Source organism: Pantoea sp. AN62 (genome assembly GCF_050432985.1).
GTDB lineage: Bacteria > Pseudomonadota > Gammaproteobacteria > Enterobacterales > Enterobacteriaceae > Pantoea > Pantoea brenneri.
In genome coordinates this window covers 115,344-156,605 of sequence record NZ_JBNPYB010000012.1, presented here as the reverse complement: position 1 = coordinate 156,605, position 41,262 = coordinate 115,344, and the positions used below count along the sequence as shown (strand labels likewise).

At 55.9% G+C, this 41,262-nt stretch carries 40 protein-coding genes; 20 read left to right on the top strand and 20 right to left on the bottom strand.

Going from position 1 to position 41,262, the window contains the following annotated elements; translation table 11 throughout:
* Positions 1-288: 288 nt before the first annotated feature.
* Entirely contained in the window at positions 289-636 is a 348-nt protein-coding gene (locus FHW04_RS15520; RefSeq protein WP_031375866.1) for a FlxA-like family protein, read from the top strand.
* Here FHW04_RS15520 and FHW04_RS15515 read toward each other — a convergent pair.
* Positions 633-1,553: a LysR family transcriptional regulator gene (locus FHW04_RS15515; RefSeq protein ID WP_089561695.1), complete on the bottom strand. Its 921-nt coding sequence runs from the start codon at positions 1,551-1,553 to the stop codon at positions 633-635. The genes FHW04_RS15520 and FHW04_RS15515 overlap by 4 nt on opposite strands.
* Before the next feature lie 96 nt (positions 1,554-1,649).
* Between FHW04_RS15515 and FHW04_RS15510 the strand changes: the two genes are divergently transcribed.
* Positions 1,650-2,660 carry a bile acid:sodium symporter family protein gene (locus FHW04_RS15510; RefSeq protein WP_031375864.1) on the top strand — a complete coding sequence of 337 codons (1,011 nt, stop codon included), beginning with the start codon at positions 1,650-1,652 and terminating at the stop codon, positions 2,658-2,660.
* A 27-nt stretch (positions 2,661-2,687) separates the two neighbouring features.
* On the opposite strand, the gene FHW04_RS15505 is transcribed toward FHW04_RS15510, so the two are convergent.
* From FHW04_RS15505 to zipA, 3 genes are all read right to left on the bottom strand, one after another.
* A complete protein-coding gene (locus FHW04_RS15505; protein WP_031375863.1) occupies positions 2,688-2,906 on the bottom strand; it encodes a DUF3820 family protein in 219 nt (72 codons plus the stop codon).
* Between the two features lies 1 nt (position 2,907).
* Positions 2,908-4,926, bottom strand: a complete 2,019-nt coding sequence (gene ligA, locus FHW04_RS15500; RefSeq protein ID WP_031375862.1) for an NAD-dependent DNA ligase LigA — start codon at positions 4,924-4,926, stop codon at positions 2,908-2,910.
* 75 nt (positions 4,927-5,001) lie between these two features.
* Positions 5,002-5,994, bottom strand: a complete 993-nt coding sequence (gene zipA, locus FHW04_RS15495; RefSeq protein ID WP_031375861.1) for a cell division protein ZipA — start codon at positions 5,992-5,994, stop codon at positions 5,002-5,004.
* Between the two features lie 218 nt (positions 5,995-6,212).
* Here zipA and cysZ point away from each other — a divergent pair, with 218 nt between their 5' ends.
* From cysZ to crr, 6 genes are all read left to right on the top strand, one after another.
* The gene (cysZ, locus tag FHW04_RS15490) at positions 6,213-6,980 is read left to right on the top strand and encodes a sulfate transporter CysZ (RefSeq protein WP_031375860.1); all 768 of its coding nucleotides are present in this window, start codon (positions 6,213-6,215) and stop codon (positions 6,978-6,980) included.
* Positions 6,981-7,121: 141 nt separating this feature from the next.
* Positions 7,122-8,093 (top strand): cysteine synthase A, encoded by a 972-nt coding sequence (cysK, locus tag FHW04_RS15485; RefSeq protein ID WP_031375859.1) that lies wholly within the window; start codon positions 7,122-7,124, stop codon positions 8,091-8,093.
* Positions 8,094-8,110: 17 nt separating this feature from the next.
* Positions 8,111-8,305: a hypothetical protein gene (locus tag FHW04_RS15480; protein WP_069728737.1), complete on the top strand. Its 195-nt coding sequence runs from the start codon at positions 8,111-8,113 to the stop codon at positions 8,303-8,305.
* Between the two features lie 173 nt (positions 8,306-8,478).
* Entirely contained in the window at positions 8,479-8,736 is a 258-nt protein-coding gene (gene ptsH / locus FHW04_RS15475) for a phosphocarrier protein Hpr (RefSeq protein ID WP_003848868.1), read from the top strand.
* A gap of 161 nt (positions 8,737-8,897) precedes the next feature.
* On the top strand, positions 8,898-10,625 hold the full coding sequence (ptsI, locus tag FHW04_RS15470) for a phosphoenolpyruvate-protein phosphotransferase PtsI (RefSeq protein ID WP_069728736.1): 1,728 nt from the start codon (positions 8,898-8,900) through the stop codon (positions 10,623-10,625).
* Between the two features lie 42 nt (positions 10,626-10,667).
* Positions 10,668-11,168 carry a PTS glucose transporter subunit IIA gene (gene crr / locus FHW04_RS15465; protein WP_069728735.1) on the top strand — a complete coding sequence of 167 codons (501 nt, stop codon included), beginning with the start codon at positions 10,668-10,670 and terminating at the stop codon, positions 11,166-11,168.
* Positions 11,169-11,232: 64 nt separating this feature from the next.
* On the opposite strand, the gene FHW04_RS15460 is transcribed toward crr, so the two are convergent.
* From FHW04_RS15460 to FHW04_RS15415, 10 genes are all read right to left on the bottom strand, one after another.
* Positions 11,233-12,585 carry an ATP-binding protein gene (locus FHW04_RS15460; protein WP_069728734.1) on the bottom strand — a complete coding sequence of 451 codons (1,353 nt, stop codon included), beginning with the start codon at positions 12,583-12,585 and terminating at the stop codon, positions 11,233-11,235.
* Positions 12,582-13,262 carry a response regulator transcription factor gene (locus tag FHW04_RS15455; protein WP_031375856.1) on the bottom strand — a complete coding sequence of 227 codons (681 nt, stop codon included), beginning with the start codon at positions 13,260-13,262 and terminating at the stop codon, positions 12,582-12,584. Before FHW04_RS15455 ends, FHW04_RS15460 begins: the two co-directional genes overlap by 4 nt.
* 169 nt (positions 13,263-13,431) lie before the next feature.
* A complete protein-coding gene (cysM, locus tag FHW04_RS15450) occupies positions 13,432-14,313 on the bottom strand; it encodes a cysteine synthase CysM (protein WP_089561694.1) in 882 nt (293 codons plus the stop codon).
* 84 nt (positions 14,314-14,397) lie between these two features.
* Positions 14,398-15,486, bottom strand: coding sequence for a sulfate/thiosulfate ABC transporter ATP-binding protein CysA (gene cysA / locus FHW04_RS15445; protein ID WP_089561693.1), 1,089 nt, complete (start codon positions 15,484-15,486; stop codon positions 14,398-14,400).
* Positions 15,476-16,351 (bottom strand): sulfate/thiosulfate ABC transporter permease CysW, encoded by an 876-nt coding sequence (cysW, locus tag FHW04_RS15440; protein WP_069728733.1) that lies wholly within the window; start codon positions 16,349-16,351, stop codon positions 15,476-15,478. Before cysW ends, cysA begins: the two co-directional genes overlap by 11 nt.
* Positions 16,351-17,184, bottom strand: coding sequence for a sulfate/thiosulfate ABC transporter permease CysT (cysT, locus tag FHW04_RS15435; protein ID WP_031375853.1), 834 nt, complete (start codon positions 17,182-17,184; stop codon positions 16,351-16,353). Before cysT ends, cysW begins: the two co-directional genes overlap by 1 nt.
* A complete protein-coding gene (locus FHW04_RS15430) occupies positions 17,184-18,200 on the bottom strand; it encodes a sulfate ABC transporter substrate-binding protein (protein ID WP_069728732.1) in 1,017 nt (338 codons plus the stop codon). Before FHW04_RS15430 ends, cysT begins: the two co-directional genes overlap by 1 nt.
* Positions 18,201-18,459: 259 nt before the next feature.
* A complete protein-coding gene (locus FHW04_RS15425) occupies positions 18,460-19,080 on the bottom strand; it encodes an RpoE-regulated lipoprotein (RefSeq protein ID WP_069728731.1) in 621 nt (206 codons plus the stop codon).
* A 65-nt stretch (positions 19,081-19,145) separates the two neighbouring features.
* Positions 19,146-19,613, bottom strand: coding sequence for a DUF2919 family protein (locus FHW04_RS15420; RefSeq protein ID WP_031375850.1), 468 nt, complete (start codon positions 19,611-19,613; stop codon positions 19,146-19,148).
* Positions 19,603-20,028, bottom strand: a complete 426-nt coding sequence (locus FHW04_RS15415; protein ID WP_031375849.1) for a GNAT family acetyltransferase — start codon at positions 20,026-20,028, stop codon at positions 19,603-19,605. Before FHW04_RS15415 ends, FHW04_RS15420 begins: the two co-directional genes overlap by 11 nt.
* 207 nt (positions 20,029-20,235) lie before the next feature.
* Here FHW04_RS15415 and amiA point away from each other — a divergent pair, with 207 nt between their 5' ends.
* The 6 genes from amiA (at position 20,236) to ampH (ending at position 28,158) form a co-directional block, all read left to right on the top strand.
* Positions 20,236-21,087: an N-acetylmuramoyl-L-alanine amidase AmiA gene (amiA, locus tag FHW04_RS15410; RefSeq protein WP_069728730.1), complete on the top strand. Its 852-nt coding sequence runs from the start codon at positions 20,236-20,238 to the stop codon at positions 21,085-21,087.
* 100 nt (positions 21,088-21,187) lie between these two features.
* Positions 21,188-22,102, top strand: a complete 915-nt coding sequence (gene hemF / locus FHW04_RS15405) for an oxygen-dependent coproporphyrinogen oxidase (protein WP_089561691.1) — start codon at positions 21,188-21,190, stop codon at positions 22,100-22,102.
* A 212-nt stretch (positions 22,103-22,314) separates the two neighbouring features.
* Entirely contained in the window at positions 22,315-23,160 is an 846-nt protein-coding gene (locus FHW04_RS15400; RefSeq protein ID WP_089561690.1) for a class I SAM-dependent methyltransferase, read from the top strand.
* A 571-nt stretch (positions 23,161-23,731) separates the two neighbouring features.
* Complete coding sequence (gene tal / locus FHW04_RS15395; protein ID WP_031375846.1) at positions 23,732-24,682, top strand: transaldolase; 951 nt, start codon at positions 23,732-23,734, stop codon at positions 24,680-24,682.
* A 58-nt stretch (positions 24,683-24,740) separates the two neighbouring features.
* Positions 24,741-26,741 (top strand): transketolase, encoded by a 2,001-nt coding sequence (tkt, locus tag FHW04_RS15390; protein WP_031375845.1) that lies wholly within the window; start codon positions 24,741-24,743, stop codon positions 26,739-26,741.
* 253 nt (positions 26,742-26,994) lie between these two features.
* Positions 26,995-28,158, top strand: a complete 1,164-nt coding sequence (ampH, locus tag FHW04_RS15385; protein WP_069728727.1) for a D-alanyl-D-alanine-carboxypeptidase/endopeptidase AmpH — start codon at positions 26,995-26,997, stop codon at positions 28,156-28,158.
* Here ampH and FHW04_RS15380 read toward each other — a convergent pair.
* From FHW04_RS15380 to FHW04_RS15365, 4 genes are all read right to left on the bottom strand, one after another.
* On the bottom strand, positions 28,155-29,228 hold the full coding sequence (locus FHW04_RS15380; RefSeq protein WP_069728726.1) for a DUF1176 domain-containing protein: 1,074 nt from the start codon (positions 29,226-29,228) through the stop codon (positions 28,155-28,157). The two genes, ampH and FHW04_RS15380, sit on opposite strands and share 4 nt — an antisense overlap.
* Positions 29,229-29,415: 187 nt before the next feature.
* Positions 29,416-29,994, bottom strand: coding sequence for a GDP-mannose pyrophosphatase NudK (gene nudK / locus FHW04_RS15375; RefSeq protein WP_089561688.1), 579 nt, complete (start codon positions 29,992-29,994; stop codon positions 29,416-29,418).
* Between the two features lie 144 nt (positions 29,995-30,138).
* Entirely contained in the window at positions 30,139-31,635 is a 1,497-nt protein-coding gene (gene ansP / locus FHW04_RS15370) for an L-asparagine permease (protein WP_031375841.1), read from the bottom strand.
* A gap of 281 nt (positions 31,636-31,916) precedes the next feature.
* A complete protein-coding gene (locus tag FHW04_RS15365; RefSeq protein ID WP_031375840.1) occupies positions 31,917-32,189 on the bottom strand; it encodes a YdgH/BhsA/McbA-like domain containing protein in 273 nt (90 codons plus the stop codon).
* A gap of 254 nt (positions 32,190-32,443) precedes the next feature.
* On the opposite strand from FHW04_RS15365, the gene narQ reads away from it, so the two are divergent.
* The 3 genes from narQ (at position 32,444) to acrD (ending at position 38,211) form a co-directional block, all read left to right on the top strand.
* A complete protein-coding gene (gene narQ / locus FHW04_RS15360; protein WP_179420094.1) occupies positions 32,444-34,132 on the top strand; it encodes a nitrate/nitrite two-component system sensor histidine kinase NarQ in 1,689 nt (562 codons plus the stop codon).
* A 158-nt stretch (positions 34,133-34,290) separates the two neighbouring features.
* Complete coding sequence (locus FHW04_RS15355) at positions 34,291-34,923, top strand: response regulator (RefSeq protein WP_031375839.1); 633 nt, start codon at positions 34,291-34,293, stop codon at positions 34,921-34,923.
* Positions 34,924-35,094: 171 nt separating this feature from the next.
* Complete coding sequence (acrD, locus tag FHW04_RS15350) at positions 35,095-38,211, top strand: multidrug efflux RND transporter permease AcrD (protein ID WP_031375838.1); 3,117 nt, start codon at positions 35,095-35,097, stop codon at positions 38,209-38,211.
* 127 nt (positions 38,212-38,338) lie between these two features.
* Here the strand turns inward: acrD and ypfM are convergent, their stop codons facing one another.
* Positions 38,339-38,401 (bottom strand): protein YpfM, encoded by a 63-nt coding sequence (gene ypfM / locus FHW04_RS15345; RefSeq protein WP_139015967.1) that lies wholly within the window; start codon positions 38,399-38,401, stop codon positions 38,339-38,341.
* 402 nt (positions 38,402-38,803) lie between these two features.
* On the opposite strand from ypfM, the gene FHW04_RS15340 reads away from it, so the two are divergent.
* The 3 genes from FHW04_RS15340 to FHW04_RS15330 are packed head-to-tail and all read left to right on the top strand — an operon-like array spanning position 38,804 to position 40,512.
* The gene (locus FHW04_RS15340; RefSeq protein ID WP_031375836.1) at positions 38,804-39,172 is read left to right on the top strand and encodes an ArsC family reductase; all 369 of its coding nucleotides are present in this window, start codon (positions 38,804-38,806) and stop codon (positions 39,170-39,172) included.
* Position 39,173: 1 nt separating this feature from the next.
* On the top strand, positions 39,174-40,301 hold the full coding sequence (dapE, locus tag FHW04_RS15335; RefSeq protein WP_089561686.1) for a succinyl-diaminopimelate desuccinylase: 1,128 nt from the start codon (positions 39,174-39,176) through the stop codon (positions 40,299-40,301).
* A 22-nt stretch (positions 40,302-40,323) separates the two neighbouring features.
* Positions 40,324-40,512, top strand: a complete 189-nt coding sequence (locus FHW04_RS15330) for a YpfN family protein (protein ID WP_031375834.1) — start codon at positions 40,324-40,326, stop codon at positions 40,510-40,512.
* Positions 40,513-40,543: 31 nt separating this feature from the next.
* On the opposite strand, the gene ypfH is transcribed toward FHW04_RS15330, so the two are convergent.
* Positions 40,544-41,224, bottom strand: coding sequence for an esterase (gene ypfH / locus FHW04_RS15325; protein ID WP_069728722.1), 681 nt, complete (start codon positions 41,222-41,224; stop codon positions 40,544-40,546).
* Between the last annotated feature and the right edge of the window lie 38 nt (positions 41,225-41,262).

Below are 41,262 nucleotides of genomic sequence, written 5' to 3'. Positions count from 1 at the left end.
TTCGACTGAAGCGCCGGGAGCGGTTCAGGCTGATGCGCCAGCATCACCCGCAGGGCGTGGCCCCGGACGGGCCGCGGCTTATCCTGCACGACCCACCAATTCAGAATAAAGCGCCTTTAAGGCGCTTTTTCCGTTTCTGCTGCTCCCCCTTCCTCCTCCCCCACCTCCGCACTTCATCATTCGGGCCATTTTGCCCTCACCGCTCTTTTCGCCTTCTTAACATTTTTCTTCTCAAGTGATTTTTCCGCAGGCCGATAATCGTTAATGACTATTTGCAGGGAGAAAATGATGTCATCTATATCCGGAATTTTAAGCAGTGCAGTCAGTAGCGGTGACAGCAGCGGCGGCGGCAGTGTTGCGTCGCAGGTGGCCGCGCTAAGCAAACAGATTCAGAACATCACAACCCAGCTTAAAGAGTTGTCCAGCAATGCAGATCTGACGGACAAACAAAAAGCTGAGATGCAGCAGATGTATGAGTCGCAAATCACCATGCTGGAAGCGCAGATTGCCCAGTTAGAGCAGAAGCAGGCCGAACAGGCTGAGCAGAAAAATGACGACAGCAAACTGCCAGGCGAAATCAAAGCGGACGGCGTCAACCGTCCAACCGACACGAACCAGCTTGATGTCTATATCTAAAACGGTGGACTGACCGCGCGTTGTTGCGCCAGCAGCGCGGCCTGCTGGCGCACCTCCTGCCAGATCGCTTCGGCGGCTGGCGTCAGCGAGCGATTTTTGCGCTTAATCAGCATCAGGCTGCGATTTATCTCCGGATATAAGCGCCTCACCGTGAGCGCTCGCCCGGCCGGCAGCGGCAAGGCCAGCGCCGGCAAAATGCTGATGCCAATCCCCGCATCCACCATCGGGAACAGCGTGGCGGGATGCCCGATATCCTGCACCACGTCGACCTGAATCTGCTGCTGCTGCATCGCCGCATCAATCAACACCCGACTACCTGAAGCGTAATCCTGTAGCACCATGGTACGCCCCGCCAGCATCGACCACTGCGCCTGTTCCACCTGCGCCAGCGGATCGTCATCGCGGCACAATAGAAGAAATGGCTCATCCAGAATGGCGAGACAATCGAAATCGGTATCGCTGAGCGGACCGATGATGATACCGAAATCGACCTCGGCGTTGCGCACGCTTTGCAGTACCCACTGCTGGGCGCGATCGTGGAGGATGACTTTAATGTCGGGAAAATGGTTCTGACTGGCCGCCAGGCATTGTGGCATCAGATGGGCTGAAATAGTCTGGCTGGCTGCCAGCCGCACCGTACCGCTGCGCTGCTCGCCGTAACTGCGGATATCCAGCAACGTGGTGTTGATCTCTTCCAGCAATCGCTCCATGCGCGACGCCAGTTGCTGTCCGGCTTCAGTCAGTATCACTTCTCGCGTGGTACGGTCCAGCAGGCGTACGCCGGTCTCCGCCTCCAGCTCTTTTATGCTGTGGCTGACCGCCGACTGACTCAGACCGATCGCCTGCCCGGCCTGACTGAATCCGCCGTAATGCGCCACCGCGATAAAGGTTCGCAACTGTCGTAGGGTATAATTCATCGATTCAGCTCATAGATTAATTCAATAAATCAATTTTATTTCTAAACCCGCTTCGCGCACAATCATTGCTATTCAATATTTAACCGGATTTTAACAATGGGATTTTTACGGCTCGATCCGATGATGGTCAAACTCATCATCACCGTGTTGCTGGCGTCTTTCCTGCCTGCAAAAGGCATTTTCGTCGATATCTTTAGCTATCTGACCACGGCCGCCATCGCCCTGCTGTTTTTCATGCACGGTGCCAAGTTATCACGTGAAAAGATCATCGCCGGCAGCAGTCACTGGCAGCTGCATCTGTGGATTATGTTCAGTACCTTTGTGCTGTTCCCGCTGCTCGGTCTGCTGCTGGTCTGGTGGCATCCGGTGAATGTCGGCCCCGAAATCTATACCGGCTTTATCTACCTCTGCATTCTGCCTGCGACGGTGCAATCAGCCATCGCCTTCACCTCAATGGCGGGTGGTAACGTCGCAGCGGCGGTCTGTAGCGCCTCAGCGTCGAGCCTGTTGGGGGTATTTATCTCCCCGCTGCTGGTTAATCTGGTGATGGATGTGCACAGCAATGCGCCATCAGATGGCCTGGAGCAAATCGGTAAGATTATGCTGCAGCTGCTGGTGCCTTTTGTGCTGGGTCATCTCTCCCGCCGCTGGATTGGTGCCTGGGTGGAGAAACATCGCAGTCTGATTGGCAAAACCGATCAGACTTCCATTCTGCTGGTGGTTTATTCCGCCTTCAGTGAAGCGGTCATCAACGGCATCTGGCATCGCGTGGGCGTCGATACGCTATTATGGATTCTGGCAGGATGCGTACTGCTGCTGACCGCAGTGTTGCTGATCAACCTGCTGGCATCACGTCTGTTCCGCTTTAAACGTGCCGATGAAATTGTGGTGCTTTTTTGTGGCTCGAAGAAGAGCCTGGCGAACGGCGTGCCGATGGCGAATATTCTGTTTCCCGCCAGCAGTGTAGGGATGATTGTGCTGCCCTTAATGATCTTCCATCAGGTTCAACTGATGGTCTGTTCATTTATCGCCGGGCGCTACAAAAAGAGTGGCGAGAAGCTGCAGGCGCAGCAGGTTAAAGCGCCGGTGATGGAGTCGCAAAAGTAGAGACACTGCCCGCCAGCGCGGGCAGAATTAATTGCCGGCCTTAAGCGGTTTAACCAACCCTTCAAGGCCTTCAATTTTGATTGCCAGCGTCAGTTGCATCAGATCACCCAGCTGGCCTGACGGAAAATCCCCGCTGCGGGCAAACCACAGCAGGTAAGGCTCGGGCAGATCGATCAGCATCCGCCCTTTGTACTTACCAAAGGGCATCGCGGTATTGGCGATCGCTACCAGCTGATGTTTCTCCATCTCAGGCACCCAGCAGACGGATCATTTCCGCTTCATCGATCACCTCAATCCCCAGCTCCTGCGCTTTTGCCAGCTTGGAACCGGCCGCTTCACCAGCAATCAGCAGATCGGTTTTCTTCGAAACGCTGCCGCTTACCTTTGCGCCCAGCGCAATTAACTGCGCTTTGGCATCATCACGGTTCATCTGCGACAGCGAACCGGTCAGCACCACCGTTTTACCCGCAAACGGACTGTCGATCTCCTCGGCTCTCACCACCACCACCGCTGGCCAGTGAATGCCGATCTCCTCAACCAGCTGACGGATAACCTCGCGGTTACTCTCCTCTTCCATGAAGTTACGCACGTGAGTCGCCACCACTTTGCCGACATCCGGCACCGCAATCAGCGCCTCCAGATCGGCATCCATCACTTTTTCCAGTTCACCAAAATGGTTAGCCAGATTAGCGGCGGTCGCTTCACCGACTTCGCGAATGCCGAGCGCATAGAGAAAGCGCGCCAGGGTGGTTGATTTCGCCTTTTGCAGCGCATCCACCACGTTTTGCGCCGATTTCGGCCCCATACGATCGAGGCCGGTCAACACACCGGCGGTCAGGCGGAACAGGTCAGCCGGGGTTTTGACATACTCTTTTTCCACCAGCTGGTCGATAATCTTATCGCCCATGCCGTCCACATCCATCGCCCGGCGCGACACAAAGTGCTTCAGCGCTTCTTTGCGCTGAGCACCACAGATCAGCCCGCCGGTGCAGCGCGTAACCGATTCCCCTTCCACCCGCTCAACATCCGAACCACAGACCGGACAATGTTGCGGAAACACCACTTCACGGGCGTCGTCGGGGCGCTCTGTCGTTACCACATTGACCACCTGCGGAATGACATCGCCCGCACGGCGAATCACTACCCGATCGCCGATGCGCAAGCCGAGGCGCTCAATTTCATCGGCATTGTGCAGCGTGGCATTACTGACGATAACGCCGGCCACCTGAACCGGTTCGAGCCGCGCCACCGGCGTAATCGCGCCGGTGCGTCCGACCTGAAACTCGACGTCGCGCACCCAGGTCATCTGCTCCTGAGCCGGGAATTTAAAGGCGATAGCCCAGCGTGGTGCGCGAGCCACGAAGCCCAGCTGCTCCTGCAGCGCCTGTGAATCGACTTTGATTACCACACCGTCGATATCAAAACCGAGCGTGGGACGCTGCTGCTCAATCTCACGATAAAAAGCCAGCGCCTCTTGTGCATTATGCGCCAGACGGATCCGATCGCTGACCGGCAGTCCCCAGGCTTTGAACTGTTGCAGTCGCGCCATGTGGCTGTGCGGGATCTCGCCGCCTTCCAGCAGGCCGAAACCGTAGCAGAAAAAGGTCAGCGGACGCTTAGCGGTGATGCGGGGATCAAGCTGACGCAGCGAACCGGCCGCCGCATTGCGCGGATTGGCAAACACCTTGCCGTCGGTACGCCGCGCTTCCTCATTCAGTTTTTCAAAGCCGCGCTGGGTCATAAACACTTCGCCGCGCACTTCCAGTCGCGCCGGAATGTTGTCACCCTTCAGCCGCAGCGGAATGGCACGAATGGTGCGGACATTGGCGGTAATGTTCTCGCCGGTGGTGCCGTCACCACGGGTCGCCGCCCGCACCAGCAGGCCGTTTTCGTACAGCAGGCTGACCGCCAGGCCATCCAGTTTCAGTTCGCAGCAGTAGGTGATGTCTTCACTGTTTTTCAGCCGATCCTGCACCCGCTTGTTGAAGGCCAGAAAGGTGGCTTCATCAAAAGCGTTATCCAGCGACAGCATCGGGACTTCATGACGCACCTGCTCGAACACCGTCAGCGGCGCAGCACCGACACGCTGAGTAGGCGAGTCCGGGGTGATCAGCTCGGGATGTGCCGCTTCCATCTCACGCAGCTCACGCATCAGACGATCATATTCGGCGTCGGGGACTTCCGGCGCATCCATAACGTGGTAGAGATATTCATGATGACGCAACGTTGTGCGCAGTTCGGTGATTTGATCCTGAACGGATTTCATAAAGCCCCATCAGATAAAAAACCCCCGACAGGCGGGGGTTTGTTTTAACAATTCAGATAACCGTTAGCGCAGGTCTCAGACGCCGACCACATCGCGAATGCGCGCTTTGTAGGTTTCCAGCTTCTGTGGTGTCATCATGCGGCGCTCATCATCCAGCACCACACCGCCGACATCATCCGCGATACGCTGCGCCGACTGTAACATCAGCTTGAAGTTCTGATTCGCATCACCGTAGGAAGGCACCATCATAAAGATAGAGATGCCAGGCGTGCTGAAGTCAGTCATCAGGTCAGGATTGAATGAACCCGGCTTAACCATATTGGCCAGGCTAAACAACACCGGACCGCTGCCTGCCGGGCTGAGATGACGGTGGAAAATGTTCATTTCGCCAAACTGGAAGCCCGCCTGCAGAATCCCCTGCAGCAGCGCTTCACCATTCAGCTCGCCACCGGAGTGCGCGGCCACATGCAGTACCAGCACCGCCTCTTTCGGCTTCTCTGCTGGCGCTTTGGCTTCAGGCGCAGGTGCGGTAATCACCTCAGACTGCGGTTCAGGCTCAGCCTGATACTGCGGTTCCGGCTGTACCGACTCGAGCGGATCTAAATCGAGCAGCGGATCGGCCTGCACCGGCGGCGCGACAAACGTCGGCGCAGGTTGCTGCTGACGGACCGGCTCAGAACGCGGCTGCGGCTTAGGCTGCGGGGCCGTGTCGAACAGCGGATCGCTTTCAGGTTCTGACTGCGGTGCAGGTCGCGGCGCGGGCTGACGCACAGGCTCAGCGGTCGCGGGTTGACGCGGCGCTTGTGGCTGTGGATCGCGAACTTCATCGAAACGCGGTTCCTGATGAGTATGACGCTCAGGGCGTACACGAACCTCACCGACGCCGTCGTCCTCGTCGTCAATCAGGTCCTGCTCATCATGTTCATCACGTTGTTTAAGACGTTTGTGCGGGCGATCGCGGAACACTGACGAGCGCTCTTTTCGGCTGGTCCACAGCCCGTGAAGAAGGAGCGCTATAATGGCGATCGCGCCAACAACGATTAATATCAGACGCAAATCCTGCATCATTGTATTCTCTGTTGTTCCAATACCTTGCCACCGCGGCAAACTTTATCCTCTAACTGTATTTGCCCTGCTACACAAGTGCAAGTCTGTGCACTATTTTCTGACAAATAAGATAGGCGACCCACGCTTTTTCGCTGTTTTTTTACCCAAACGGCAGCTGGTCAGTGGAAAAAGCCAGGTTATAGTGGGCGCGGCTCAACATCTTCAGGAGAATTGGCTTTATGGCCCTTGAGAAATCCGTCTCAAATTTTAACGGTGTGCACTATTTCAGCCAGGGCTGGAAACTGGTGCGTTTGCCGGGCATCCGGCGTTTTGTGGTGATGCCACTGCTGATTAACATCGTGATGCTGGGCGGCGCATTTATCTGGCTGTTTTACCGGCTGGGCGACTGGATCCCCCGCCTGCTGGCCCATATCCCGGACTGGCTGCAGTGGCTGAGCTATTTGCTGTGGCCGCTGTCGGTGATAGCGATTGTGCTGGTGTTTAGCTACTTCTTCTCCACGCTGGCGAACTGGATCGCCGCGCCCTTCTGCGGACTGCTGGCCGAGCAGCTCGAAGGTCGTCTGACCGGCAAGCCCTTGCCCGACAGCGGTTGGATGGGGTTGATTAAGGATGTGCCGCGCATCATGAAGCGTGAGCTGCAAAAGCTGGGTTACTATCTGCCGCGCGCCATCGGGCTGCTGCTGCTCTACTTTATTCCCGGCTTTGGCCAGACCGTCGCGCCGGTGCTGTGGTTCCTGTTCAGCGCCTGGATGCTGTCGGTGCAGTATTGCGACTACCCGTTTGATAACCATAAAGTCCCTTTTCAGCAGATGCGCAACGCCCTGCGACAGCACAAAACCGCTAACATGCAGTTTGGCGCACTGATTAGTCTGTTCACCATGATTCCGATTCTGAACCTCGCCATCATGCCGGTTGCTGTTTGCGGTGCCACGGCGATGTGGGTCGATCGCTATCGACAGAACCTGGCGCGCACCGAGCTGCGTTAGAACCATCAGCCGGCCTTATGCTCTTTTTAACGAGGCTTATTGCCGGCTGACATATAGATATGCGATTTCTTTCCTTCCGCACCCAGGCAGAACAGGTATGCTCAGAGGGTTCCCAATAATTCATACAGTTAAGGGCAGGCTATGAGTAAGATCTATGAAGACAACTCTTTGACAATTGGTCATACGCCACTGGTTCGACTGAACCGCATCGGTAACGGCCGCATCCTTGCGAAAGTTGAATCCCGTAACCCGAGCTTCAGCGTGAAATGCCGTATCGGTGCCAATATGATTTGGGACGCAGAGAAACGCGGCATTCTGAAGCCGGGCGTTGAGCTGGTTGAACCAACCAGCGGTAATACCGGTATCGCGCTGGCCTATGTGGCGGCAGCGCGCGGTTACAAACTGACGCTGACCATGCCGGAGACCATGTCGGTTGAGCGTCGTAAGCTGCTAAAAGCGCTGGGCGCACAGCTGGTACTGACCGAAGGCGCCAAAGGCATGAAAGGCGCTATCGCGAAAGCGGAAGAGATTGTCGCCAGTAACCCGGATAAATATGTGCTGTTACAGCAGTTCAGCAACCCGGCCAACCCGGAAATCCACGAAAAAACCACCGGTCCGGAAATCTGGGAAGATACCGACGGTGAAGTAGATGTGTTTATTGCTGGCGTCGGCACTGGCGGTACGCTGACCGGCGTGAGTCGCTATATCAAGAACACCAAAGGCAAGAAAGATTTGATTTCGGTCGCCGTTGAGCCGACTGATTCACCGGTGATTGCCCAGGCGCTGGCCGGCGATGAAATCAAGCCAGGCCCGCATAAGATTCAGGGTATCGGTGCCGGCTTTATTCCAGGCAACCTTGATCTGAATCTGATCGACCGGGTTATTGCCATCAGCAATGAAGAAGCCATCAGCACTGCCCGTCAGCTGATGGAAGAAGAAGGTATCCTGGCCGGTATCTCATCCGGTGCCGCGGTCGCTGCAGCGCTGAAGCTGCAGGAAGATGAAGCCTTCGCCAATAAGAACATTGTGGTGATCCTTCCCTCTTCCGGTGAGCGCTATCTCAGTACCGCCCTTTTTGCCGACCTGTTCACTGAAAAAGAGCTGCAGCAGTAACGGCTGAAAGTCTGAAAATGTCGAAAAAAGCACCCGATTGGGTGCTTTTTTGTGGTGCAGATCTCACTTTCACCACCCTGCAGATTGATTTCAGTGACGCGGCTCTGGTATTTAGACTGCCAATTATTTCGATGCCTGAAATTAATCCCTCTTTGAAGTGGATCAAGCTGAATCGATTTACGGATTTGGCGAAACGGCGATTAACGGCATAATTACCCGGTGACGTGTAGAATCGTTTTTGACACGCAACGGAATTGAAAAATTCATTCATGCGCGTCGTTAGCCAGCATGATGCTATACCCGCGCACCTACACAGGCTAAAGTGACGGCTCCAGGCTAGACTTTAGATCCAAAACACTCATCCTGATAACGTTGGGGAAATAGAATGTTCCAGCAAGAAGTTACCATTACCGCACCAAACGGTCTGCACACTCGCCCAGCTGCGCAATTCGTAAAAGAAGCCAAAGCTTTCCAGTCAGAAATTACCGTGACCTCTAACGGTAAATCAGCGAGCGCAAAAAGCCTGTTCAAACTGCAGACGCTGGGTTTAACCCAGGGGACTGTCGTGACCCTTTCCGCGGAAGGTGAAGACGAGCAAAAAGCAGTTGAGCATCTGGTCAAACTGATGGCTGAACTGGAGTAATTTCCGCTCAGCTTTCCAGCAAATCGACTCCTCTGCGCCATTGAGTGCAAACATCTTGATCGCGGACAATCTGTCCGCGTTATTGCTTTCGTAAAGTACGTGTCCCGCGACAATGGCACCGCAAAGAGTCCAATCAGCCATCGTGATTAAAAGGTAAGGTTATGATTTCAGGCATTTTAGCATCACCAGGTATCGCTTTCGGCAAAGCACTGCTGCTGAAAGAAGACGAGATCGTCATCAACCGCAAGAAAATTTCTGATGACCAGGTTGAGCAGGAAGTTCAGCGCTTCCTCGATGGCCGCAGTAAGGCGGCAGTACAACTGGAAGCGATTCGCGTCAAAGCGGGTGAAACCCTCGGTGAAGAGAAAGCCGCCATCTTCGAAGGCCACATCATGTTGCTGGAAGATGAAGAGCTGGAGCAGGAAATCATCGACCTGATCAAAAAAGATCACGCCTCTGCTGACGCCGCTGCCTACTCTGTTATCGATGGCCAGGCGAAAGCGCTGGAAGAGTTAGATGACGAATACCTGAAAGAGCGTGCGGCTGACGTACGTGACATCGGTAAACGTCTGCTGCAGAACATTTTAGGTCTGCATATCGTTGACCTGAGCGCAATTCAGGACGAATCCATTCTGGTGGCCAAAGACTTAACGCCGTCAGAAACCGCACAGCTGAACCTGAAAAAGGTGCTGGGCTTTATTACCGATTTAGGCGGGCGCACCTCGCACACCTCAATCATGGCGCGTTCCCTTGAGATCCCGGCAATTGTCGGAACCGGTAACGTCACCGCCACCATCAAAAATGGCGACTTCCTGATTCTGGATGGCGTTAACAACACCATTTACGTCAATCCTTCTGAAGCGATTCAGGAAGAGCTGAAAGCTGTACAGACACAGTATCTGTCTGAAAAACATGAATTAGCCAAGCTGAAAGATCTGCCGGCGGTGACGCTGGACGGTCATCAGGTAGAAGTGTGCGCTAACATCGGTACCGTGCGTGATATCGCCGGCGCTGAGCGCAACGGCGCTGAAGGCGTAGGCCTCTACCGTACTGAATTCCTGTTCATGGACCGTGATTCGCTGCCAAGCGAAGAAGAGCAGTTCCAGGCTTATAAAGCCGTCGCTGAAGCGATGGGTTCGCAGGCTGTAATCGTGCGTACCATGGACATTGGCGGCGACAAAGATCTGCCGTACATGAACCTGCCGAAAGAAGAGAACCCGTTCCTCGGCTGGCGCGCGATTCGTATCGCCATGGACCGCAAAGAGATCCTGCATGCCCAGCTGCGTGCCATCCTGCGTGCCTCATCATTCGGCAAACTGCGCATCATGTTCCCGATGATTATTTCGGTTGAAGAAGTGCGCAGCCTGAAAGCGGAACTGGAGCTGCTAAAAGCCCAGCTGCGCGAAGAAGGTAAAGCGTTTGATGAGAGCATTGAAGTCGGCATCATGGTGGAAACCCCAGCTTCTGCCGTCATCGCGCACCATCTGGCGAAGGAAGTCGACTTCTTCAGTATTGGGACCAACGACCTGACGCAGTATACTCTGGCGGTCGATCGTGGTAATGATTTGATCTCGCACCTGTACAACCCAATGACGCCATCAGTGCTGAATTTAATCAAGCAAGTCATTGATGCATCTCACGCTGAAGGCAAATGGACCGGCATGTGTGGTGAGCTGGCAGGTGATGAACGTGCTACACTACTGTTACTGGGAATGGGGCTGGACGAGTTCAGCATGAGTGCCATTTCTATCCCTGGCATCAAGAAAATCATTCGTAATACTAATTTCGAAGATGCGAAGGCATTGGCGGAGCAGGCACTGGCTCAACCGACAGCGGATGATTTGATGAATCTGGTTAACAAGTTCATCAAAGAAAAAACGCTCTGCTAATCTGCGAGATGCTGGCCCCAAATTACTGCTTAGGAGAAGATCATGGGTTTGTTTTCTAAACTTTTTGGCGAAAAAACAGATAGCGCTGGGACAATTGACATCGTAGCGCCTCTGTCAGGCGAAATCGTGAATATTGAAGACGTACCAGATGTGGTGTTTGCAGAAAAAATCGTGGGCGACGGTATTGCGATCAAACCGAGCGGCAACAAAATGGTCGCGCCTGTTGATGGCACTATCGGCAAGATTTTTGAAACCAACCACGCTTTTTCAATCGAGTCTGATAACGGCATTGAGCTGTTTGTCCACTTCGGCATCGATACGGTTGAACTGAAAGGTGAAGGCTTCAAACGCATCGCTGAAGAAGGCCAGAAGGTCAAAAAAGGCGACGTGGTCATCGAGTTCGATCTGCCGCTGCTGGAAGAGAAAGCAAAATCAACCCTGACACCGGTTGTCATCTCCAACATGGATGAAATCAAGGAATTGATTAAGCTGTCTGGCCAGGTGACCGTCGGCGAAACGCCGGTGATTCGCATCAAAAAGTAAGCGTCAATGATTAAACATAACGGCACCTTCGGGTGCCGTTATTGTTTCTGCCAATCGGCAAGGCTCAGGGCTGCTGCCAGCGCGGTAAACGCAGCGTCAGCTCAAGCCCGCCATCAGGACGGTTGATCGCTTTGACCTCGCCATGATGCGCCAGCACTACTTTGCGCACGATAGCCAACCCAAGGCCATAGCCTTTGCCCATCAGCGGCGAATTGACCCGCACAAACGGGTCAAAGATGCTGGATAACTTCTCTTCATCGACACCCGGCCCCTGATCCCGCACCCGAATCGCCAGCCACTGCTGTTCCACACTTAAGCGTACCTCAATCTGCTGACCGGGCAGCGAAAAGCGCAGCGCATTGCGCAGCACGTTCTCGACGCCACGCCGTATCAGCTCCGCATTACCGCGCACCGTGTAGTCGGCCTGTTGATCCACCAGAAACTCAACCCTGACGCCGGGGATCTGCGCTTCATAGCGGACATCGGTGACCACCGCCTCAAGTAATCCGGTCAGGTCAAAATATTGCTCATCCGGAATGCTTTCATGTTCGGCGCGCGACAGGGTTAACAATTCACCGATCATTTTGTCCAGCCGGCGCGCCTCTTCATCAATCCGATCCAGTGAACTGCCGACGCTTTCCGGCGTCTGGCGCGCCAGTCCGGTGGCCAGCTGCAGCCGCGCCAGCGGGGAGCGCAGCTCATGGGAGATATCGTGCAGCAGCTCTTCGCGCGCCCGCACCAGCGTTTCCAGCCGTTCAACCATCGCGTCAAAGGCTTCCGCCACGTTGGAAATCTCATCGTGACGTTTGCGCATCATTGGAAACAGCCGCACGCTTAAATCGCCCTCGGCGACCCGGGAAAAGCCTTCGCGTAACTGACGCATCGGTCGTGTCAGGTTCCAGGCCAGCAGCAGGCTGAACAACAAGCCGACCGATCCGGCAAACACGAACATCGGCTCGGGAATATTGAGAAATTTGCGCGGCATCATGTTCATGCTGCTGTCTTCCCGCATGCCTTTAATGTTGTAGCGCAGCTCATACTCTTTGTTATCTGCGCCGCGCACCCAGCGCACAATCTGGTCGGGGATCCGGCCTTCAAACGGTGAATTTAGCCGCTCGGGCAGACTGGGCTGACCGGCCGGACGCGCATGCTGTATCACGGTAAAAAACTGGCGATCGTTAGGCTCCCAGCCCGCCATCATATCCTCCAGCGCCGCCGGACCGCCCCGCTCCAGCACCGACACCGCAGAGGCCATTTGCAAATCGACGGTCCGCCGGATGGCGACGATTTCAGGCGGCTCATGGCGTTTACCGGAGAGCGAAAAGCCCAGCCAGAGTAACTGGCTCATGATAACGAACACTATCCAGAAGCCGATCAGAATCTTCCAGAACATCCGTCCACGGTAGCTTTGCTTCATCGAATACGGTAACCAATGCTGCGCACGGTTTCGATATTCACGCTGTCAGCGGTTAAGGCGCTTAACTTCTGGCGGATATTACTGATGTGGACATCGACGCTGCGATCATAGGCTTCGCGAGGACGACCGAGCCCCTTTTCTGACAGCTCATCTTTCGATACCACCCGATCCGGCGCGCGCAGCAGCAGATCCAGCAGGTTAAATTCCGAGGCGGTCAGATCAAATGCTTTGCCCTGCCATTCGGTAATGCGGGTGGCAGGATTGAGCGTCAGCTCGCGCCAGCGCAGCGGCTCTTTGGTATCCGGCTGCGGCGCCTGCTCTTCAAACCGGCGCAGCACCGCACGCAGACGGGCCACCAGTTCACGCGGATAGCAGGGTTTCGGCATGTAATCATCCGCGCCCATCTCCAGTCCGATGACCCGATCAATATTGTCGCCTTTCGCGGTCAGCATAATCACCGGCAAACGGCTGTTCTGCCGCACCTGACGCAGCACATCAATACCGCTCATATCGGGCAGCATGATATCCAGAATCATTGCGGTGTATTGTCCGGACAGCGCCCCCTGAATCCCGGCGCTACCGGTTAACACCAGCTGCGCATCGAACCCTTCAGCGATCAGGTACTGGCTTAACATGGTGCCTAATTCAACATCATCATCAACAAGCAGGATTTTCATTTTTATCTCTCGTACAAAATTGCCGCTATTTTGTCCTGAGCCGCACCAGGGCGCAGCCTGATTTACGCGATCCTTACAGATTTAGCACTGCCGACGGCATAAGGCCACGCAAAAAAAAGCCTGCGGGCAGCAATAACGCGCACGCAGGCCGTTTCAGGCGGAGATGAAGTTACTGATAGAGGCCGGTCGAGAGATAACGATCGCCGCGATCGCAGGCGATCGCCACCACTACGCTGCCGGGATGGGCAGCGGCGATCCGCAAGGCGCCCGCCACCGCGCCACCGGAGCTTACGCCGCAGAAAATCCCTTCACGTCGCGCCAGCGCGCGCATCGTCTCTTCCGCTTCCTGTTGTGACATATCAATCACGTCATCGACCAGATTGGGTCGGTAAATGCCCGGCAGATAGGCCAGCGGCCAGCGACGGATCCCCGGAATGCTGCTGCCCTCACTGGGCTGCAAACCGATCACCTGCACCCCGGTATTGTGCTCTTTCAGGTAACGCCCGACGCCGGTAATGGTACCGGTGGTGCCCATACTGGAGACAAAATGGGTCATCCGCTGGTTTGACTGCTGCCATAACTCGGGGCCGGTGGTCTGATAATGGCCCAGCGGATTATCCGGATTATTGAACTGGTCGAGTACCCGGCCTTCGCCACGCGCTGCCATCGCCTGCGCCAGGTCGCGGGCACCTTCCATTCCCTGATCGCGCGACACCAGCACCAGTTCCGCGCCGTAAGCGCGCATCGCATCCTGCCGCTCCTGACTCATGTTATCGGGCATCAGCAGACGCATCCGGTAGCCTTTCAGCGCGGCGATCATCGCCAGCGCAATGCCGGTATTGCCACTGGTGGCTTCAATCAGCTGATCGCCGGGAGTGATTTCGCCGCGCAACTCTGCCTGATGGATCATCGACCAGGCCGCGCGATCCTTGACCGAACCCGCCGGATTATTGCCTTCCAGCTTGAGCCACACCTCACTGCCGTTGGCGGGCGTCAGGCGCTGCAGCTTAATCAGCGGGGTACTGCCGATGGTATCTTCGAGAGTCGTCACGGTGTCGTTCCTGGCGTAGTGCAAAAGAAAAATGGCAAAAAAAAGGCGGGAGTCACACTCCCGCCCGGTGTTGATGAGAAAATATCAGGCGCTCTGCGCAAAGGCAACTGCGCGCAGCGGGGTGTCGCCCTGATAGAGACGCGCCTGCTGCAGGCCGATAAACAGGCGTTCGCCGCGAATCGGTGCGGTCTGCTCGCCTTCAAATACCAGCGAGAACGGCTCGCTCTGCCAGCCGGCAGGCTGCACCACCAGCTGCCAGAAATGTCCGCGCGGACTGATCTCCAGCACCTGAACCGGCAGCGGCGTTTCCAGGCTGCTTCGGCGCGAAACATCAATCTCCCACGGACGCAGGAACAGTTCCACCGCGCCCTGATGCGCCGAGGTGTAGCCCAGCGGCCAGTGATGTGCACCTACATGGAACTGTGAACCCTGGATTTCGCCGTCAAAGCGGTTTACTTCACCAAGGAACTCCAGCACGAAGCGGGTCGCCGGATCGCGCCAGACGTCATCTGGCGTACCGACCTGTTCGATATTGCCCTGACTCATTACCACAACGCGATCGGCCACTTCCATCGCCTCTTCCTGGTCGTGGGTGACGAATACGCTGGTAAACTTCAGCTCTTCATGCAGCTGACGCAGCCAGCGGCGCAGCTCTTTACGCACCTGCGCATCCAGCGCGCCAAACGGCTCATCCAGCAGCAGGATTTGCGGTTCAACCGCTAAAGCACGCGCCAGCGCCACACGCTGTTTCTGTCCGCCCGACAGCTGCGCCGGAAAACGATTCGCCAGGTGCGCCAGCTGCACCATCTCCAGCAGGCGGGTCACGCGATGTTTAATTTCCGCCGTGGACGGACGCTCACGACGCGGCAGCACCGTCAGGCCAAAGGCGATGTTGTCGAATACCGTCATATGACGGAACAGCGCATAGTGCTGAAACACAAACCCTACCTGACGGTCGCGGGCGTGCAGGCGACTGACGTCATGGTTATGAAACCGAATCTGACCGCTGTTCTGATGCTCCAGTCCGGCAATAATGCGCAGCAGCGTAGTTTTTCCCGAGCCAGACGGACCCAGCAGCGCCACCATTTCGCCCGAGGCAATATCAAGAGAGATATCGTTCAGCACCGACGTGCGACCAAAGGATTTGTTGATCTTGTTAATCTCAATGCTCATGATTTCCCTCCTGTTGCAAGCGGTTGTGCTGATGCGCTAAGCGCCATTGCACAATGCTCTTCAGAAACAGCGTGACAATTGCCATCAGCGTCAACAGCGCAGCGGCGGTAAACGCGCCAACGGTGTTGTAATCCTGATGCAGTAATTCAACCTGAAGCGGTAAGGTATAGGTCTCACCGCGAATCGATCCCGATACCACCGAGACCGCACCAAATTCACCAATCGCGCGGGCGTTGGTCAGCACCACGCCGTACAGCAGCGCCCAGCGGATATTCGGCAGCGTGACCCGACGGAACATCTGCCAGCCAGAAGCGCCCAGCAGAACCGCCGCTTCATCTTCGTGACTGCCCTGGCTCAGCATCACCGGCACCAGTTCACGGACGACAAACGGACAGGTAACAAACACCGTTGCCAGCACCATGCCGGGCCAGGCAAACATAATCTGGATGTTATGTGCATCCAGCCAGCCGCCAGCCGGGCCGTTAACGCCCCAGAACAGCAGATACATCAGACCGGCCACCACCGGCGAGACGGCAAACGGAATATCAAACAGCGTCAGCAGCAACTGTCGTCCCGGGAAGGTAAAACGCGTCACCAGCCAGGCGAGCAGCGTACCGAACACCAGGTTGACCGGCACAGTGATCAGCGCGACCAGCACCGTCAGCCAGATCGCATGCAGCATGTCGCCATCCGCCAGATTGCCGAGCGCCACGCCTAATCCCTGGTTCAGTGCTTCCCAGAAGATCGAGGCCATCGGCACCACCAGCAGCAGGACCGACACCAGCGCCCCGATACCAATCAGCAGCCATTTGCCCCAGTTTACCGGCTGGCGGGCAGCATGATTAAGTTGCGAAACCTCTGCCATTAGTGGCCTCCCAGACGACGGCCAAAGCGGCTCTGTAATGTGTTAATCGCGAACAACAGAATCAACGAGGCGGCCAGAATCACCGAGGCGATAGCGCTGGCAGCCGGATAATCAAACTCCTGCAGCCGGACGAAAATCATCAGTGAGGTCACTTCGGTTTTCCAGGCGATGTTGCCGGCAATGAAGATCACCGCACCAAACTCACCCAGGCTGCGGGTAAACGACAAGGCGGTACCTGCCAGCAGCGCGGGCGCGACTTCCGGCAGCACTACGCGGCGGAAACTCTGCCACGGCGTGGCACCCAGCGTTTCGGCGGCTTCTTCATACTCCGGGCCTAACTCCTCCAGCACCGGCTGTACGGTTCGCACCACAAACGGGATACTGGTGAACGCCATCGCGATGGCAATGCCGATCCAGGTGTACGAAATTTTGATATCAAAATGGGCAAACCACTGTCCATACCAGCCGTTGACTGAAAACAGACCGGCCAGCGTCAAGCCCGCCACGGCCGTCGGCAGGGCGAACGGCAGATCCATCAGGCCATCCAGCAATGTACGACCAGGAAAACGGTAACGGGTAAGGATCCACGCCATCAGCATGCCGAACACCGCGTTAAACAGCGAAGCCACGCCCGCAGAGAGCAGCGTCACCTTATAGGCGGCAATCAGCTGCGGATTGGTGATCACATCCCAGTACTGTTGCAGCGTCATCTGCGACAGCTGCATGAGCACTGCACTGATTGGCAGCAGCAGAATTAAACAGGTAAACAGCAGACTGGTGCCAAGGCTGATACCAAAGCCGGGCAATACGCGTTTCTGGCTGGCTGCAAACATTATCCACGCCCCGCCGCTAACAATTTGTCGAGCTCACCGCCGCTGACGAAATGGGTCTGCATCACTTTATCCCAGCCGCCAAAGGCGTCTTCAACCCGGAACAGCGTGGTTTGCGGGAAGCGATCTTTCTGCTCCGCCATCAGTTGCGGATTATTCACCCGGTAGTAGTAACGGGTAATGATCGCCTGAGCAGCCGGGGTATAGAGATAATTAAGGTAAGCGCTGGCCGCGTCAGTGGTGTTGTTGTGGGCGACATTTTTATCCACCCACGCCACCGGAAACTCCGCCAGAATGTCGGTCTTTGGCACCACCACTTCATACTGGTCTTTACCGTACTGATTGCGGATGTTGTTAACTTCCGACTCAAAGCTGATCAGCACATCGCCGAGGCCACGCTCAGCAAAGGTGGTAGTTGCGCCGCGGCCGCCGGTATCGAACACTTCAACATTTTTCAAAAACCGGGTCATAAAGGCGCGGGTTTTGGCCTGATCGCCGCCATCGGCTTTGTCCGCAGCGCCCCAGGCAGCCAGATAAGTGTAACGGCCATTACCGGAGGTTTTTGGATTGGGGAAAATCAGCTTCACGTCGTTGCGGGCCAGATCTGACCAGTCATGAATCTGCTTTGGATTGCCCTTACGTACCAGGAACGCCATGGTGGAGTAAAACGGCGAACTGTTGTTAGGCAGTCGGTTTTTCCAGTCCGCTGCAATCAGGTTACCTTTATCATGCAGCACCTGCACGTCAGTCACCTGATTGTAGGTGACCACATCCGCGCGCAGCCCCTGCAGAATCGCCAGTGCCTGCTTCGAAGAGCCGGCATGTGACATCTTAATGGTCAGGGGATCGGCCGGATGGCTGGCATCCCACTGTTTAATAAACGGTGCATTCAGGGCAACAAACAGCTCACGCGACACATCGTAGGAGCTATTAAGTAATTCAGTAGCATGGACTGCGCCAGCCACGCTCAGCGACAAGGCGATACCGCTCACGATTTTTTTCATCGCTTGTAATGTCATTTGGCACCCTGAAAAAGTTTGATGCGGATCTCACCCGCTGAGGCACCAGTTTATTTATAACTGTGTGAAAACCAGTAACGGTTTTATATATCGTTTGATGATTTCAAAGTCGAAAAAAGCATAAGACGGCGGCGAAGTTTATGCTGTTTTCAGCAAAAGACGAGGCGGACGGCAGGTCGCGTCCGCTGGGGGATTGAGAGAGACGTACGGGGCAACGGCGGGCTTGCCAGACAGCCCGCCGCACGCGCCGCTGACAGTCTTAACGCTGCCAGACTATCTTGCTGATTTTCCAGTTTTTCAGCGTGTCGTCAGAAGGCATTAACCCTTCCGGACCGTGCCAGTCGCCGTGGTAAACGTAAGTCAGATGCTGACTGCCGGGCACGCGGCAGGCGACGTCGCGGGTATCGGTTCCGCTGGCCAGCGCGCAGTTATCGAAGGCTTTCGTGAATTTATTGCTGAACAGATCGCCAACTTTGCTGCCGTCAGCGCTGACAATATTGCTGTCCATCACTTCAATGCGTTCTGGCTGTGACTGACCGTACACCACCACTTTAACCTCGCCATCCTTCAGCGCCTGCCAGAAAGAAACCACCTGGCCGTTCTGACTGCGCATCCCCTGACGCAGGCTATAGTCGCCGTTCAGTCCGTCATTAATGGCGCTTTCGCTCATGGCAGTTGAGGCGGTTAAGCCGCCCACGCCCTGCTCGGTCACGGTCAGCGAAGAACCAAACCAGTTCCACGGCAGCGTTGATGACCAGTGATAACTCAGCGGATTCCACCAGCTTACCTGCTGGCTGCTGTCAGCGCCGGAACCGGCGTTGCTGGCGCAGCCGCTCAACACAACGGCGGCCATCAGTAGCGTGGAACGAACAGCTTTCATGAAAACTCCTGTTAATGCGATGCCGGAAAGGCGGAACTGATTGGAGTCGCAAAGCGGCAAAAAGTTTATTTAAGATGGTGTTCGGGCAGAAAGCAGTCGCGCAGACGCCGGTTGCTTTGCAGCCAGATCAACGCCAGCAGGTCAAACAGCGTCAGTAACAGCGGCAGCGGCGAGCTGAGCAGATCGCCCTGAATAAACTGCACGCCCTGCCAGAGTAAATTCACCAGCAGTGAAAGCGCCAGCACGCTGCGCCAGTGTTGCCACAGACGCGGCCAGCGCGTCCGGTAGCCGGTCAGCAGCAGCCCCGCCAGCGCCGGTAACCCGAGCGCGAGACCGATCCAGAACGCCTGCTGGTCAGGATAGAACAGCGCGAGCAGATCGTTGCCCTGCTGACGTGAAGCCCCGGCCATCACCAGCAGCAGCCAGGTGCGTGCCTGTAGCAGCAGGATCAGCCAAAAAAGAAATGGCAGCCGCAGCTGCCCTTTGCCATCATATTCATCCGGCAGATAGTCGGGTGACGGATTAATATTCACGATCTTCAATCAGACGCTTGCCGTACAGCAGCGCATCAACCGGCTCGTAATCAAGCTTCTCGTAAAACGCTACCACCTGATCGTTCTCTTCCCGGATCATCAGATGCAGTTTCGGACAGCCGCGGGCAATCAGCTTCTTCTCCAGCCGGTTCATCAGGGCATTGGCAAAGCCGCGGCCCTGATAATCTGGATGGACCGCCAGATAGTAAGCGGCACCGCGGTGGCCATCGTAGCCCCCCATCAGCGTGCCCACTACCACACCGCCCACTTCAGCGACCAGAAAAAGATCGGGGTCGTGATGCATCTTACGTTCGATATCCAGCTCCGGATCGTTCCATGGCCGTAACAAATCGCAACGTTCCCATAAGGTGATCACTTCTTCAAAATCTTCCTGGCGGAAGGCGCGGATTTCCATCTTCTTTACCTGCAACTAACCACAATTTGCTGATTATCACGCATTCTTCGACACACGCAACCCTCGCCACGCTGGCGACAAACAAAAAACGCAAATTTTCTGTTCGCGGACTGAAATACAAAGTAATGCCCTGAAATGTTTCAGAGATCGCAGCCGGCATAGCGTTACGCTATAACATCGGCAACATTCTTCTGAACGGACCCGCACATGCATTTGCTTAAACGTTTGATCCACCGTCGCCAGTTACTGCTTTCCGGGCTGGCGCTGGCCATTTTATCGCCGCGTGCCGTTCAGGCCAAAGAGGCGTCTGCTGGGCTGCAGAACAGTACGCGTCATCCGCGCCCTGCTCCACCAGCCAAAAATGGCAAGCGCATCGTCATGCTTGATCCCGGCCACGGCGGCGTTGACTCTGGCGCGGTGGGCGAAGAGGGATCGGAAGAGAAGCACATCGTGCTGGAGATCGCCGGCAATGTGCAGCGTCAGTTACAGAGCCATCCGCGCATTGAGGTACGACTGACGCGCGACAGCGACCATTTCATTCCGCTGTATCAGCGGGTCGAGATTGCCCATCAGCACGGCGCGCATCTGTTTATGTCGATCCATGCCGATGGGTTCACCAGCCCGGACGCTAATGGCGCTTCGGTGTTTGCGCTCTCCAATCGCGGCGCCAGCAGTTCAATGGCACGCTATCTGTCGCAGCGGGAAAACGATGCCGACAAACTGGGCGGCGTGAAGGTGCAGCAACAGGATCACTATCTGCAGCAAATTCTGTTCGATCTGGTGCAGACCGATACCATCAAAAACAGCCTGACGCTCGGTAAGCACGTGCTGGACCAGATCCGGCCGGTGCACCATCTGCACAGCCAGCACACCGAACAGGCGGCGTTTGCGGTACTGAAGTCGCCGTCGATTCCTTCGGTGCTGGTTGAAACCTCGTTTATTACCAATCCGCGTGAAGAACAGTTGCTCGGCACCAGCGCGTTCCGCCAGAAGATTGCCGCTGCCATTGCCAGCGGTATCGTCAACTACTTCGATGAATTCGATCGCCACAACGCCTGATTGTGGCCAGCTGTTCAGCGCACTAGCACCGCCGCAGCCATGCAAGCCGCCAGATTTTGCGTATAATCGCGGCAGACTTTGACCAACAATAAGCGAAGAGATGGCTGATATTTCCCGCGTAAAAGCATTCCTGCTATCCCTGCAGGATGAGATTTGTAGCCGCCTGGCGGCAGAAGATGGCGGCGCACAGTTTGCCGAAGATAGCTGGCAGCGTCCCGGCGGCGGCGGCGGGCAGAGCCGTGTGCTGCACAACGGGGCGGTATTTGAACAGGCGGGCGTCAACTTTTCGCATGTGCATGGCGATCAAATGCCGGCCTCGGCAACCGCGCACCGGCCAGAGCTGGCGGGTCGCAGCTTTGAAGCGATGGGCGTCTCGCTGGTGATCCACCCACATAATCCTTACGTGCCCACCAGCCATGCTAACGTCCGTTTCTTTATTGCTGAGAAACCGGGAGCCGATCCGGTGTGGTGGTTTGGCGGCGGTTTTGACCTGACGCCGTTTTACGGCTTTGAAGAGGATGCGCTGCACTGGCATCAGACCGCCTTCGATATTTGCCAGCCGTTTGGCGACGATATCTATCCACGTTATAAAAAGTGGTGCGACGACTACTTCTATCTCAAACATCGCGATGAGCAGCGCGGCATTGGCGGCCTGTTTTTTGACGATCTTAATACCCCTGACTTTGAGCACTGCTTCAGCTTTATGCAGGCGGTGGGCCGCGGCTTTATCGATGCCTATTTACCGATTGTGGCACGACGTAAAGATCATCCGTGGGGCGACCGTGAACGACAGTTCCAGCTCTATCGTCGCGGCCGCTATGTGGAGTTCAATCTGGTGTGGGATCGCGGCACGCTGTTTGGTCTGCAGACCGGCGGCCGTACCGAATCGATCCTGATGTCGATGCCGCCGCTGGTGCGCTGGGAATATGCTTACCAGCCGGTTGAGGATTCGCCTGAAGCCGCGCTCTACCGCGATTTCCTGCCGGTAAAGAACTGGCTGAATCTTCCCGCCTGATCGCATGACTCCGCAGCGCGGCCTGCGCTGCGGAGTCACGATCGTCGCCCCCTGAATACACTCTTTCACTGTAGCTGCTAATAAAGTTATTCCATTTGCCACAATCACTCATAAATAATATCAGAATAGCGTTCATTTCTGTTTGATGCTCATCCGTTAGCGCCTGACCTTTAATTGATATAATAAGTAATCTCGCGACAAGGATAACAGCAATGGCACTTTTTATAGATCCCGACGAAACACTACAATCGCTTAATTTTGCTGAGATAGCTGAGCGTCTTAATATCGAAATATACAGCGGCTTCAAACCCGACCTTACTCCGTGGCTGGGTAAAAACATTATCTTCGATGATCTGATTGCAAAAAGAAACACCGGCACCGGCAACGACCATTATGAAGACCAATGCTCAGCAAAATATTACTATGACATCTTCAATACGATTAAATCGTCTCTGGGCGAAGCAAACAGAATCGTTGAAGTCGGGGTATTTATGGGCGGAAGTACCTCAATTTTAGCGGGGTGTGCCCATTATCTGGGTATTGAACTCGACTTAATCGATATCAACCGTAATTTTTTACAGTTTGCCCACGAGCGCGCCAGAAGAAGCTACCCTGAAGCCGTTGAAAGCCGGGTCAGAATGTTTCACGGTACGCTGCCGGAATATGTCAGAGATGTGCTGATGGGCGAAGAGAATGTCAAAATCATTATTCATCATGATGGTTCACACTCGTTTGAACAGGTGATTCGTGATCTCGGCAGCCTCTATTATTTAAAAGATAAACTGCACAGCATCCTGATTCAGGATACCCATTTGCGCGGCATACCTAAGTATTTTAATTTTGTTGATGCGGCAGTGTATTCCATTTTTGGACGGGATGTCACCTACGCGCCTATCGGCAGCGTTTATAATGATAGCCGACTTTTCGAACCCAACAAATGGGAAGGTAATTACTTCATGCCCGGCGAGCCTGAAGGAATGTATATTCCACTGAGCCATAACAAGTTTCACTATCCTCATCCAAAAATCGGGTTCTCAGAATTTTTTGAAAGTGTTTAACTGCGCTCCGATTCAATAAGTTTCCCCGGCAGCCCGTATTCATCCTGATGATATAACACGCCACTCAACGGTTATCGGCTATTCCCCTCCGGGGAAGAGGCCGATTTCCCGCCGTCTTTCCACAACGCACTTACTCTGCACTCACCACATCAAAACCCCGGTCCCGATTACAGATCAACTTAGCGGACCAGCCGCTGCTGTCGCCCTTCGCCGACGCTTCCTTTATTGCCGCCTGACTGACGGCAATGCTTACGCGTGTCACTCCCGCCTCAACCGTCGTGCGCTGCCGGTGTCGCTGATACGGCACGGATTGCTACAGTGTTGCCTGCGTCATTTATCCTGGCTGCTATGCTTAGAGGTGGAATATGGCGCACCCCACGGTTAACACCGCATGACGGCTCCTTCGCACCGCCTCGCAGCGCAACAATCAGAGAAACCGCATTTTCATCGGAAAGTGTCTGTTGCAATGTTATGGGTTCGCGTTCCCGGTAGCAGAGCACGCCACAGATTGGCTACGAGGCCTGAGGTGCTCCCTTTTCGCTTTCATGTTTTCTTTTCAAGGAGTTTAGAAATGAACCAGCTAGAAGCCCTAAAACAGTTCACCACCGTGGTGGCGGACAGTGGTGATATCGAATCAATTCGCAATTACCATCCGGAAGACGCCACCACCAACCCGTCACTGATCCTCAAAGCCTCCAGTCTTGATGCCTATAAACACCTGATTGATGATGCGATCGACTACGCCAAAAAACAGGGCGGCAGCAAAGAGACGCAGATCATCAACGCCAGCGACAAAGTGGCGATTAACCTCGGTATGGAGATTCTGAAAAGCGTACCGGGCCGTGTCTCGACCGAAGTGGATGCGCGCCTCTCTTTCGATCGTGGCATGTGTGTGACTAAAGCAGAGAAACTGGTTCGCCTGTACGAAGAGCATGGTATCGACCGCTCACGTATTCTGATCAAGCTGGCCTCAACCTGGGAAGGCATCCGCGCGGCAGAAGAGCTGGAGAAAAATGGCATCAACTGTAACCTGACGCTGCTATTCTCCTTTGCCCAGGCGCGAGCCTGTGCCGAGGCGGGCGTGTTCCTGATCTCGCCATTTGTTGGCCGTATTTATGACTGGTACAACAGCCGCAAACCGATGGACCCTTATGTGGTCGATGAAGATCCGGGCGTGAAATCCGTTCGTCGCATCTACGACTACTACAAAAAGCATCGCTACAGCACCATCATCATGGGTGCCAGCTTCCGTAAAGTGGAGCAGATTGTGGCACTAGCCGGCTGCGACCGTCTGACCATTTCGCCTAACCTGCTGGAAGAGTTACAGAACAGCGATGCGCCGCTGGAACGTAAACTGGAACCATCAACCGAAGGCTTCCATCAGCCGTCGCCGCTCTCTGAAGCTGAGTTCCGCTGGGAGCATAACCAGGATCCGATGGCGGTGGAAAAACTCTCTGACGGTATCCGTCAGTTCGCGGTTGACCAGCAGAAGCTGGAAGATGTGCTCGCCGCACGCCTGTAGTGTTCATTTTTAGTCGGGCGGGAATTTCCCGCCCTGATTCTTAACAAGGGAGAACTTTATGTCCTCACGCAGAGAGTTGGCAAACGCGATTCGTGCACTGAGTATGGATGCGGTACAGAAAGCAAACTCAGGTCACCCGGGTGCGCCAATGGGCATGGCAGATATCGCTGAAGTCTTATGGCGCGACTTCCTCAAACACAATCCGACCAATCCCGCCTGGCTCGACCGCGACCGGTTTATTCTCTCCAACGGTCACGGCTCAATGCTGCTTTACAGCCTGCTGCACCTGACCGGTTATGATCTGCCGATTGAAGAGCTGAAGAATTTCCGTCAGCTGCATTCAAAAACCCCGGGCCACCCGGAGATCGGCTACACCCCTGGCGTTGAAACCACCACCGGCCCGCTGGGTCAGGGACTGGCGAATGCTGTCGGCTTAGCCATTGCCGAACGCACCCTGGCGGCGCAGTTTAACCGCCCGGATCACGACATCGTTGACCACTTCACCTATGTCTTCATGGGCGATGGCTGTCTGATGGAAGGGATCTCGCACGAAGTCTGTTCGCTGGCCGGTACGTTGGGCCTCGGCAAACTGATCGGCTTCTACGACCACAATGGTATTTCGATTGATGGCGAGACCGAAGGCTGGTTTACCGACGACACCCATAAACGCTTTGAATCCTACAACTGGCATGTGATTGGCGACATTGACGGACACGATCCGGAAGCAGTCAGCCAGGCGATCAAAGAAGCGCAGAGCGTGACTGACAAGCCGTCACTGATTATCTGCCGCACTATTATCGGTTTCGGTTCGCCGAACAAAGCCGGTAAAGAAGAGTCACACGGTGCGGCGCTGGGTGAGGAAGAAGTGGCGCTGACGCGTAAGCAGCTCGGCTGGAACTATCCGCCGTTTGAAATTCCGGCAGAGATCTACCAGCAGTGGGATGCCAAAGCCGCCGGTGCGGAACGCGAAAAAGCCTGGGATGCTAAATTTGCCGCCTATAAGCAGGCCCATCCTGAGCTGGCTCTGGAATATGAGCGCCGGATGAATGGCGAAATGCCGTCTACCTGGGAAGCGGAAGCCACCAAATTCATCAACGATCTGCAGGCCAATCCACAGAAAATTGCCAGCCGTAAAGCGTCGCAAAACTCGCTGGAAGCCTACGGTAAATTACTGCCCGAGTTCCTCGGCGGATCGGCTGACCTGGCCCCGAGTAACCTCACCATCTGGTCAGGCTCGAAGTCGATTAAAGACGATCCGGCCGGTAACTACATCCACTACGGCGTGCGTGAATTCGGCATGACAGCGATTGGTAACGGTATCGCTCACCATGGTGGCTTCGTGCCTTACACCGCGACCTTCCTGATGTTCGTTGAGTACGCGCGTAATGCGGCGCGTATGGCGGCACTGATGAAAGCGCGGCAGATTCTGGTCTATACCCATGACTCGATTGGTCTGGGTGAAGATGGCCCGACGCACCAGCCGGTTGAGCAGATCGCCAGCCTGCGCCTGACGCCGAACATGAGCGTCTGGCGTCCGTGCGATCAGGTTGAGACGGCGGTGGCATGGAAAGCGGCGGTAGAACGCCATCACGGCCCGACGGCGCTGATCCTGTCACGTCAGAACCTGCTGCAACCGGAGCGCACGCCAGAGCAGATTGAGAACATCAAGCGCGGCGGTTATGTGCTGAAAGACTGCGACGGTACGCCAGAAGTGATTCTGATCGCGACCGGTTCAGAGATTGAGATCACCCTTGGCGCCGCGGAGAAACTGACCACCGGTGGCCATAAAGTCCGGGTGGTTTCTCTGCCATCTACTGACCTGTTTGATGCACAGGATGCCGCTTACCGTGAATCGGTACTGCCGAGCGGCGTGAAAGCGCGCGTGGCGGTTGAAGCCGGTATCGCTGATTACTGGTTCAAGTATGTCGGACTGGATGGTGCGATTGTCGGGATGACCACCTTTGGCGAATCAGCGCCGGCCGGTAAGTTGTTCCCTGAGTTTGGCTTCACGATTGAAAACATCGTCAGCCACGCTGAAGCATTACTCAAGCCAGTTTAATGGTTTTGCCCTTCCCGGCCGATCGGGAAGGGCCATTTCTGCTCATAGCCTGAAACAGAAAAAAATCTGCTTACCCCTCTTCCCGCCTCGCGCAAACTGATTACTATAGACTCGTCCTATTTTACGCTGCCTGTCCGCTGGCCGCCCGCCTCTTCCTGTCTGATGGAATGTTGCGGTTTGCTGTCGGCGACTTCCTGAAGTATTAAGGCAGCCATTTTCCGCCGATTTAATAGCGAAGCCCTCTCCGTTGAACATGCGCACATCATATTTACTGGCCTTAATGGTTTCTCTGCTTCCATTAAAAAGCATGGCGCAGGTCGCGCCCGATCCGTTGCTGGCGTCACAGATTGTCGATCGCTATGCGGAACATATCTTTTACGGCAGCGGCGCGACCGGCATGGCGCTGGTGGCCATTGATGGCAATCAGCGGGTGTTCGCCAGCTTTGGTGAAACCCGGCCAGGCAACAATGTGCGTCCGCAAAAAGATTCGCTGATTCGCATCGCCTCACTCAGTAAGCTCATGACCAGCGAAGTGATGGTAAAGCTGGCGGAGCGCGGCCAGATCCGCCTCGACGATCCGCTCAGTAAATATGCGCCGCCGGGCGCGCGGGTACCGGGCTACAACGGCCAGCCGATTCGTCTGATTAACCTGTCGACTCATACCAGCGGTCTGCCGCGTGAGCAGCCCGGCGGTAAACCTCATCGTCCGGTCTTTGTCTGGCCCACACGCGCTGAGCGCTGGGACTGGCTCTCTGGTGCCACGCTTAAATCAGCACCGGGCAGCGATGCCGCCTATTCCAACCTGGGATACGATCTACTGAGCGATGCGTTGTCGCGGGCAGCGGGTACGCCTTATCCGGCGCTGTTTCAGCAGCTGATTACCCGACCGCTCGGCATGAAAGACACCACGTTTACCCCGTCGCCAGAGCAGTGCAGCCGGTTAATGGTGGCCGAGAAAGGCGCCAGCCCTTGTAACAATACGCTGGCCGCGATTGGCAGCGGAGGCGTCTACTCCACGCCGGATGATATGGGTCGCTGGATGCAGCAGTTCCTTAATTCATCGGTCAACCAGCGCACGCCGCAGATCGATCGGCTGCAGACGCTGATCTATCGCCGCGACCAGTTGCATAAAGTTGAAGGCATGGATGTGCCGGGCAAAGCCGACGCGCTGGGAATGGGCTGGGTCTATATGGGACCAAAATCCGGACGTCCTGGCATCATTCAGAAAACCGGCGGTGGCGGCGGCTTCATTACCTATATGGCGATGGTGCCGCAGCATAATGTGGGAGTGTTTGTGGTCGTCACCCGCTCACCGCTCACCCGCTTTACACCGATGAGCGATGGCGTGAACAACATGCTGGCTGAACTGGTCGGTAACCAGCTGGGATCACCGATGATGGTGCAGGCGATTCGTTAACGTTGCTGCACCGTACTGGCGGACTGGCTTACCCACAGGGTGGGCCAGTCATCGCTGCTGTGCCAGGCGTCACAGGTCGATTCTTCAGCATACTCCGCCAGCACAAAACGCGTGCCGTCAAACTGCCAGCGTGTCGCTCTGCCGCAGTCGCCTAATCCGCGTCCTTTGCCAAAGGTATAGAGCTGGCCGGTAGCCGCATCGTAATCCGCATTAATCAACTCAAGCTGGCGTTCGCTGGTACCCGGTGGCGTAAATGGCAGGGTCAGCGTCACCCCTCTCGCCACGTAAGGCTGACTGCGCGTCACTTCAAACGCCAGATCGATCACGTTGTAAGCGCCCATTTCGCAACTCACCAGCAGCAGCGCTTTCTGATCGGTCAGCGGCGCCACGCTCACTTCGCGCCGCATCGGGTCCAGCGAACAGGAGTCGGTATTGATGCGCCAGGTGCCGTAATCGATCAGTCCGCTGGTCTCTTCGCGGGTCAGCGCAGCAGGCTGAGGCGGCGCGGGCGGTAATGGCGGCAGAGTCGGTGACGGCGGCACATCCCAGCTGGCCCGGTCGCCGCGCTTAACCCAGGCACTCATGCCATTCACCCTGCCCTGCACATCATCCATCAGCAGCAGTGCCGCTTTCATGCCGCGCAGCGAGATCAGGGCATTGGGATCGTAGGTGAGCTGCACGGTTTTTGCGTCCAGTACCAAATCAAGGAATTCATCGATGGCGATGGCGTTGCTGGTGGCGAGATGATGGGGTTCTACCGTCCAGTGTTTCAGATCGGGTTTGAGGCGACGCTGGTCGAGCAACAGATTATCCTGCAGCGGCCCGCCCTTCAGCTCACCGCTGTAGGCGCTGCCATAGTCGATACGCAGCAGCGGGCGGTCATTGACCCCCGCATGACGCGAAATCGTCATTACTAATCCTTTGTCGCCCGGAATATTGCGTGCCACGCAGAATGCCGCGTTGTTACAGGTCATTTGCCAGTCGTTAAACGACTTCTGCAACGGTTCGGCCTGCACAGAGGCAACCAACAGCGAAGACGACAGCCACAGCGATTTCATCCAATACGACATTAAGAAAATCGATCCCCGAATACTCAGAGTGGAGATGATAGCGCATCAACGGGCCCGACGGCGGCCGCATTCTGTGAACCCGTCCAGAAAGCGCGATTAACTGCTTAAAAAGCAGCCATGGTTCAGTGAAAAGTAACGCATCAGCCACCGCTACTCAGGATAAAATCGGATCGGTTCGCTGCGCGCGTTACGGCTTTAACCAGCCCGCTAACTGCGCATGCTGTAACAACATCACGGTTTTACCGTCGCAGATGCGGCCATCTTTGACCATCGCCAGCGCCTCAGGAAAAGCGATCTCCAGCACCTCGATCGATTCATCCTCAACCCCGCCGCCCGCATTGTCGCGCAGCGATTCATTATACTCAGCAGCGAAAAAGTGGATAAGCTCGGTCACTCCGCCCGGCGACATGTAGCAGGCATAGAGTTTTTCTACCTCGCCTACCGCATAACCGGTCTCTTCAATCGCCTCTTTGCGAATGCAATCTTCGGGTGAATCGTCGTCGAGTAAGCCAGCGCAGGCTTCGATCAGCATGCCGCTGTGGTTACCGTTGACGTAGGTGGCGATGCGGAACTGACGCGTCAGCACCACGTTGTTCTTTTCGCGGTTATACAGCAGGATAGTCGCCCCGTTGCCGCGATCGTAGACTTCGCGTTTATGGCGAATCACTTTGTCACGCCGGTCGGTGATTTCATAGGTGAAGTTGCGTAGCACAAACCAGTTATCAGACAGCAACTTATCTTTGATGATATTGATCTTAAACGACATGCGCGCTCCGCTACAGCATAAAGGGAGTCTGCCATCATAGGATGAAGCCGCCGGGAAAACTATCTGAATTCGCCTGCCGCCGCGCTGGATAAACGGCAATAAAAAAGCCAGCCCGCAGGCTGGCTTATTCACGACGCGCTGAGATTAGTGCGAGCTTTCATCTGCCAGTCGGGCTGGCTTCGGCTCTTCTTCATGGTGATCGTGTTCGGTTTCCGCAATAGCGCTGACGCGCTTACGGACCCCAAACCAGCCCAGCACCAGAATCACCGCAATCAGCGGGATTGAGGCGATGGTGTAGGTGCCGTTCGGATAATCAAACGCCATCAACACCAGCACGCTGAACAGGAACAGCAGCGTCAGCCACGAGGTAAACGGCGCGCCTGGCAGCTTAAAGCTGACGTCATCCGCTTTGCCTTCTTTGATCGCCTTACGCAGCCGCAGCTGGCATACCACAATAAATGCCCAGGAAGAGATAATTCCCAGCGAAGCGACGTTCAGGACAATCTCGAATACCTGCGAAGGCACATAGTAGTTAAGCACCACGCCAATCACGTAGACGCCGATGGTGACCAGAATACCGGCATAAGGCACCTGCTGACCGTTCATCTTTGACATGAATTTTGGTGCCGATCCGCCCATCGACATGGAACGCAGAATACGTCCGGTCGAGTAAAGGCCGGAGTTCAGGCTGGAGAGCGCCGCGCTCAGTACCACGATATTCATGATGCTACCAATGTAAGGCACGCCCAGCTTCGAGAAGAAGGTCACAAACGGACTCTGACCTGCCTGATAGGCATTCCACGGCAGCAGCATCACCAGCAGCACCACCGACCCGACATAGAACAGGCCGATACGCCAGATCACGCTATTGATCGCTTTTGGCAGCATGGTTTTCGGGTCTTTACATTCGCCGGCCGCAGTGCCGACCAGCTCAATCGAGGCGAAGGCAAATACCACCCCCTGAATCAGTACCAGCGCCGGCAGTAAGCCATGCGGGAACAGGCCGCCGTTGTCGCTAATCAGATGGAAACCGGTACTGTTGCCATCCAGCGGTTTGCCGGTGCCGAGGAACACCACGCCTACCACCAGAAACAGCACAATCGCCAGCACTTTGACCAGCGCGAACCAGAACTCCATCTCGGCGAACCACTTCACGCCAATCATGTTCATGGTGCCTACGATGGCCAGCGCGCCAAGCGCGAAGACCCACTGTGGCACATCGCCAAACGCGCCCCAGTAGTGCATGTAGAGCGCGACGGCGGTGATGTCGACGATACCGGTCATGGCCCAGTTCACGAAATACATCCAGCCTGCGACGTATGACGCTTTTTCACCGAGGAATTCACGGGCATAGGAGACGAAGCTGCCGCTGCTGGGGCGATGTAATACCAGTTCGCCCAGGGCACGCAGGATAAAGAAGGAGAAGATGCCGCACACCAGATAGATGATAGCCAGCGCCGGTCCGGCCGCCTGCAGACGGCCACCGGCCCCCAGGAACAGACCGGTGCCGATGGCGCCGCCGATAGCAATCATCTGTACGTGACGGTTGCCCATCGCCTTTTGATAGCCGCTGTCGTGCGAATTAAGCCAGCGTCTTTTTGCAGCGCGCATCTCGGCCGCAGATTTTTTATTCGATTTCATAGCTTTCCTGTTTGTCCTGACCATCAGTCGCAGTACATCCAAACGATTGCGTTATGCCATGCGAAATGGGGTATTTTCCTCTGTGCGTCTGCCTGTGAGTTAGCGAAAGCAGCGCGGGAATTAACGGCGATGAATCCTACCCGTTCTGCAAGAACGAAGCAAAATATAGTGGGAGGCTGCACGGGTTGATTTGTAAGAATCGGTTCTGATGCACAAAAACAAAAAAACCGGCCGCAAACGGGCCGGTAAAAGCTACAGGGATGGAAACCGGGAGGGTGGGATTAGCGGTAGATCTCTGCGGTGCCGGTCCACAGGCTGGAGTCACCCGGGTTGTCGACACCGATAACGCGATAGTGGCTGGCGCCCATCTCTTCCGCTTTTTGTGACAGCTGGCGATTCGCATCATCCAGTGAGCCACGGACATTAGAGACGGAAACGTTGCCGATGCTCTGCATACTCTGCGCCTGGTCACGGTCAACCGGCAGCGCAGCGAAGGTTGAAAATGAGGCGGTAGCCAGCAGGGCACCAGCCAGAACTGCATTCAGTCTTTTCATCAGATGCTCCTTAAAATGTGATCCGCGAGTGTTTTAATGACTGGATGAATTATTAACGCTGCAATGAAAGGCAACCTCTGCCGGGCGTAAAGCTGGTTATTTTTTAAACGCCTTTGTCTGTGCGTTCCTGGGAACGGTCAGTTGCGGTCATTTTATGTACATTATGTAACGGCTTGTGTAATAAACAGGGTATTGGGACTTTGCGTTGTGCCACCGCTCTCTTATAATCCCGCACTCCCTACAGGGCTATTGATGTGATTGTTAAACGTTCCGTTACCCACAGCATTGCGCAGGCGTTAAGCGCCATCGTGCTGCTTTCACTGCTGACCACCGGTCTGGCGCTAGTCACCCTCTTCAGTAGCCAGCGTGATGCCGAAGCGATCAATCTGGCGGGATCGCTGCGGATGCAGAGTTACCGTATGGCCTGGGATGCCAGCAGTCAGCCACAGCAGCTGCCTCAACATCTGGTGCTGTTCCGGCAGACGCTCGACGCTCCGGTGCTGCAAAAGCTGGATCGCCCCTGGGTGCCGCGCGAAGTTAAGCTGCTCTACCAGCGGTTACGCGCAGGCTGGCCGTCATTGCAGCAGCGGCTGGAACAGGGTGATGCGCTGGCTTATCAACAGCAGGTACCGCTTTACGTCGGCGAGATCGACCGTTTCGTGCTGGGCTTGCAGCGCTATGCTGAACTGAAAATGCGGCTGGTGGCGGCCAGCAGCCTGGCCGGGGTCATCGCCATTGTGGCGCTGGCGCTGCTGACTATTCGGTTCACCCGGCAGCAGGTGGTGCGCCCGCTCAATGCGCTGGTCACCGCCAGCCGCTATGTTGAGAGCGGCAATTTTGATTTTCCGCCGCTCAGGGTGGAGCAGCAGAACGAACTAAAGGTGCTGTCGCAAGCGTTTAGCGGCATGGCGACCCGCCTGCATTCACACTATCAGCTGCTGGAAAGCACGGTGCGCGCCAAAACCGAAGATCTTACTCAGGCCAACCGCACACTGTCGCTGCTGTACGACAGCTCACAGATGCTGACCGCCAGCCCGCTGCATCCGGCCCTGTTTGAAGCGGTGCTCAATAATGTCCTGACCCGCGAGAAACTGACGGCGATTCGGCTCGACAGCGACCAGTTTCATTTTCATGCCGGTGAATGTGATGCCACCACGGACTGGCAACGACTGCCGCTGCAGCAGGGCGACCAGCAGATTGGCGAACTGCGCTGGCGGGCGCGCGCCCCTGCCCCGGCGGATGAGTTAATGCGCAGCCTGGCGGCGATGCTGGGACGCGCCATCTGGATCTGGCAGGCCCAGAAGCAGCATCAGCAGATGCTGCTGATTGAGGAACGCACCACTATCGCTCGCGAACTGCACGATTCGCTGGCGCAGTCGCTGTCATTTTTGCGCATTCAGCTTACGCTGCTGCGACGGACCGTCGATAAATCTGACCACGCCGCCCACGGCATCATTGCCGACTTTGATCAGGCGCTGGCCGATGCCTATCGCCAGTTACGGGAACTGCTGACTACCTTTCGCCTGACCATCGAACAGGCGGATCTGGTGGCGGCGATGCAGGCGATGATCGCCTCGCTGCAGGAACAGACCGGCGCGCAGATTCTCTTCAACTATCAGCCAGGCTTAGAGAGTCTCGAAGCGCAGCAGCAGGTCCATGTTTTACAGATCGCCCGCGAAGCGTTGCTGAATGCGATTCGTCACGCCAGCGCGCAGCGCATCAGCATTGATTATCAGCACACCGAACAGGGTGAGCACTTACTGACGATTACCGATGACGGCGTTGGCATCAGCAACACCGATGAACCGCCAGGCCACTACGGACTGACCATTATGGCGGAGCGCGCGCAGCGCTTAGACGGCAAGCTCAGCATCAGCGCCCAGCCACGCGGCACCCAGGTCGCACTGCGTTTTCCACCGCGTCCGGCGCGTCAGTTCGAATAGCGTGCCGGTGCGGGTTAACAGATTATTGATAAGCGATCGCCAGCCTGCTTCAGGCGAATGGCGACAGCAGAGCCGCTGCGGCGCAGAATTCTGTGTCAGCAGCAGGTGACATCTTTCACGCATAACAGCCTGAAACAGTTCGGGGAAAGGAAAAGAACATGCAACAGCCCACATTAACTTTGATGATTGTTGACGATCATCCGCTGATGCGCCGGGGGATTCGTCAGCTACTGGCGCTCGATCCCCGGCTGGTCGTGATCGCAGAAGCCAACAACGGCACGGAAGCGCTAGCAGAGGCTCGCCAGCATGAGCCGGATGTGATCCTGCTCGACCTGAATATGAAAGGCATGTCGGGACTGGATACCCTTAAAGCCCTGCGCCACGAAGGCATCAGTTCGCGCATTCTGGTGCTGACCGTCTCTGACGCCCACAGTGATATTTTCACCATGGTGGATGCCGGTGCCGATGGGTATCTGCTGAAAGACAGCGAGCCGGAGATCCTGCTGGGACAGATTCTGCAAGCCTCCCAGGGCGAAAAAGTGTTCAGCGAAGGCGTCGCCCGTTATCTTGCCAATCGCCAGCACAGCGCCGATCCTTTACGCCAGCTGACTGAGCGTGAGCGTGATGTGCTGCAGGAGGTGGCGCGCGGTCTGTCGAATAAAGAGATTGGCACCATTCTGCATATCTCAGAAGAGACGGTAAAAGTGCATATCCGCAACCTGTTGCGGAAACTGGATGTGCGCTCGCGCGTTGCCGCGACCGTGCTCTGGCTTGAAAGCCGCCATCGTTAAATAATCGGAGAATTTACACTTTCTCCACAATTTCTCCACGATTCTCTAATTGACCGCACGTAGAGTAAGTGTCGGCAGGAAATCGTGGAAGAGATCATCCGGTTGCTCTGCCGGTGCACCCTTTCCTGGGCTCTCATTCCTGATAAAAAAGCACTGAGGAGTGTCGATTTAATGTCGAATTTCTTTATCGACCGACCCATCTTTGCATGGGTTCTGGCGATTTTGCTGTGTCTTTGCGGCACCCTTTCCATTATTTCGCTGCCTATTGAACAGTATCCCGACCTGGCACCGCCCAACGTGCGGATCACCGCTAACTATCCTGGCGCCTCTGCCGAAACGCTGGAGAACACCGTTACCCAGGTGATCGAGCAGAATATGACTGGCATCGATAACCTGATGTACATGTCATCCAACAGCAGCAACACCGGCCAGGCGCAGATCACCCTCACCTTCACCGCTGGCACCGATCCGGATGAAGCGCGCCAGCAGGTACAAAACCAGCTGCAATCCGCGCTGCGTAAATTACCCCAGGCAGTGCAGTCACAGGGCGTGACGGTCAACAAAACCGGTGACAGCAACATTCTGATGGTGGCCTTTGTCTCGACCGACGGCAGCATGGATAAGCAGGATATTGCAGATTATGTCGCCAGTAACATCCAGGATCCGCTAAGCCGCATTGATGGCGTCGGCCAGGTAGATGCTTATGGTTCACAATACGCGATGCGCATCTGGCTCGATCCCAACAAGCTGATCGCCTACTCCCTGACCACCGATGATGTGGTCAGCGCCATCGAATCGCAGAATGCCCAGGTCGCCGTCGGCCAGGTTGGCGGCCTGCCATCGGTAGACAAGCAGGCGCTTAACGCCACGGTGAATGCCCAGTCGATGCTGCAGACGCCGGAGCAGTTCCGGGCGATTACCCTGAAGAACAATCCTGATGGCTCGGTGGTCACGCTGGGTGATGTTGCCAGCGTGGCGCTCGGTGCCGAAAAATATGACTACCTCAGCCGCTATAATGGCCAGCCCGCTTCCGGTCTGGGGGTCAAACTGGCCTCGGGTGCCAATGAGATGAATACCGACAAGCTGGTGCGGGCGCGTATTGAGGAGTTATCCCACTATTTTCCGCACGGGCTGGAAGCCAAAATCGCCTATGAAACTTCGCCATTCGTCAAAGCGTCAATTACCGATGTGGTGAAGACGCTGCTGGAAGCGATTGTGCTGGTGTTTGGTGTGATGTACCTGTTTATGCAGAACTTCCGCGCCACGCTGATCCCCACCATCGCCGTCCCGGTGGTGCTGTTTGGCACCTTCAGCGTGCTCTACGCCTGCGGTTTCAGTATCAATACCCTGACGATGTTCGCCATGGTGCTGGCGATCGGCCTGCTGGTGGATGACGCCATCGTGGTGGTGGAAAACGTTGAACGCCTGATGAGTGAAGAGGGATTGTCGCCGCGTGCCGCGACACGCAAATCGATGGGCCAGATTCAGGGCGCGCTGGTCGGTATCGCACTGGTGCTGTCGGCAGTCTTCGTGCCGATGGCTTTTTTTGGCGGCACGGTCGGGGCCATTTATCGCCAGTTCTCAATCACCATTGTGTCGGCAATGGTGTTGTCGGTACTGGTGGCGATGATCCTGACGCCCGCGCTGTGCGCCACGCTGCTCAAGCCGGTGAAGCCCGGCGAGTCGCACGGGCGTGGCGGCTTCTTCGGCTGGTTCAACCGTCACTTCAATAAAAACGCGGACCGTTACCAGCACGGCGTGGCAGGTATTCTGCGTAAGGGCGGCCGCTGGCTGCTGCTCTATCTTGCGCTTATCGGCCTGATGGCCTTTCTGTTTCTGCGTCTGCCCACTTCTTTCCTGCCGCTGGAAGATCGCGGCGTGTTTCTGACCCAGGTCCAGCTTCCGGCCGGTGCCACCTTAGAGCAGACTGCCGCCGTGGTGGCAAAAGTCGAAAATTACTATCTGACCGAAGAACAGGCCAATGTGCTGTCGGTGTTCTCGACCATCGGCGCCGGGCCTGGCGGTAACGGTCAGAACGTGGCGCGGCTGTTTGTCCGACTGAAAAACTGGGAAGATCGTCCCGGTGCCGATCGCACCTCGTTCGCGATTATTGATCGCGCCACAAAAGCGTTTCAGAAGATTAAAGAGGGTCGGGTGATCGCCAGCAGTCCGCCGGCCATTACTGGCATGGGCAGTTCGTCGGGCTTTGACCTGCAGCTGCAGGATCATGCCGGGCTCGGCCATGCCCGGTTAATGGCGATGCGCGATAAGCTACTGGAGATGGCCGCCAGCGATAAATCGTTATCGCGGGTGCGCCACAACGGACTCGACGACAGCCCACAGTTACAGATTGATGTCGATGAGCGCAAAGCGCAGGCGCTGGGCGTCTCGCTCGATACCATCAACGACACCCTGACCACCGCCTGGGGCTCAAGCTATGTGAATGACTTCCTCGATCGTGGCCGGGTGAAAAAAGTCTATGTCCAGGCGGCAGCCGAATTCCGCATGCTGCCGGGCGATATCAATAAGTGGTACGTGCGCAACAGCAGCGGCGGCATGGTGCCCTTCTCCGCGTTCGCCACCAGCCACTGGGAGACCGGTTCCCCCCGGCTGGAGCGCTACAACGGTTACTCCTCGCTGGAGATTGTCGGTGAAGCCGCCAACGGCGTCAGCAGCGGCACCGCGATGGATGAGATGGAAAAACTGGTCAACGCCTTACCGCTGGGCGTCGGCTTCCAGTGGAGCGGCGCTTCGTACCAGGAGCGTCTGTCCGGCTCGCAGGCACCGGCGCTGTATGCTATTTCGCTGCTGGTGGTGTTCCTCTGCCTCGCCGCGCTGTATGAGAGCTGGTCGATTCCGTTCTCGGTGATGCTGGTGGTCCCGCTCGGCGTGGTCGGCGCGCTGATTGCCACCTGGCTGCGCGGTCTGGAGAACGACGTTTACTTCCAGGTCGGGTTGCTGACGGTGGTGGGCCTCTCCGCCAAGAACGCCATTCTGATTGTTGAGTTTGCCAATGAGATCAACAGCAAAGGCGGCGAACTGGTGGCATCAACGCTGGAGGCCGCCCGCCAGCGCCTGCGGCCGATTCTGATGACCTCGCTGGCCTTTATCTTCGGGGTACTGCCGATGGCGATCAGCAGCGGTGCCGGCTCCGGCAGTCAGCATGCGGTCGGTACCGGCGTGATGGGTGGCATGATCTCCGCCACGCTGCTGGCGATCTTCTTCGTACCGCTGTTCTTCGTGCTGGTACGCCGTCGTTTCCCGCTGAAAGAGAAACCGCACGATTAAGCAGGCTGACTCAGCGGAGAGTCGCGCCAGAAATAAAAAGCGGCCACTGATATCAGTGACCGCCTTATTTCTGTGTGTGGTAAGAATTGCAGCAAGAGGGGAAGCGCCCTGCTTTTCTCGTCACGTGTTACTTGTTGCGTAACATCGCTTCGATAAATTCTTTCCAGTTCCCCATTTCAGTGTCAATCATAATGCCCTCTCTTATTGTGATGGCAATGTTACGCGCTTTTTTTCATCAGGTGAATACGTTTACACCTGTTATCACTATCGGCAGCGGTGAATAAAACCTGAGTTTTATCGGATTTGGTAGCTGAAGCACATTTCAGCAACTGCTTAACCCGCCTGCAATTATTAATTGATAACCCCAGCGGTAGCTTATTTTCTCAACATGGCGAAATTCTTAATTATCCAATGATAAGCCAGGTAATGATTACGGCTGAAATTGATAACGTTTACCTGATGCCTGCCGGTAACGATTATTGACAGCTCTGGCCCGCCTGGTGAGATGCCGCAACGGATCGCACTATGCTAAACTCGCGCTTTGGCTGCTTTTTTCAGCTTCAACGTTTCACAGGACAATAAGGATCAGGCAATGAGCGCGCAGTGGGTGATGTACGGGATTAAAAATTGCGACACGATAAAAAAAGCCCGGGGCTTTTTAACGGCTGCTGGCATCGACTATCGGTTCCATGACTACCGTGCTGATGGCCTGAGTGACGCGCAGCTGCAGGAATTTATTGATGCGCTGGGCTATACCACCCTGCTCAACACCCGCGGCACCACCTGGCGCAAATTGCCCGAGGCAGAGCGCGAGGCCGTCACCGATGCAGACAGCGCCAAAGCGCTGATGCTGGCCCAGCCTGCGATGATTAAACGCCCACTGTTACGCACTCCGGATGGCACTTTGCTTGCCGGCTTTAGTGAGACGACCTATCAGAATGCTATCCAGGAGAAGTCATAATATGTTTTGCCCGGTCATTGAGCTGACGCAACAGCTTATTCGTCGCCCCTCTCTCAGCCCCGATGATGCCGGCTGTCAGGCTCTGCTGATCGCCCGCTTACAGGCGATTGGCTTTCACATCGAGACCATGAACATCGGTGACACCCTGAATTTCTGGGCGACCCGTGGTGAAGGCGAAACGCTGGCGTTTGCCGGTCATACCGATGTGGTCCCGGCGGGCGATGCCAGCCGCTGGATCAATCCTCCTTTTGAACCCACCATCCGTGACGGCATGCTGTTTGGCCGTGGCGCGGCCGATATGAAAGGCTCGCTGGCGGCGATGGTGGTGGCCGCCGAACGTTTTGTCGCCGTCCATCCTCACCATAAAGGCCGGCTGGCGTTTCTGATTACTTCCGATGAAGAGGCCAGCGGTGCTAACGGTACCGTTAAAGTGGTTGAGCGCCTGATGGCACGCCAGGAACGGCTTGATTACTGCCTGGTTGGCGAACCGTCCAGTACCGAAGTGGTGGGCGACGTAGTGAAAAATGGCCGGCGCGGCTCGATCACCGCGAATCTGACGGTGCATGGGGTTCAGGGTCATGTCGCCTATCCCCATCTGGCCGATAATCCGGTGCATCGGGCGATGCCGGCGCTGAATGAACTGGTGGCCGTCGAGTGGGACCAGGGCAATGCCTTCTTTCCGGCGACCAGCATGCAGATTGCCAATGTACAGGCCGGAACCGGCAGCAACAACGTCATCCCCGGCGAGCTGTTCCTGCAGTTCAACTTCCGTTTCAGCACTGAGCTGACCGATGAGATGATCCGTCAGCGGGTTGCAGAACTGCTGGATCGTCATCAGCTGCGCTACACCATTGAGTGGAAACTCTCGGGTCAGCCGTTCCTGACCGATCGCGGTAAGCTGGTCGATGCCGTCGTAAAAGCGGTGGCGCACTATAATGAGATTAAGCCGCAGCTGCTGACGACCGGCGGCACCTCTGATGGCCGGTTTATCGCCCGGATGGGTGCGCAGGTAGTAGAACTGGGTCCGGTGAATGCCACCATTCATAAAATCAATGAGTGTGTGAAAGCCTCCGACCTGCAGATGCTGAGCCGGATGTATCAACGCATCATGGAACAACTGATCGCCTGAGTGCGATATTAAGGAGCGGGAAATGGAGTTTATTAAAGACTACTGGTGGATCCTGGTGATCCTGCTGATGGTTGGCGTGCTGATGAATGTGTATAAAGATCTGAAACGCATCGATCACAAAAAATTTATGGATAACAAACCGGACCTGCCGCCGCATCGTGATTTTAACGATAAATGGGACGATGACGACGACTGGCCGAAGAAAAAGTAATCGCGGATGCCCTCGCCGTGCGAGGGCATTTTTACATCATCACAATCACATCGTCATCACCGGGTTTCGCCCCGCTTAACGCTTCATCAAAGTAGCGTTTCGGTACCGTATAGCGCAGATGATTAAGCGCCAGCTCCATACTGCGATGGTCAATCGCGTGGGCTAAATCATCAACAATATCCAGCGTCACATCACCGCCTAATGCCGTCAGTCGTTGCTCTGCCTGTTGCGCATGATGCAGCGGGATCTGCTCATCATAATCGCCGTGGATCAGATGCACCGTGGTACGGGTGCTGGCTTTCTCTGGCAGGGTAACGAAACGGCCATTAAACACCACCGCGCGCCCCGCCAGGTCGGCATGGGCTTTTACCCCTTCCAGCACCATGCTGCCACCCTGCGAAAAGCCGATCAGCGCCGTAGCTTCCGCCCGGACACCACTCTGCTGCTGCCAGTGACGGACCGATTCGACAAACTGCGGCATGGCGGCATCTACCCGCTGCTGGACCGTCTGGTCGTGTAATTCCGCTTCAGTAAACCACTGACGACCAGCGGCAGGCGATCCTACCGAAACCACCAGCGCTTCAGGAAAAGTGCGGGCAAACCAGCTGCCGATCTCGCCCATTGAATCCGGATTGTCGCCCACGCCGTGATAAAGCAGGAACAGCTGGGCCGCCGTAGCAGGCTGTTGAACGATTACATATTTCAGTGTCATGTTGACCTCCTGTTGTCACTCTACGCCGCCGGGCGCGG

Coding starts and splice junctions, on each gene's coding strand:
- FHW04_RS15520 (WP_031375866.1), top strand. CDS start 289: ATGTCATCTATATCCGGAATTTTAAGCAGTGCAGTCAGTAGCGGTGAC.
- FHW04_RS15515 (WP_089561695.1), bottom strand. CDS start 1,553: ATGAATTATACCCTACGACAGTTGCGAACCTTTATCGCGGTGGCGCAT.
- FHW04_RS15510 (WP_031375864.1), top strand. CDS start 1,650: ATGGGATTTTTACGGCTCGATCCGATGATGGTCAAACTCATCATCACC.
- FHW04_RS15505 (WP_031375863.1), bottom strand. CDS start 2,906: ATGGAGAAACATCAGCTGGTAGCGATCGCCAATACCGCGATGCCCTTT.
- ligA (WP_031375862.1), bottom strand. CDS start 4,926: ATGAAATCCGTTCAGGATCAAATCACCGAACTGCGCACAACGTTGCGT.
- zipA (WP_031375861.1), bottom strand. CDS start 5,994: ATGATGCAGGATTTGCGTCTGATATTAATCGTTGTTGGCGCGATCGCC.
- cysZ (WP_031375860.1), top strand. CDS start 6,213: ATGGCCCTTGAGAAATCCGTCTCAAATTTTAACGGTGTGCACTATTTC.
- cysK (WP_031375859.1), top strand. CDS start 7,122: ATGAGTAAGATCTATGAAGACAACTCTTTGACAATTGGTCATACGCCA.
- FHW04_RS15480 (WP_069728737.1), top strand. CDS start 8,111: ATGTCGAAAAAAGCACCCGATTGGGTGCTTTTTTGTGGTGCAGATCTC.
- ptsH (WP_003848868.1), top strand. CDS start 8,479: ATGTTCCAGCAAGAAGTTACCATTACCGCACCAAACGGTCTGCACACT.
- ptsI (WP_069728736.1), top strand. CDS start 8,898: ATGATTTCAGGCATTTTAGCATCACCAGGTATCGCTTTCGGCAAAGCA.
- crr (WP_069728735.1), top strand. CDS start 10,668: ATGGGTTTGTTTTCTAAACTTTTTGGCGAAAAAACAGATAGCGCTGGG.
- FHW04_RS15460 (WP_069728734.1), bottom strand. CDS start 12,585: ATGAAGCAAAGCTACCGTGGACGGATGTTCTGGAAGATTCTGATCGGC.
- FHW04_RS15455 (WP_031375856.1), bottom strand. CDS start 13,262: ATGAAAATCCTGCTTGTTGATGATGATGTTGAATTAGGCACCATGTTA.
- cysA (WP_089561693.1), bottom strand. CDS start 15,486: ATGAGCATTGAGATTAACAAGATCAACAAATCCTTTGGTCGCACGTCG.
- cysW (WP_069728733.1), bottom strand. CDS start 16,351: ATGGCAGAGGTTTCGCAACTTAATCATGCTGCCCGCCAGCCGGTAAAC.
- cysT (WP_031375853.1), bottom strand. CDS start 17,184: ATGTTTGCAGCCAGCCAGAAACGCGTATTGCCCGGCTTTGGTATCAGC.
- FHW04_RS15430 (WP_069728732.1), bottom strand. CDS start 18,200: ATGACATTACAAGCGATGAAAAAAATCGTGAGCGGTATCGCCTTGTCG.
- FHW04_RS15425 (WP_069728731.1), bottom strand. CDS start 19,080: ATGAAAGCTGTTCGTTCCACGCTACTGATGGCCGCCGTTGTGTTGAGC.
- FHW04_RS15415 (WP_031375849.1), bottom strand. CDS start 20,028: ATGGAAATCCGCGCCTTCCGCCAGGAAGATTTTGAAGAAGTGATCACC.
- amiA (WP_069728730.1), top strand. CDS start 20,236: ATGCATTTGCTTAAACGTTTGATCCACCGTCGCCAGTTACTGCTTTCC.
- hemF (WP_089561691.1), top strand. CDS start 21,188: ATGGCTGATATTTCCCGCGTAAAAGCATTCCTGCTATCCCTGCAGGAT.
- FHW04_RS15400 (WP_089561690.1), top strand. CDS start 22,315: ATGGCACTTTTTATAGATCCCGACGAAACACTACAATCGCTTAATTTT.
- tal (WP_031375846.1), top strand. CDS start 23,732: ATGAACCAGCTAGAAGCCCTAAAACAGTTCACCACCGTGGTGGCGGAC.
- tkt (WP_031375845.1), top strand. CDS start 24,741: ATGTCCTCACGCAGAGAGTTGGCAAACGCGATTCGTGCACTGAGTATG.
- ampH (WP_069728727.1), top strand. CDS start 26,995: ATGCGCACATCATATTTACTGGCCTTAATGGTTTCTCTGCTTCCATTA.
- FHW04_RS15380 (WP_069728726.1), bottom strand. CDS start 29,228: ATGTCGTATTGGATGAAATCGCTGTGGCTGTCGTCTTCGCTGTTGGTT.
- nudK (WP_089561688.1), bottom strand. CDS start 29,994: ATGTCGTTTAAGATCAATATCATCAAAGATAAGTTGCTGTCTGATAAC.
- ansP (WP_031375841.1), bottom strand. CDS start 31,635: ATGAAATCGAATAAAAAATCTGCGGCCGAGATGCGCGCTGCAAAAAGA.
- FHW04_RS15365 (WP_031375840.1), bottom strand. CDS start 32,189: ATGAAAAGACTGAATGCAGTTCTGGCTGGTGCCCTGCTGGCTACCGCC.
- FHW04_RS15355 (WP_031375839.1), top strand. CDS start 34,291: ATGCAACAGCCCACATTAACTTTGATGATTGTTGACGATCATCCGCTG.
- acrD (WP_031375838.1), top strand. CDS start 35,095: ATGTCGAATTTCTTTATCGACCGACCCATCTTTGCATGGGTTCTGGCG.
- FHW04_RS15340 (WP_031375836.1), top strand. CDS start 38,804: ATGAGCGCGCAGTGGGTGATGTACGGGATTAAAAATTGCGACACGATA.
- dapE (WP_089561686.1), top strand. CDS start 39,174: ATGTTTTGCCCGGTCATTGAGCTGACGCAACAGCTTATTCGTCGCCCC.
- FHW04_RS15330 (WP_031375834.1), top strand. CDS start 40,324: ATGGAGTTTATTAAAGACTACTGGTGGATCCTGGTGATCCTGCTGATG.
- ypfH (WP_069728722.1), bottom strand. CDS start 41,224: ATGACACTGAAATATGTAATCGTTCAACAGCCTGCTACGGCGGCCCAG.